The following is a 55,620-nucleotide window of genomic DNA, read 5'->3' as shown; positions in this document are numbered from 1 at the left end:
GTGGCGGCGTGGGCGCCGCGTCCGCATACGTCGCCCAGCATGAAGGCCCACCGGCCGTCCTCGAGAGGGAAGACATCGTAGAAATCGCCGCCGATCTCGAGTCCTTCACCGGCAGGGTGGTAGTGGGTGGCCAGTTCCGCCCCGGGAAGGACGGGAAGATCAGGCAGCAGGAGCCCTGCCTGCAAGTCACGGGCCAGAGCGACGCGCTGGGTGTACTGGCGGGAGTTGCGGGCGGCGGAGGCGGCCCGGCGGGCGAGTTCCTCGGCCAGGGCGACGATATGACCGTCAAAGATGTGATCACCTGTGGCCAGCAGGGTCAGGACGCCGAAGGTATGTCCGTCATCGACCAGGGGCACGCACAGGTAGCCCGTCACGTGCAGTTCGTGCCAGGGCCCGGGGCCGGTCGGTGTACGCCGGGCGACCTCGGTCGTACCGGAGGCCAGGACACGGGCGACGGCGTCGTCAGCGGCGTCGTGGAGAGGGACGTGCGAGGCCAGTAGCTGCTGCTCACGTTCGGTGGGGGCGACGACGGTCACGCGGCGCACCCGTCCCCGCTCGATGAGGTCGACGGCGCACAGCGGGGCCAGAACCGGCACGCACAGGGAAGCCAGCCGCTGCAGGGTCTGGCTCTGGTCGAGGTCGGAACCCAGGGCGGTACTGGCATTCAGCAGGAAGGCGAGATCATCGCGGGCGGCCTTCTCTCGCTCTTCGGCAGCCTGTCGGGCCTGCTCGGCCTGGTGGCGCTCCATCGCCAGCGCGGCAGTGCCCGCGAAGACGCCGGCAAGCGCGAGGTCGGCTTCGGTGGGGTGGCGCGGGGTGCGGTGGTACATCGCGAATGTACCCAGCAGCTGACCGTCGCGGGCCAGGACGGGTGTCGACCAGCAGGCGGCGACCGCTGCCCGGTCGGCCAGGTCGCGGAAGTCGTCCCAGAACGGGTCGGTGGCTATGTCGGAGACGATGACGGGCTGACGGCGGTGGGCGGCTGTGCCGCATGAACCGACACCCTCACCGGTGGCGATGCCGTCGATGGCCTCGTTGTAGAAGCGGGGCAGGCTGGGGGCAGCGCCGTGCCGCAGGTGGCGGCCGTCCGCATCGGCCAGCAGGACGGAGACCAGCACCCCGGGGGACAGCTCCTCGATCACCTGCGCCATCCCTTCCAGGACCTCTCGCAGCGGAGCCTGGCGGGCGATCTGCTCCAGCAGAGCACGGTGCTCGGCAGCCAACCTCTGTGCATGGATGACCTGGGTGGTCTCCACCCCGAGCATCCGCACCCCGATCACGTTGCCACCCGAGTCGCGGCGCGCTTCGTAGGAGAAGTCGAAGAACGCTTCCCGCGCCGCGGGACCGGCGCCCAGCACGACCCGCGCGTTGCGACCCGTATAGGGCTGTCCCGTGCGGTAGACCTTGTCCAGCAAGGTGATGAAACCCTGCTCGGCCAGCTCCGGTATCAGCTCCCCGAGCGGAAGGCCGGTGCGGGCCTCTTCCGTGCGGCCGACGGCGGCGAAGAACGTGGGGTTCGCCGCCTCCAGCAGATGCGCGGGCCCCGCCATCGACGCGAACACAGCCATCGAGTCCCCGAACAGGGCACGAAGATCCGCCTCTGCGGAAGAGGCTTCGCCCGTCGGAAGCATGGACGAAGTGCTCGGCCACTCTGCTGCGCTGCTCATCCGACCCACCCCTCACTCGCAACGGCTACCGTGTGCTCGCTGACGAGACTGTCATGCCTGCTACGCCCTGCTTGCAAGGGCGTCCTCGATACTGCCGTGCACCGCGAGCACGCCGTCCGGGCCCGCCAGAGACAGCACCCGGTCGGCCGGGGCGGGCACCGATGCCAGGCACATCTCTCCCCTCACCGCGCGAGCGTCCTGGTTCCAGGCGGAGAAGTGCTCCGGTCCCGGACGCTGGCGCGGGACCGACCTCCACGGGGAACACTCTTGGCCGCGCCGTCCGTTTCCACTTGTAAGGCCTTCATCCTAGAGCGCCGCCGCGCGCGTCCGGCACGGGCGCAGAAACGACCCACTCCCCGGGGACCATGTGCCCCGGAGCTCGCTCGTCAACGGGGATGACGGGGAGTGGGCGGGCTGTGCGGGTCAAACCTCAAGGGCCCGAAGGGGCGACCCCTTGGGTTATTGTTGCCGCCCGGCAATAATATTTTGACGCCTGTGGAGCGATGGTAGGTACGTGGTGGTGGGAGGCGACAACGACGGATCACCGTCATCGGGCGCCGAGGGCGGGCGGCTCGGGTCGCTGCGCGAGACGGGACTGACGGCGGCGCGGGATGCGGGCATGGACCGGTTCGCGCGCATGGTCGCGGACATCGTGGACGTGCCGGTCGCACTGGTGTCGCTGGTGGAGGCCGAGCGACAGATCTTCCCGGGCATGAGCGGGCTGGTGGAGCCATGGGCGCGGGAGCGGCAGACGCCGCTGACGCATTCGCTGTGCCGGCACGTGGTGGCCGAGGGCCGGCCCCTGGTGCTGACGGACGCCCGCGAGGACGCCCGGACGTGCGAGAGCCTCGCGATCCCGGACCTTGGTGTCGTGGGGTACGCGGGAATGCCGCTGACGGACGGCGACGGACACGTACTGGGCTCCCTGTGCGCCATCGACACCCGTCCCCGGGAGTGGACCGAGCGGGAGCTGCGGCTGCTGGAGGACCTGGCGGCGGCGTGCAGTGCGGAACTGCGGCTGCGGATCGTGTCCAGGCAGCGCGAGGAGGCCCGCAGTGAGGCGGAAGCCGGCAGGCGGAGGTACCGCAGCGCTCTGGACCGTTCGCAGCTGCTGCTGCGCGCGGCGGACGCTCTCGCGGACACGACGGGCCTGGCCGAGGTCCGCCAGACCGTACGCGACCTGGTCACCAGCGACCTGAAACCCGTCTACGTCGGGCTGGTGCTGGCCGAGGGCCCGACGGACAGAGTCCTCCTGCGCCGTCTGGTCGACGCCACCGGTGGAGCGCCGATGGAAAGCCTCTACGAGACATACGGCCTGGACTCCGGGTGGCCCACCGCGCGGGCGGCGCGCGAGAACCGCACGGTCTCCGTCACGAGCGAGGCGGGGCTGCGGCGGGACTACGCGCCCGAGGCGGTGGCCGCGTTCGTCAGTCTCGGTCTGAGCAGCGCGGTGTGCGTGCCGCTGCCGGGCACGGTGATACCGCTGGGCACCCTGGTGCTGGGCTGGGACCAGCCGCACGAGATCGACATCGTGGAGCAGGCCATGCTCGCCGCGCTCGCCGGCTACACCGCCCGCGCGATCGAGCGCGCGCTGTTCGTCGACAACCGCATCGCCTCGGCCCGGCAGCTGCAGGAGGCCATGCTCACCGATCTGCCCGAGGTCCCGGGCATCGAACTGGCGGCTCTCTACCGGCCGGCCGCGGCCACCGACCTGGTCGGCGGCGACTGGTACGACGCCTATCGGCTGCCCACCCCCGCCCAGGGCGGAGAGGACCTCACGGTCCCGGACGAGGTTGCGGTGTCCATCGGCGACATCACCGGTCACGACACCCACGCCGCCACCCTGATGGGGCAGGTGCGCAGCATGCTTCGCCAGGCCGACCTCGACCACCCGGGGGGCGGGCCGGCCCGTGCGGTCTCCGCGGTGGAGCACGCGAATATCCGTCTGGGCCTCGGTGCCAGCGGCACCCTCGTCCACGCCCACCTGCGGCCCAGCCCCGGGCCGCGGGAGGGGTGCTGGGAGCTGTCGTGGACCAATGCCGGACACCTCGCGCCGCTCCTCGCCGTGCCGGGAGAGCCGGTCCGGCGGCTGGAGGAGCACGGCACTCTGTTCCACCCCGCACTGGCGGGCCTGCCCCGCGAGGACCACCGGGTCGTCCTGCCTCCGGGGAGTTGTCTGCTGTTCTACACCGACGGGTTGGTGGAACGCACGGGCACCGACATGGACGAGGCGATCGACCTGGCCGGAGAACTCCTCGCCGACCACACCCAGCAGCTGGCTCGCCTGCTGGCCACGATCGCCGACCGCGTCGCGCCCCCCGCCCCGTACGACGACATCGCCCTCCTCGCCCTGCGCATCCCCCACCCCGGTCCACCGTCGGGCCGGCCGGTACCGGACACGGCCCCTGGGCACGAGTGGGACGTACCGGGCGGGTGAGGACCGGCGCGTACGTGCCGGCTCGCGGGAATCGGTGAAGGTGACCGGCCAGGAGTCCGGTCCATGAGCGAAACGCTCTCTTCAGCGGCTCGGAGCATCACCTGAAGTGCGGCGGCCGAGCCCCGGGGATCCGGACCGCCGACGCCGCTATTCGGCTTTGCGGGAGCGTAGGGGCGGGGTGAAGAGCTTCTCGATCCCGGTGATGTCGAGGAGCCGTTGGAGGAACGGGGGCCGGTTGTCGAGGTACAGGCGTACGCCTCGGGCGGTGGTGCCGCGGTGGATCATCAGGAGGGAGGAGATGCCGATGGAGTCGCAGAAGGTGAGTCCCGCGCAGTCGAGGTGCAGGTCGTTCAGGCCTGGGTGCGCGCTGAGGCATCGCTCGGCCTGCTCGACCACGGTGTCGCCGGAGTGCTGGTCCAGGTCGCCGGACAGGTGGAGGCATGCGCTGACAGGGCCGGGCTCGACAGTCAGGGTGAAGGGCTGTGAGTTCATACGGACGGTCCAGTGGTGGCAGGAGCACGGTCCAGCGCGAGGCGCGCTCGGTCGAGCAGTCGTGTGGTGCGGGGGAAGTCCTTGAGTTCGGCGGCAAGGATGTCGAGGGCGGGGTGCAGGGACCGGGCGGGGACGTGGCGTGCGGTGAGGATGTCCGCGGTCCAGGCGATGAACGTGGTGAACAGGTCGTCGTCGTCGGTGTAGAGAGCCACGGTGAGGAATTCGACGATGTGCGCGATGTCCTCGGCGGTGCGCTCACGCTGGTGCAGGGTGTAGTCCGCCATGGCGGGGAAGCGGTCCTCGAGCTGGGTGAGAACCGTTTTGACGAGCTGCGGCTGGGTGCGGGCGACGAGCGTGTACTCCTGGTCGGCCAGGTGGGGCAGGTCGTCGATCTGCTGGTGCCCGATCGCGAGGACCGGGGCGGGGATGCCGTCGGCGAGCTGCCGGGCGGCGGCACGTGCGTCGGGGGCCCAGGCGTTGGCGCCGAGGAGGCGGGCGTACCGGCCGTCGTGTCCGAAGGCGGCGCCGCCGGCGAGGACGGGCACGCCGATGGCCTGACAGGCGGTGATCGCCGCGTGGGCGGTGGGCAGCCGGGTGGGGAGGGACGAGGAGAGGGCGACCGCGTCCGCGCCGCTGTTGTGGAGGTGGGCGATGAGATGCGGGGTGGGGACCTGGGCGCCGAGGAAGTCGACCCTCCAGCCCCGCAGGGTGAGTACTTCGGCCAGGAGGCGGGCCGGCAGGGAGTGCCACTCCTGGTCCACGCAGGCCACGGTGACGCGGCCGAGCGTGGGCTGGGTGCGGTGGGCGGGGTGGTGGGCGAGGGCGGCGATGACCCGCTCGGTGATGGCGCTGGCTGCGTGCTCCTGCGCGACGCTGAGCCGGTTGGCGGCCCATTCGATGCCCACTCTCATCTGGACCGGGGCGATGAGGTCCAGCAGGGCCGTCTCCGCGTCCAGGCCGTTGTCGAGAGCCGTGAAGACGATGTCGGCGGCGCGGTATTCGTCGCGACCGGTGACGGCCTCCCACAGCTGGTCCCGCATGCCCTGGGTGTCTGCGGTCATGGTGTTCATGCGGTGTACCTGCCCCGGGTGTGGCCGTTCACGGCACTGAGGTGGTGGGTGCGGGGTGCGCTGATGGCGATGAGCGCCATGTCGTCGTGGGGGCCGTTGCGCACCCACTGGGAGGCGAGCATCTGGATCCGGTCGACGATGGCCTCGGCCGGCATGTCGGCGCATTCCGACAGGGCGTGTCGCAGACGTTCGTCGCCGAACATCTCGTCGCCCAGGGGGCCGCCGCGGGCTTCGGTGAACCCGTCCGTGTAGAGCAGGCAGGTGTCGCCCGGCCGCAGGACGGTCTCCACGGTGTGGGCCTCGATCGTGGGCAGGACCCCGATGAGGGATCCGCGGGTGGGGACCTGCTCGACGCTTCCGTCCGTGCGGACCACGAGGGGGTCGGGGTGACCGGCCGAGGTGAGACGCAGTCGCACCTCGTTCTCCGCACGTCGCACCGAGGCCAGTACGAGCGTGGCGAAGCGCGTGTGATGGGAGCTCAGCAGGGCTCCGTTGAGGAGACGCAGCATCCGTTCGTGGTCGTCGGCCATCGGCAACAGCGCCTGCAGGGTGTTGCGGATCTTGCCGGTGAGCACTGCGGCTTCGAGTCCCTTGCCGCACACGTCCCCCAGGATCACCAGCGATGCCTCCGCCGCGGTGCTTCCAGGGTGGATGTCGTAGAAGTCGCCGCCCACCTGTTCGGCGGCGCCGGCAGGGCGGTAGCCGCCGGCGATCTCCACCCCTTCCAGGCGTTGCAGGCTCGGTGGCAGCAGGTCGCGCATCAGGGTCTGGGTTATGGCGCTCTGTTCGCTGTAGAGGCGGGCGGCCGACAGTGCGGCGCCGGCCCGGGCGGCGAACATGCGGGCGAAGACTTCTTCCTTCTCGGTGAACTGCGCGCGCCCGCTGCGTCGGAGCAGGATCAAGGCCCCGGCCGGTACGCCGTGGCCGGGCAGGGGGGTCACGACGACCGACTCGACCGTCTCGGTGAAGTCCTGCGGGAGGGCCCATGCGGGCAGTGTCGCGGGGTCGATCCATCGGGAGGGCACCGGCGGGAATCCCTGCAGCGCTTCCGCGAGCCCCGGAAGATCGGACGGGTCGGCGACGAGCAGTACACGGTCGGCCTCCTGCCCGGTGACAGCTCGGGCCACGGGCAGCTTGCGGCCCTTCGCGGGGGCGACGACGATGGCGACGTCCGCGAGGTACTCGGCGGCGAGCTGCGCGGTCGCGGCCATGCACTTGTCGGTGTTCAAGGAGGCCAGCAGGACATTGGACGCCTCCGAGAGGAACCTGGTGCGTTCGCGCTCCGCGGCGAGCGCCTCTTCCGCGAGTCGCCGGTCGGTGTCGTCGACCAGCCACCACACCACAATGCCGTCCGCTGCGAGCGAGGGATGCGCCTCGAAGCTCTGAGGCGCGATCCACCCCGACACCGAGGCGAGAACGCGACCCTCGTTCACGTCCGCACTCCCTCCGGGGCTGACGCGGGTACGCACAGTCACGTCCCGGTGGGCATCAGCCAGCCAGGACGGAGCCACTTCCTCCAGGCGCGCCCCGGGGGCCGCATCTTTCAGGAGCAGGCCGGCAGCGTCGTTCAACTCGATGACGGTGCCGGCCGCGTCCGCCACGATGACGGGGTACGGGGCGAGGCCCCACAAACTGGGCTGGGTTACGGTGTTTTCCCTGGTTGAGGCCATGAATAGGGCCCGCCCTGGGCGAACCGCACCACCTTCCCTTACTTGACGAGACTATTTGCCGTGCGGCAAGCATCCTCCAGAGGTGTCCCCGAGAGCAACCCACCCCCGCGTGCCGTCTTCCCGTCAGGGTGTGCTGCACGCGGGGCGCACACCGCAGGGCAGGAACCTTCACACGTTGATCACAGAAGGAGGCCCGGAGGCTGGTCCTCGAGTTCGACAGTGGGGCGTCCGTGCCAGTCCAGGCACATCACCAAGGAGTCGTCGGAGGCCGGGCCGGAGCCGCGGTGCCCGAGGAGTTCCTGCAGCATGGCCCGGGGCACCTGGGACGCGGGCAGCAGGCGGGTACTGGCGATCGACTTGGCCAGGGCGCGCAGGCTGTACTTCTCGCCGCCGGGTGACAGGGCGTCGTACACACCGTCGCTGATGAAGAACAGGCGGTCGCCGGGTTCGACGGCGAAGTGCTGGGGGACGTAGGCCGTGTCGTCGAACATCCCCAGCGGATTCTGGGCCTCCAGCTCGATCGTCTCGACCGCGCCCGCGCGCAGCCGCCACACGCGCGGCGAGCCGGCGTCGATGATCTCCACCTCTCCGGTGGGCAGGTGGAAGCGGAGCAGCAGCGTCGCAAGGTGCTTGGCGCCCCCGTACTGCCCGTGTACCGCCTGGTCGGCGAGGTATGCCTGGTCGCTCAGGCCGAGACCGGCCCGGCGGGCGTTGCGCAGGGCGTTGACGGCGAGGTTGGTCAGCAGTGCGGCGTCGATCCCCTCCCCCATGCCGTTGCTCACGGTCAGGTGCAGTTCGTCGGCGGAGGCGGACCAGTCGAAGCTGTCGCCGAAGATGGCGTACGCGGGCTCCAGCTGAGCTCCGAGGCTGTATTCGGGGCGGGCGCACGAGCGTCCGGGCAGCAGCTGCCACTGCATCTCCGCTGCCAGGGTCAGGCGCTCGGCCCGACGGGCCTGGAGGAACACGTCGGTGTCGCGCTCCGCCACGACCACCTCGTGCGCCAGAGCGTCAGCGCACAGCTGGAGCTCTCCGACCACGTCCGTCCCCACCTTGCCCCCGGCGGCAGGCAGAGTGACGCTCAGCACGCCGAGGCGGTCCCCCCGGACACTGACCGGCAGGTGCACCGTTACCGTGGAGGCCTGGGCGTCGTGCACGCAGTGCGGCTCCTGGGCGCCGAACGCGCGGCCCGACGCGCTCTCGTGCACCGGCAACGGCCACAGGGTGTGCGGCAGCACGCCGACCGGCTGCAGTTTCGTCATGGCGTAGTCGGCCATGAGCAGTTCCACCGCACGGGCACGGAAACGGTCTTCGATCAGGGAACGGAGCACGTCGAAGATCTCGTGGGGCGCGGCCTCGCGCAGAGCACGCTCAACCGCACTGGGTCTGTCCACCGGTACCGGTCTCTCTTTCCTTCACATATCTTCATCTATGCGACTGCTCACATCGACCAGCCGGAACGGGCACAAACGGCCCACTGGGGAGTGTCACATGCGCGAGGCCCACGCCTCCCACGGCCAGCACACCTCCCGATCCGCGCCCGAAATCGGCGAGGTGCTGGAGCTTCTCGAAATAGCGTGGGAACACAACCGCGGCACGCTCAGTACCGCACCGCTCTCTTCCATCCAGACCCGTGTGATGTACATCATCGATCGCGAACCCGGCATCAACCTGAGCACGCTCGGCCGCCACCTCTCCGCCGCCGCACCGTCCGTCACCCGCCTGTGCGACCGCCTCCAGGCCGCCGGATTCCTCCGGCGCATCCCCCATGTCGAGGACCGGCGCGCCACGAAACTGGAACTCACGGAAGCCGGCAGCACCCACCTCCACGGCATCCGGCACCGCCGGGAACAGGTCCTGCGGCAGGCCATGGAGCGCATGAGCCCCGACGCCCAGCACGCCCTCGTCTCCGGCCTCGGCGCCCTGTGCGACGCCGTCGGCGAACCCACGCGGCACCCCGCACACCGCGAATCAGCCTGACCGCCCGCCCGGACGCCGCATCGATCGCACGGCCGGTCCGGTGCCGGTCCCGGTGCGGTCGGTGGGAGACGTAGGGCCCGTCGCCGCCGATGGATCGTGCCAAGCTCCGCCCGATGCTCGGCCATGTCGCAGACATCTGCCGGTAACCAATCTATTGACTCTTTGCTATAGCGGCGGCAGGGTTGTGAACATGAGTACCGATGCCCTCAGCCCCATGGAGACGACGTCGTTGGCCGACCAGGCTTACCGGCGGCTTCGTGCTGCGGTTCGTGAGGGGTCGTTGCAGCCGGGCGAGAAGATCACCGAACGGGATCTCGCCGCTCGTCTCGGAGTCAGCCCCACCCCTGTGCGGGAAGCGCTGCGCCAGCTGGTGCACGAGAAGGTGGTGGAGCGGGTCGGGACCCGGGCGCTGAGGATTGCCGATCATTCGGCGTCCGCGCGTTCGGAGATCGTGGAGGCCGAAGTGCGACTGTCGGCACTCATGGCCCGCCTGGCCGCCCGGAACGCCACTGACGCGCAGCTCGCAGACCTGGCCGGAATCCTGAAGCAGGCCGAGGCCCTGGTCGATGAGATCGAGCAGGATCTGGCCGAACGCGGGACTCGTGCCGACACGGCCGACGGACTGGCAGCCATCCACCGCCTGCTGCGCCGCTTCCACCACCAGGTGGAGGCAGCGGTCGGCAATCCGGTGCTCGAGGGCCTGCTCCAGCAGGCCCGTGCGTTCAGTGACGAGGAGCGTCTCGATCTGACGATCAAGCTCGCCCCGGAGCGTGCCGAGGCTTTCCGCCGGAGGTTCCGCGAACACCGCAGCCTGCTCGACGCCCTCATCGACCGGGACGAGGAGCGAGCCGAGCTGCTCGCCGCGCATCATCACCGCGAGGCACTGGATCAGCTCTCCCGCAGCTGATCACACCCGTCCGGCTGTTCGCTCGTCACGCCGCTGCGGTAGCCGACGCACACGCATACCCCTTTTGCTATAGCATATGGCAAGGAGCCGCCATGCTGCATCAACCTGTCGCGACCACTTCGGACGGGATGTCCTCCGCCCCCGCACCGTCGACACGCGACCCCAGAGGCCGGATGAGCGCGAGCGCGGTGCTGTGGGTCACCCTGGCCGTCTTCGCCCAGGAATCGGTCTGGAACTTCTACGACTCCCAGGTCCCCGAGCAGCTGCGCCAGTACGTCACCTCGGCGGGCGTCGTCGGCCTGATCATGGGGTTGGACCACTCCTTGGGGATCTTCACCCAGCCGTCCGTGGGGTTCCTCTCCGACAGGCTCGTACTCCGCAAGGCCGGGCGGTGGCCGATCGTGCTGATCGGCGCCGTGCTCGCCACGGTCCCGTTCGTACTCATTCCCTGGGCCGGCAGTCTTCCCGTACTGATGGTGTGCGTCGTCGGATTCGCCCTGATCGCCAATGCCTTCAAAGGCGTCACCGAAACACTGATATCCGACTACGTCCCCGCAGGCAGCCGCAGCAAGGCCCAAGGCTTCATCAAGGCCGGCGTCAGCCTGACCATCATCGTCTCGTCCCTGATCAGCCTGCTGGTCGTGGACCGCAGCCTTCACCTGGCGTTCGCGATCCCCCCGGTCCTGATGCTGATCATGCTCGGGTTGTCCTGGATGTTCCTCGGCCGCCGGCACGAGCAGGCCGTTCTGCCGGAGCAACCCACCGAGGGGCAGAAGGACGTGCCGGAGTTCACCTCTCCCTGGGCGGTCCTGAAGGACGCGGTACGCAGCCCTTCCAGCCCCACGGTGCTGCTGATGATCGGCATCTTCTGCTTCTCGGGCATGTGGACCGCGTTGCGCTCACTGAACACGCCCTACGGCACCGAGGTGCTCGGGCTGACCCGAGGCGAAGCCGGCGGACTCGCTCTGCCGGGCGCCATCGCCTTCCTGGTGTGTGTACTGCCCCTGGCCTACGGCTCCGACCGGCTCGGGCAACTGCGCGCCATGCGCTACGGCGTCGGACTGTTCGTCATCGGCCTCCTGGTCGGCTTCGCCGCCCCGACGGTCCCTGGAACGGTCGTGTCGACAATCCTCTCCGCCATCGGCTACGCATCGTTCGCGGTCAACGCACTGGTCGCCCTGTGGAACCTGGCCCCCACCCAGAAGGTGCTCGGCACCTACACCGCCCTCTACACCATTGCCTCCTCCGCCGGCATGGCCCTGGGCCCGGCGATCCTCGGCGTCACGGTGGACCTCACCAGCTGGCGCTTCATGATGCTGAACGCCGCCGCCTTCGCCGCCATCACTTTCGCTGTCTTCACCCTCCTGGCCCGCCGGATTCCCGACAGGAACACGGCGTGAAGCACCGCTCCACCAGCACGACGAAAGGCCACGACCCCATGGAACTCCGCATCCTCGCCCCCACCGGGGCACTGGGCGCCGGCTTCGACGCGAACGCGTTCCGGCGCGGCGTCGCAGCCCGCCCCCACGTCATCGCCTGCGACGCCGGATCCACCGACTCCGGCCCCGCGGCACTCGGCTCCGGCACACCCAAGCTCTCGGCCCAGGCCGTCGCGCGTGACCTGCGCATCCTGTTGAAGGCCCGGGACGAACTGAAGGTGCCACTCATCATCGGATCGTGCGGGACCTCCGGACGCGACGTCGGCGTCGACGAAGTGGCAGCCCTCACCCGCCGTATCGCCGACGAGGAGAACCTGCACTTCAAGCTCGCCCTGATCTACTCCGACCAGCCCGCCGAACGCCTCCAGAACCTCTACGACGCCGACCGCATCCGGCCACTCGCCAACGCACCGGAAATCGAACGAGAGCTGTTCGAACGCAGCCGTACCGTGGCGATGATGGGCGTCGAACCCATTCAAGAAGCTCTCGTCGAGGGCTGCGACGTCATCCTGGCCGGCCGCGCCAGCGACACCGCCCTGTTCGCCGCGCTCCCGGGCCTGCGCGGCGCCGACTCCGGCCTCGCCTGGCACATGGCCAAGACCATCGAGTGCGGAGCTGCCTGCGCCGTCCCGCCCTCCGCCAACGGCCTGCTCGCCACGCTGCGCGAGGACCACTTCGACGTCACCACACTCGCCGACGGCACCCGGCTCACACCCCGCTCGGTCGCCGCCCACACCCTGTACGAGAACGCCGACCCGTTCCACATCGCGGAACCCTCAGGCGTACTGGACACCACCGACGCCACCTACGAAGCCGTCGACGAACAGACCGTCCGTGTCCGCGGCGCCCGCTATCTCCCCGCCGACGGCTACACCAACAAACTCGAAGGCGCCGAACTCGTCGGCTACCAGACCGTCATCATCGGCGGCGTCCGCGACCGCACGGTCATCGACGCCCTGCCCAAACTCCTGCCCTTCGCCCAGCAGTACTTCGACGCGAAGATCCTCGACGTGTTCGGCGGCGAGATCGACCCGTCCACCATCGACATCGACTACCGCCTCTACGGCGGTGGAGCCGTCCTCGACGGCACCGAACCCGATCCGCTGCAGCCACGCGAACTCGGCGTACTGATCACGGTGACCGCCCCCGACCAGGCCACCGCCCATGCGATCGCCACCTTCGTCGCCCACGCCAGCAGCCACCTGCCCATCGCCGAGTACGACGGACTGGTCTCCACCCTCGCTTACCCCTACTCACCCCCCGAGACGGACCGCGGCCCGCTCTACCGCTTCACCCTCAACCACGTCGCCACCGGCATCACTCCCACCGAACTGTTCCGCACCACCACCGAGGAGCTGTAGGACCATGGCCACCCTGCTCGACTACTGCTCCCTGGTCCGCTCCAAGAACGCCGGACCCTTCACTCTCACGTTCGACTTCATGTGCCACGACCAGACGGCCTACGAGGCGCTGGTGGCCACCGGATTCCTCACCAAGGGCCTCTTCGCGTCCGTCTACGGCACCGATCCCGAACAGATCCTTGTCGTCAATCACCCCGGCGCACTCGCCGTCAAGGTCTCCCTGCCCCGCCCGACCGTTCAGGGCGATCTCCACGACTCCGACTGCTACGCCGGTCAGCAGTACGCCCCGCTCATGGACATGGAGATTCCGCCGGCCCCCTGATCCCCCGCCCCCTCCTCACCCAGTCCGGAGCCACACCCATGCCCACCGAACGTCCCCTCTCCCCCTGGCACCTGCCGCCCGACCATCCCGCACAGCTCTTCCTCACCGGCTCCACACCGCTGTTCGCACTCTCCGGCGACCCGCGCGTCTCCTACTGTCTGTACGTGCCCCGTGGTCACAGCAACACCGATGAGCCCAGCCCCCTGGTCGTGGCAGTCCACGGAACCCATCGGAACGTCGGTCAGGTCCGGGACCACTTCGCCGATTTCGCGGAGGAACACGGCTGCGTCGTACTCGCCCCGCTGTTTCCCGCCGGCCTGACCGGCCCCAACGACCTGGACAGCTACAAGTTCTTCACCGAGCCGGGCTTCCGGCCCGACCTGCTCCTCCTCGACATGATCGAGGAGGCGGCCGCCCGCTGGCACATCCGCACCGACCGCTTCCACCTTCACGGCTTCTCCGGCGGCGGACAATTCGCCCATCGCTTCTTCTGTCTCCACCCCGACCGCCTCGCCTCCCTATCCGTCGGCGCACCGGGCCGCACCACCCTCCTCGACTCCCGCACACCCTGGTGGCGGGGTACCGCTGACAGCGCGGAACTCTTCGGAACTGCTCCAGACACCGAGGCCATGGCGGAACTACCCGTACAGCTCGTCATCGGGGAACACGACACCCACGTCGAGGTCTGGGAAGGGGCCGAGCAACCAGGGAGCCGCATGGACCGCCTGAGCGAGCTGCGCGAGAACTGGGACCGACACGGCATCGCCGCGCGACTGGACATCGTCAGTGGCGCCGGGCACAGCGATCTTGCGGTCATCCCGACCGTGCTCTCCTTCCTGTCCGAACAGCTCGAAGCTGCGGCAGGCCGCCCACACATGCCAGGGAGGCCGCAGCGCTGACGAGCTGCCTCCCCGATCTGCGAGGCAGCGCAATGCTGGGAGCCCCGCCGGACTGCAGTCCGGCGGGGCTCCCAGCATTGCGAGAGGAAAGTGGTGTCAGTCGGTGAGGGCGTCCTTGATCTTTTCCTTGGCCTCGCGGGCGTCGCCCTTGGCCTGGTCGGCCCGGCCCTCAGCGGTGAGGCGCTCGTTGCCGACGGTGCGGCCGGCGGCCTCCTTGACCTTGCCCTTGCCCTGCTCGGTCTTGGCCTGGGTCTTCTCGTCGGCAGCCATGTCACTCACACCTTGCATTACTCGACATCAGGAACACCCTTCGCCTGACCGCCTTTGCCTCCTTCAAACCGATCGCTCACCGCAGATCCCGTTATGAAAGAAAACATTCATGCGGGGGCGTGAAAGGCGATCTCGGGGGCAACTGACCGGCCGCGCTTCCTGTTCTCCCCATCAGGCATGACCGCGAGGGAAACCACCCCGATCACGAAGCCCTGAAGACGGCGTGCGGCGCCAAGAGGGCTGATCAGCATCAGAATTGGCGGACCATCATCCATGTGGCCACCGCGAGGAAGATCACTCCTGTGACGCGCTGGAGGGCGTATCCCTTTCCGGTGGGCTCGGCAGCGTCCGGATCTTTCACCCACCCCCGCTGGAGTCTGCGGTTCAACTGCCAGAGGAGCTGGGGCCGTATGACCTGAACAAGTCCCATCAGTAGAAAGAGGGAAAGCATCAGCACGAGAACCGGACCGCCGCTGCTGTCGGATGCCGCCTGCACCATTGCGTAGGGCTTCATATCTCTACGATTGCCCCGCCGACGCAGCACGACACGGAGCACCAGGGCGGGCCGTTGGACTCCGGCCGGAGTCCAACGTTGCTCAGTCCGGGGCAAGGACGGCGAGACGCGCGCCTCGGCACTGCGGCCGCCCGAGGGGCCGGGACCCGGAGCCGCGCCGCCGACCGGCCCCACCGGGACCCCGAGCCCTCTTGTGCTCCTCTCGCCCCATACGTAGCGGCGACCGGTGTGCCGTGGGTCACGTTTGTGCGTGGCGGGGTGTGCCTGTGCTGTGAAGGTCGGGCATTCTCTCTCGGCGGCCGTGCGAAGGGGTACGGCCCGGTGACCGGCTGGGGGAGAAATGTCGCGACACGCGGGGGAGCATGAGCGGGGAACGGACCGCGGGAGAGGCGTGATCGAGGGGGCGTTCGCGCTCCTGGAGGCGTTGCGCAGGTGCGGCGGGGAGGCAGGGCTCACCGAGATCGCCGCGGCCTGCGCCCTGCCCAAGGGGAGCGCGCACCGGCTGCTGGAGCAGTTGCTGCTGGTGGGCGCGGTGGAGCGGCGGGGCAGCCGCTACCGCGTCGGCTCGCAGCTCTACCGCCTCGGGCAGGCGTGGGAGCCGCACCCGGGCTTACGGGTGGCGGCCCGTCACCCGCTGCACCGGCTGCGGGCGACCACCGGGGCGAGCACCCTGCTGACCGTCCTGCACGGCGGCCGCGCGCTCACCGTGGCGTCCGTGCCGGGCGAGGTGGAGCCGCTGGTGCCGGTGCGGAACGGGATGAGCTTCCTGCTGGACACGGCGGCCGGCCAGGTGCTGAGCGATCGGAGCCGGGCCGGCTCCGGGGGCCGGCTGCCGGGGGCGGTGCTGGAGTGCGCGGAGGTGATGGACGGGGTGTGCTGCGCGGCGCTGCCGGTGCGGGGGCACGACGACCGGACTGTCGCCGCGATCGCCGTCATGACGTTGTCCGCGCAGGGTCTGCAGCGGGCCGCCCAGGAGGCGGCACGGGCGGCCGCGGTCGTCACCGCGGCCCTCGTCCGGGTCGGCTCCTCGCCCCGGCTGCCTCCCGTCCTGCACTACTGACGCATCGCCAGATGCGGCGCTCTTGACGTGACCGGCCCTTCTCCGTCAGCCGGTTCCGCTCAGTGGAACGCGCGTAGAACGGCGGGCGGCGGTCCGGCAGTCTGTTCTTCGAGCCGGTCGGGGGACCGGCGAAGACCTGAGACCATGGGGGACAAAATGACCGTCCGACGACTGACCACCTTCGCCCTGGCGGGCGCGCTGGGCCTCACCTCGCTGATGGGTGCCGCCGGAGCGGCGCAGGCCGACCCGGTCGACTACGTGCAGATCCAGCTCGTCGACCTGTACTGCGGCGACGAGAGCGAGGGCGACCACGACGAGGCCTACCTCAACATCGCGGCGAACGGCGGCAAGGCCGTGAAGCTCTGGCCCGCCAGAGCTTCGTACCAGACCATGGGCACCGGCTACCGCCGCGCCCTGGACGAGAGCAACGGCAACGCGCTGCTGGTTCTCGGCAGGACCGAGTCCCGCACGCTCTCGCTGTGGGACTACGACAGCACCAGCAGCGACGACCGTCTGGGCTCGGTGACCGTCACGGGCAACGAGGCCGGCGCGGAGACGCAGTACCGGGTGCTGGAAGGCTCCGGTGGCGTCTACACCATCGCCTACCGGGTCCTCGACATCTGATCCGCCGCTCCGGCCGGGCCGGTCGGGCCCGGCCGGAGCACGGACGCGGTACGGCCCGGCGGGGACCGCACCGCCGGACGCACGAGTGACCCCAGGCCCCGCGGAGGGAACGCGCCGCCCAGCGCCACGGAGAACTGGTCCGTCACCCCCTCCAGCACCTCGGCGGTGCCTGGCGCCACCCGCAGCGTGACGTCCTCGCCCACGGTGAGGTCCTCAAGGACGGCCCGGTCCCTTGGCGAGATCCCGCAGGCCGGTGAACACATGGTGCTCTGCCCCGGCAGCGAAGGCGGCCGTGGGCTCGTCCATCACCGACATCCAGGCGCCGATCCAACAACGTTCGCAACCGTCGGGGGCTGTCCGTCTCCGTCTGTCCTTGGCGGCGGCTCCTACCCCCTGAAGGTCTCCAGCAGGCGCCGCAAAGGACAGACGCCGTCCAAGCCGTCGCCACGATGCACAACCTCGCCATGACCGGCTGAACCAGCAGGTCAAACGCCGTCTCGGCCTGCCCGCACCCACCCTTCTGCAACAACCATTAAGAGTTGTCCCGTTATTGAGCAGCGGAGCTGAAGCACCGACTGGGCGCCCCGTCATACTCGGCGTGTGACGATCACTGATTCTGACGGCCCGCTGCCCGACCCGCGGGCGTTCGTCAGAGCAACCGACTGGACGACGCTCGAGCATGCCTACGGGCCGGCCGACGAGTCCCCTGAGCTGCTCATTGGGCTACTCGCGAGCGAGACCACGACACAGGCCACGGCTCTGCGGCACCTTGGAGATCCGCTTCATCACCAGAACTCGGTCTACTCGGCGACGGCGCCTGCAGCACTATTTGTTGCATTGGCACTCATGGATCCGTCGACGGCCGCCGTCCTTCCCAACCCGATCGGACGCCACAGGCAAGTGCGTGCAGTCCTGTTGGACTGGCTGGAGTCCGTGGCCAACGCGGTCGGCAACGAGGCGGAGGCGACGATGGCACGGTTGGGACTCCACCTGGAAAGCAGCCCGGTGTCGGTGCAGGTTCGGGCACTGCGTCCCGCATTCTTCCGGGCCGTGTCAGCCTTCCTTCATGATCCCGATCCTGGCGTCCAAGAGGCGGCTATCGCCGCCGCTGTCTCCCTCCTGGATGATCCAGAACTGGTCCAGCACCGATCCGTCCTCACTCCGTTGGTTCGCGACGTGCTGGCCACCAGCGCCGACAGGTCGTACCGGTTCGTTGCCGCCCGTGGCTTGCGTGCCTGGGGCCAGGGAGTCGGGCCCATGCCAGCCCAGAACGCAGGCCCGTGGGCCGACGGTTGCAGCACTGAACCACCCCTCTGAAGCTGCCATCCCTGCCCCCCCCCTGGAGCCAAGGTCACACCTTCGGCCGCGTCATCGGTGGTAGCGCCGGACAACTCCCAGTCGTCAGCCCACGAGATGACGTACCCGCCCAAGCCTTGACTGCGGCAGGCGCATCTCTTGACGCCGGCGGTCGGAGGGAGGACGTCGAGGCCGACATCTGAGAGAGACGGCGGACACCGACCAGGCACGTCCGCAACCGTCGGAGGCCATGCTCGATCACTCCCACCGCCGCGCCACGCGCGCTCGCCGCCACCTGTCCTCAACGGCGGCTGCTACCCCCTGAAGGTCTCCAGCAACCGCCGTGAAGCACGGAGCCATAAGGCCGGACCCGGCATGCGCCGGTGCCGCTACCGAGGGCGCCGAAAGCCCACCCGCGACACGCACTCGCCGCCATCGCCGTGACCATCGAACGACTCAGCCGGTCGGCCACCGAGGACGGCTCTTCGCCGAAAGCGCCGACGGCCTTCCAGACCGTCCTGGACCACGGGGATCACCCTGGCCCAGGTCCTGGCGCGCTCTCGGCACCCGACCCGTCCGAGCTCCCGGACGGAGTCGACCTCGCTCTGGACGAGCACACGTCCGACCGGTGGGATCACTCCTCGACTCCCCGCCCCGAAAGGGGTGTCGACGATAAGATCATCTCGCTCGCACCTGCGGCGCACGCACCGATCCGACCTCCCCGGGAGACCAAGACATGAGCGTGGCCGGCAGCGCGTCCGACGCGGGCGCGAACGGTGAGCACGAGGTCTTCGTCGGGCGGCGGTCCGAGTCCGAGCGGCTCACGGCGTACGTGGACAAGGTGCGCGGCGGTGAGGCGTGGCTGGCGGTCGTCGAGGGTGAGGCCGGGATCGGCAAGAGCGCTCTGATACGCCGGGTGGTCTCCTCGCTGGAGGACTTCACGGTGCTGTGGGCGGTGGGCGATCCCTCGGAGACCGATCTGCCCGGTGGTGTGCTGAGCCAGCTGGTGAGGCGGGTGGACAGGGATCTGGCGGCCCGGTTCCCGCTTCTGGCGCGGCCGGACGCGGCGGGGGTGTCGCCGCACGCCCTGGGCGGGCAGTTGTTGCTGCTGCTGGGCGCGCTGCAGGAGTCCGGGGGCGGGGTCGCGGTCGTCGTCGACGACGCGCACTGGGCCGATCCACTGTCCTCGCAGGTGCTGGGATTCGTGGTGCGCCGCCTCTGGGCCGACCGGGTGCTGGTGCTGATGGCGACCCGTACGGACGGCGGGCAGGGCGTGGAGGCGCTGGAACGGCTGGTGCGGTCCGTCGACCGGGCGGCGCGCGTCGAGATCGGCGGACTCGGACAGGACGAGGTCGACCAGTTGGCCCGGCGGCTGTTGGCGGTGCGTGTGACACCGGAGCTGGTGACACGGCTGCACGGCTACACGAAGGGCCATCCCCTCTACGTGCGCACGGTCCTGGCGGAGGTGCCGCTTCAGGTGCTGGGCGACGAGTCGGCACGGCGGTGGCCGGTCCACCAGTCGCTGCGAGCGGGGATCGGGGCCGTACTGGGGCGCCTTCCCGCCGATTCGGTGGCGCTGGTGGAGGCGCTGGCGGTGCTGGACGGCCGGTTCCCCCTGGTGGGTGTGGCACGGGTGGCCGGGGTGGACGACGCCGTGCGGGCGCTCGAACCGGCGCTGGCGGCGGGTCTGGTGCGGTGGTGGCCGGAGGATTCCGTGGGGCCGGTGGCCTTGGTGCACGGGTTGCAGCGGGACGCGGTCTACGCGGGGATCGGTCCCGAGCGACGGCGCGCGCTGCACACCTCCGCGGCCGAGGTGGTGGGTTCGGGAGCGGCCTGGGCTCACCGCGTCGCCGCGGCCACGTCCGACGACCCTGTTCTGGCGGCCGACCTGGAGCGCTCGGCGAACGTCGAAGCCCTCGCCGGCCGCAACGCCCTGGCCGCCACCCGGTTGCTGTGGGCGTCGTCGTTGTCCGACGACCGCGTGGAACGGGAGCGGCGTCTGCTCACGGCCTGTGCGCAGTGGCTGCTGACCTTGCAGCCATGGGCCGCCGTGCGGTTGAGGGCGCAGGTCGAGGAGTGTGCGGAGGGAACGCTGCGCAGTTGTGTGCTGGGCGTCATGGACCTCCTGGAGGGCCGGCTGGCCGTGGCCGAGGATCGGCTGACCGAGGCATGGCAGGAGGCGCTCGCCGATCCAGACGCGAGCTGGGTGGCGCTCCTGGCCGGTACGTTCCTGACCGTCATCACGATCCGGCAGTGCCGGGGCGCGCGGACGGCCGATATCGCGGGCAAGACGCTGGCGATCGGTGACCTCGACGCGGGCACGTCCGATTTCATCCGCGCGGTGCTGGCCACGGGCCGGATGTGGGACCAGGGACCCGGTGCGGCGCTGCTGGACGTGGCGCACCTTCCTGTCGAGGCCGACCGGGCGTCGAACGACCAGCTCGCGACGCTGGCCACCCGTGGTGTCATGCACCTGTTCCTGGGGCGGCTGGCTGCGGCGCGGGCCGATCTGCTCACCGTGGCGCACCGCGACCGGCTGGGCGCGGGGTCCAAGCTCAGTCATCTGTCGTCGTCGCTGCTGGCGGTGGTGGAGTACCTCGCGGGTGACTGGAACGCCAGTGAGAGCGCGGCGGACCGGGCGCTCGCGATCGCCGCGGCCCACGACCACGTCCTCGGCGACGCAGCCACGTGGTTCGCGGCTGTGTGCGTACAGGCGGGGCGCGGGCACTGGGAGGCGGCCCAGGAGTCCGTCGAGGCCCTGGAGCGGATCAACCGGATGCTGGGAGATCCACCGGCGGAGCGGGTGTACGCCGGACTGGCGGGGGCGGTGCTGGCGCAGGCCCGGGGTGACCACGCCGCCATGATGAGGTCCTTGGCTCCGCTGGTCGAGCCGGTGACCGGGGCCGAGGACGGGGGCGGGAACGGAGACGATCGCGTACGCCTGCGGTTCAAGCCCCTGTGGTTGTGGCAGCAGTCCCTGCTGGTCGAAGCGCTCACCGGCACGGGACGGCTGGCGGCCGCCGCCTGGGCCCTCGACGACTTCTGGCGCGGTTACGACGGCAGTGGATATCTGCGGCTCGTGGGAGCCCGGCTCGGCGGCCGGCTCGCCGAAGCCCAGGGGCGGCCGCGTGAGGCGCTGGCGATCTACGCCCGGGCTCTGGGCGGGAAGACGGACGGCACCGATGGGCCCGACGCCGCCGGGAGCCCGGTCGGGACCGGCGGACTCGGTGACGCCGACGGGGACGCCCCGCTGTTCCGCGCGATGCTGGAACACGGTTACGGCAGGCTCCTGGTGGCGACCAGGACCGGCTCCCGGCGGGAGGCCGCACGGTGGTTCAAGTCGGCCCACGACCGATTCGACGCCTTGCGGGCAGAACCGTTCCTGCGGCGGTGCGGGACAGACCTCGCCGCCATGGGACTCACCGCTCCCGCCCACGCACGGCAGCACGTACTCGCCCTGACCGAGCGGGAGTTGTCGGTCGCCCACCTCATCGCCGGCGGAATGACGAACCAGGAGGCCGCGACGGAGCTCTACGTCACCCAGAAGACCGTCGAGTACCACTTGTCCCACATCTACGCCAAGCTCGGCATCACCTCACGCCGCCACCTCGCACAGGCGCTCAGGAGCCCACAGCCCTGACGGCATCGCGGCGGCGGCGGTAGCGCATCGGCTGCCACACTAGGGTCGGCCCCCAGGGTCCCTGGGCCCCCGGGGTGGTCTCCTGGGGGCATGACTGGACACTCCCGGGCCGGAGCCCGCACCCGCCGGCTTCCGCTCACCGGTCGACACGAGGAACTGCGGGTCCTGTCCGACCTGGTCGCGGGCGTGCGTGACGGCATGAGCGCGGCGCTCGTCGTCGTCGGCGAGGCCGGTATCGGCAAGACCACGCTGCTGGACCACCTCGCTGAGACCTCGACCGACCTGCGGGTCGTACGCACCGCCGGGACGGAGTCCGAGGCGCGGCTCGGCTTCGCGGGCCTGCACCGTCTGCTGCGGCCGTTCCTGGACGGTCTGGAGGCGCTGCCCGCCCCCCAGCACAAGTCGCTGGCCTCCGCGTTCGGGATGCTGGCCGCGCCTCGGGCCGATCGCTACCTGGTGGGTATGGCGGTCCTGACGCTGCTCGCCGACGCCGCCTCGGCACGGCCGCTGCTGTGCCTGGTAGACGACGTGCAGTGGCTGGACCGCGAGTCCCGCGACGCGCTGGCGTTCGTGGCCCGGCGGCTGGGCGCGGAGGCTCTGGGCCTGGTGGTCGCGGGCCGCGAGGAACCGGGCGGACCAGGCGCGTTCGAGGGGCTGGAGACTCTGACGGTCGGCGGACTGGCCGGTGCCCAGGCGCACGAGCTGCTCGGACACAGTGTGGAGGGGCGGGTGGACGCGGCGGTGGCCGCGCGCATCGTGGCCGACGCCGGCGGCAACCCCCTGGCACTGATGGAGAGCGCCCAGGCGCTGAGCCCCGCGCACCTGGCCGGGACGGCACCGCTGCTCGAACCGCTGCCGGTGGGAGCCCGGTTGGAGAACCACTTCGGACGTCTGGTGGGGGGCCTGCCGCCGGAAACGCGTACCTTCCTGGTACTGCTGTCGGCCGCGCCGCCCGAGGACGCGCTGCTGCTGTGGCGGGCGGCGGCGGAACTGGGCGTCCTCGCACAGGCCGCGGACGCGGCGGTGTCCGCGGGCGTACTCACCGGCGGGCGGCTGCTCGAGTTCCGGCACCCGCTGATCCGCTCGGCCGTCTACCGCAGCGCCGCCGCCGGTGAGCGCAGGCGTGTCCACGCCGCGCTCGCCGCTGTCAGCGATGCGGTGCGCCACCCCGAGCGGCGGGCCTGGCACCGCGCCGAGGCGACCGTCGGGCTCGACGACGAGGTGGCCGACGAACTGGTCGCGGCGGCGGAACTGGCCCGCGGGCGCGGCGGCTACGCCGAACGAGCCACCCTTCTGGCCCGAGCGGCAGAGCTCTCCCAGGCCGACCGGGCGGTGCGGCTCGTCGAGGCCGCCCGAGCCCATCTCGTGCTGGGCGATCCCGCTACCGCCCAGTCCCTCCTCGCGCAGGCCCAGCCGCTCCTGGCCGGCGGCGACACCGTCCTGCGGGCCCGTGCCCTGCACACCCAGGCGACCACCGACATCTACTTCGGGCGGCTCGCGGGCCTGGGATCGCCGCTGCTGGCCGCGGCCGGCGTGGTCGCTGACACGGACCGCGCGCTGGCCCGGTCCATCCTGATGGAAGGACTCCTGGCCGTGCTGTGCGGTGAACACGACGCGACAACCCGCGAGGAGCTCGGCGTGACGATCCTGGCCTCACCCGCCCTGAGCCCACTGGCCCCGAGCCCGCCGGCGCTGACCGCACCGATCGTCGTCCCGACCCCACCGGCCGTGGCAACGCTCCTGCCGGCCCCGCCCGCTCCGGCACCGTCCGCCCAGGCACCGGCGGCCCCGGTCCCGTTGGCCCTGTCCGCGCCGACCGTACCCCCGCGTGCCCCGGCACCGGCGGCTCCGGCACCGGCGGTCGTCGCCCCGCCGGCCGGGACCTCGGCCCTGACCACGCTGACCGTGGCCTCACCGTTCGCCACCCCCCGAGCCGCCGCCCCGACGGACGTCACGACGGCGGTCGTGCCCCCGACGCGTGGGCCGTCCGCCCTCCCCAGCAGCGCCGACCTCATCCTCGAAGGCTTCGCCCTGCGGATGCACGGCGGCTACCAGGCCGCCCTGCCTGTCCTCCAGGCCGCACTCGCCGCCCTGGAACGGGACACCGACGTGGTCGGGCACGGCCTGAGCGCGGCGATCCTGGCCCTCTACGCCGCCGAGGAGGTCTGGGACGAGACCGGCGGTGCGGAGGCCGCCCGGCTCGTGGAGGCGCACGAGCGCACCATCGGCGCGCTGGGAGCACTGCGCTCCACCCTGGTGGTCCGGTCCACCTGGGAGCTCCGGGCCGGCCGGTTCGCCACCGCCACCGCGTGCCTGGACGAGGCACAGGACCTCGCCGCCGTCATCGGCCAGCCCTCCCCCGGCCTGGCCTACCGTGTGGAGTTCCTGGCCTGGAGCGGCCAGGAACCGGCGGCCCGCACGGCAGCGGACCTCCTCGTACGCGACCTGGCCAGCCGGCACGCGCACGGCGGTCTGGCCGACTGGGCCCGGAACAGCCTGACCGTCCTCGAACTCAGCCTGGGGCACTACGCCCAGGCCGCCGCCCACGCGCGCGTCACCTTCGACGCCGACAACCCGGGAGGCGCCCCCCGCGCCCTGCCCGATCTCATCGAGGCCTCCACCCGCTGCGGCGACCGGCCCACGGCCCGACAGGCCCTCACCCGCCTCGAAGAACGCGCCCTGTCAGCCGACACGCCCTGGGCCCTGGGACTCCTGGCACGCTGCCGGGCCCTGGTCTCGGCCGACGGCGACCTGGCCGAACCCCACTTCGTCCGGTCCCTGACCCTCCTCGACCGCACCCAGGTACGCACCGAACTGGCCCGCACCCACCTCCTCTACGGTGAATGGCTCCGCAGGCGCAGACGCCGCACCGACGCCCGGACCCAACTGGGCCACGCGTACCGGATGTTCACCGACATGGGGGCGGCCGCCTTCGCCGAGCGGGCCCGGACCGAGCTCCTCGCCACCGGCGCGCACCCCCGCAAGCGCGCCGGCCATTCCCCGCACGACCTCACCGCGCACGACCTCACTCCACAGGAACGGCGCATCGCCACCCTCGCCGCGCACGGAACCACCAACTCCGAGATCGCGACCCGGCTCTTCATCACGCAGTCGACCGTCGAGTACCACCTCAACAAGATCTTCCGGAAACTCGACATCACCTCCCGACGACAGCTCAAATCCTTGCTGACCAGCGAGGACTGAGCCTGTCGCCCGCAACTCGCGGACGGCACCCCAGTCCGGTCGGGGGCCGGGCGCGCGCGCCGGGACTGGGGGTTCTCCCCGATACGAATCAGGAAGCCTGGGTGATGTCCTGTGGTCGCCGCACCCGCCGCCGCCGACGACCCCGTCGGCCCTCTGGAAGGCCCCGACCCATGACACCGGAATCCCGCCCCACCACGACCGCGAACCGCCGCGCGTTCCTCAGGACCGCGACGGCCGCGCTGGCGGTCCCCACCGCGGCCGTCCTCGTCGGCGAGGCGCTGCCGGGCACGGCACACGCCTCCACCACCACCGCTTCGACGGATCTCCCCGACTTCGCCCCGGTCCCCACCGCCGCGACCGGTCCCGCGCTCAACGAGCAGGGCTACTTCGTCGGCCGTATCAAAGGCAACCTGTACTGGGTGACCGACGCCTACTACCAGGCGATGTTCCTCAGCACCCGCGAAGGGGTGGTGCTCGTCGACGCGCCGCCGACCATCGGGAACAACCTGCTGCGCGCCATCGCCGAGGTCACCCGGGCCAACGGCCGGCCGGCGAAGGTCACCCACCTGGTCTACACCCACACCCACGCCGACCACATCGGCTCCGCCCACCTCTTCGGCAAGCACGTCGTGCGCATCGCGCACAGCGAGACCCGCCGGCTGCTCCGGCTGGAGGCCGACCCCAACCGGCCGCTCCCGACCGTGACCTTCGACGACCACTTCGACCTGCGCGTCGGCGGGGAACGCCTGGAGCTCGCGCACCACGGCCCCAACCACTCCCCCGACAACATCTTCGTCTACGCGCCCGACCACGCGACGCTGATGGTGGTGGACGTCCTCTATCCCGGCTGGGTGCCGTTCAGGAACCTGGCCGTCTCGCAAGACATCCCCGCCTGGGTGAAGGCCCAGGACACGGCGATGAGCTACCCCTGGACGACCCTGGTCGGCGGACACCTCGGCCGGCTCGGGGTGCGCGCCGACGGCGACGTGCAGAAGCGGTACATCGCCGACCTCACCGACAGCGTGAAGGCTGCGATGTCCCTGGATCCGACGCCCTTCTTCCAGAAGTACGGCCCGTCCGGGAACTCCTGGGCCATCTTCAAGACCTACCTGGACGCCGTCGCTCAGCAGGCGGCAGGCCCGGTGATCGCCAAGTACACCGGCGTCCTGGCCGCGGCCGACGTCTTCACCCTCGACAACGCGGCCACCATGCTCGAATCGCTGCGGATCGACGCCGGGCTCCTGGGCCCCTTCGGCACCCGCCCGTAGCCGGGCTCCCGGGGACGGGGTGGGGTGGGAACGGACGCCGAGCAGGCGCGTCACCCAGGCCCCCACTCCGCGGTCCACCCCGATTCCGGCACGGACGCACTGGGGTCTTTCCCCGGTACGAACGCCCTCGCCCCCGTGGTGTGCCGACCCGGCGCCGGACACCTGGCCGTACCGGCCGCGACGCCGTATCGATCACATCGCCGCACCCACCGAACCCACCGAACCGAGAGGTCGTCATGACGTCACCGCCCTCCGCCCCCGTCGTGTTCATCCACGGCCTGTGGCTGCACGCCACCTCGTGGACCCCCTGGCTCGACCTGTTCCAGCGGGAGGGTTACGCCCCGGTCGCACCGGGCTGGCCCGGCGACCCCGGCACCGTAGAGGAGGCCCGTGCCAACCCCGAGAGCATCGCCGACCACGGAATCGACGATGTGGTGAACCACTACGCGGCGATCATCCGGGAGCTGCCGGCCCCGCCCATCGTGATCGGGCACTCCTTCGGCGGCATGATCGCGCAGAAGCTCCTCGGGCAGAACCTGGCGGCCGCCGCCGTCGCGATCGACGCCGCCCAGATCAAGGGAGTGCTCCCGCTGCCGCTGTCCGCACTGCGCGCGACGCTGCCGGTGTTCAAGAACCCTGGCAACAAGCACCGCGCGGTCTCCCTCACGGCCGACCAGTTCCGCTTCGCGTTCGGCAACGCCGTGTCCGCGGAGGAGTCGGTGGAGCTGTTCGAGCGCTGGGCGATCCCCGCCCCGGGCAAGCCCCTGTTCGAGGCCGCCGCCGCCAACTTCGACCCGCACTCGCCGGCAAAGGTCGACACCGCCAACAGCTCGCGCGGACCGCTGCTGCTGATGACCGGCGGCAAGGACCACACGGTGCCGGAAGCCGTCGTCCGGGCCACCCTCAAGCAGTACCGGCACTCCGACGCCGTCACCGACATCACCGACTTCCCCGACCGCGGACATTCGCTGACGATCGACGGCGGCTGGCGCGAGGTCGCCGACACCGCACTGGCCTGGCTGCGGCGGCACTCCCTCTGAACGGCGCTTCCGTCGAACGGCAGCTCCGTTACGCGAAGCCGCCGTTGAACGTTGTCTCCTCCGAACCACACTTCACCGACAGCACCGGCACCGTCGAAGGGCCCTGGGCATGGATCTGCACCTGACCGGAAGGACCGCGGTCGTCACCGGCGCGAGCCGTGGCATCGGACTCGCCGTGGCCGGGGCACTCGTACGTGAGGGTGCCCGGGTCGTGACCGGTTCGCGGGAGATCACCCCCGAGCTGCGGGCGCTGGCCGCCGAAGGCGACGTCCTCACGGTCGCGGTGGACCTGACCGCGCCCGAGGGACCGGCCGAGCTGATCGCCGCCGCGACCTTCGCCTACGGTGGCATGGACATTCTGGTGAACAACGTGGGTGCCGTCCGGCCCCGCACCGACGGCTTCCTCGCGGTGACCGACGACGACTGGGCCGCGACGCTGTCCGTCAACCTCCTGGCCCCCGTACGCACCACCCGGGCCGCGCTCCCCCACCTGCTGGAGCGCGGAGCGGGGAGCATCGTGACGGTGAGTTCCGTCAACGCGTTCCTGCCCGACCCGCTCGTGATCGACTACAGCGCGTCGAAAGCCGCACTGTCGAACTTCTGCAAGTCCCTGTCCAAGCAGGTGGGCCCGCGGGGCGTCCGCGTCAACACCGTGAGCCCCGGCCCCGTCGCCACCGGCCTGTGGCTGGCGCGCGACGGGGTCGCCGCGACGGTCGCCGCCGCCACCGGCGGCTCCGCCGACGCCGTGGCCGAGCGGGCCGCCGCCGACGCCGCCACCGGGCGGTTCACCCGCCCGGACGAGGTCGCCGACCTCGTCGTGTTCCTGGCCGGCGACCGGGCCGCGAACATCACCGGGTCCGACTTCGTCGTCGACGGCGGTCTCGTCAGCACCCTGTGAGCCCAGCCCCGGGCCGGCCGCAAGCACCTCTCATCACCACAAGCCACGCCTTCCTCCTGACTGGAGCACCCGTGAAGCACCGTCATGCCTTCTTCCGGCCACGCGTCCTGGCACCGCTCGCGATCGCCGCGGCGTTCGGCCTCAGCACCAGCACCCTCTCCGCCGGCACCGTCTCCGCCGCGACCCCGCACACCAAGGCCGCGACGACCGCGGTCCGGTCCGCCGACCCACTGATACCGGCCGGGTTCACCGAGCACAAGGCCGTCGGCCTCGACTACGTGATCGGCGGCCACGGTCCGACCCTCGTCCTGCTCCACGGCTACCCGGAGACCTGGTACGAGTGGCGCGCCCTCCTGCCGGAGCTCTCCCGGCACTACACCGTCATCGCGCCCAGCCTGCCCGGCGCCGGCAAGAGCGACGCCCCGGCCGACGGCTACGACAAGAAGTCGATGGCCGCAGCAGTCCACACACTGCTCCGCACGATCGGGCACGCCGACGACATCCGGCTGGTCGGCCACGACATCGGCTCGATGGTCGCCTACTCCTACGCCGCCGCGCACCCCCGCGACGTGAAGAAACTCGTCCTCAGCGAGGCCCCGATCCCGGACGCGAGCCTCTACACGTTCCCGTCCCTGACCGCCGCCGGCCCGGCCGCCTGGAACTTCGGCTTCTTCTCCCTCGCCAACGGCCTTCCCGAAAAGGTCGTGGCCGGCCGCGAGGAGCAGTGGGTGGGCGGATTCGTCGACAGCCTCGAAGTCCGCAAGGGCTCCGTCACCGACGACGACATCGCCGTGTTCGCCGATGCGCTGAAGGACCCGGCCCACCTGTCGGCGAGCTTCAAGTGGTTCCGGACCTTCCCCCAGGACGTCGAGGACAACGCCGTCAACCGGCGGACGAAGCTGACCATGCCGGTCCTGGCGGTCGGCGCCTCGGGCAGCCTCGGCGAGGCCGTACCCGACCAGGTCCGCCGGTACGCGAAGCAGGTCACCGGTGTCGTCGTCCCCGACTCCGGCCACTGGATCTACGAGGAGCGACCCGGGAAGATGACCGCACTCCTGCTCTCCTTCCTCGGACGCACGTCGTGATCGCGCCCTTTCCCGACCACACCTTCGCCGGAGCCGACAGCGAACCCTTCTGCTTCCTCGGCGGCGAGAAGTGGTTCAGCGCGAACGGCATAGCCGCCACTGCCCTCGACGACGAGGCCCCCGCATTCGACATCGGGAACGTCCTCGCCTCCGCGGAGTCCTTCCGCGTGAGCGTCGCGGGCCCGCCGCCCACCGTCTGACCGCCGTCCGCCCCGGCGACGTGCGATCCCGTACGCCGCACCCCAGCAGCCCTACCAGGAGAAGGACTCCACCATGCCCGAAACCCCGTCGGTCCCGCCGCACGGCAACCGCTGGTTCCACCGGCGCGTGGCCATCCCGGCCGCCTTGGCCGTCGCCGTCCTGACCGTACCCGCCGTCTCCCCAGCCTCCTCGGCACCGGCTCCGGCTCCGTCGGCAGTGTCGGCGCAGGCCCGGCACGCCCCCAAGCCCACCGTCGTCCTGGTCCACGGCGCCTTCGCCGACTCCTCCGGCTGGAGCGGGGTCGTCGCGCGGCTCCGGCACGACGGCTATCCGGTCATCGCCGCGGCCAACCCGCTGCGGGGCCTGGACTCCGACGCGGCCTATGTCAGCAGCCTCCTCGACTCCGTCCCCGGGCCGGTGGTCCTGGTCGGCCACTCGTACGGCGGTGAGGTGATCACCAACGCCGCGGTGGGGCACGCGAACGTCAAGGCCCTGGTGTACATCGCGGCATTCGCTCCCGACCAGGGCGAGAGCGGTCTGGCGCTGGTAGGTCTCAACCCCGGAAGCCGGCTCGGCGAGGCGCTCGTCGTCCGGCCCTACGCGGTCGCCGGCGGCGGTGGCGCGGACGGATACGTCGCCCCGGCGAAGTTCCGTGCCGTCATGGCGGCCGACCTGCGCGGATCCGACGCCGAGCTGCTGGCCGCCCAGCAGCGCCCGGTGGACCTGGCCGCCCTCCAGGCCCCGAGCGGCGTACCGGCCTGGAAGACGATCCCGTCCTGGTACCTGGTCGCCGGGGCCGACCGGGCGATCCCGGCCGCGACCGAGAAGTTCATGGCACGGCGGGCCGGCGCTCACACCGTCGTGGTCGACGGCGCGTCCCACCTGGTCATGCTCTCCCACCCTGGCCGGGTCGAGAACCTGATAGTGGAGGCCGCCGAGGCGACCGGCTGACCGCCGCGTTCGGACGATCCCGACCTCAGGCGAGTTCGACGGTTTCGATCCTGGGGTGGGCCTTGTGCGGTTCGGCCGGGCGGGCGGTGAGCACCGGCCGGCCGGGGCGGCGGAGGGCGACGGACGCGGCGGACGTCGCCCTTTTCCGCCGGTCAGAAGCGGTGAACGTCGAGTACGCGGGTCTCGCACGGCCCGCGCCCGCCGACCGGTGCCATGGGGACACGAGCCGTACGGGCGCGGCGCGCTCAGACCATGCGGCGGTTCTCCGGCGTCTGGAGACCGAGGACGAACTCGGCGTGGCTCTCGAAGCCGGCCTCGGACATCACCCCGTGGGCGGAGATGGTGTTGAGGTCGCGCACGAGTTTGCCGAACACCGAGCCTTCGAGGATCGCCGCGGCCCCGGCGTGCCGGAAGACGCGGGTGACGACCTCGACCGCGGTCTTCGCGGCGAGCGAGGCCGTGGTCTGCATCCGGTCCAGGAGGGGCAGTTCGGCCTTCTCACCCCTGCCGATGACCTGGTCGACCTCGGTCAGGGTCTCCATGGCGAGGCTGCGCACGGATCGCACCCGGGCGTCGAGTTCGCCCAGTTCCCGCTGGAACCAGGTGAGTTCGGACAAGGCAGCCGGTCGGCTGAGGTTGATGCGGCTGCCCCGTCGGATGCGGGGCGCGGCGTCGATGATCTCGTCGAGGGCCCGGCGGGCGGCTCCCAGGACCATCCCCGGGTGCATCTGGAGGACGTAGGGCACCATGCCGAGCAGCGCGAGCGGGGTGTCCCCGCGCCGGCCGTAGCCCATCGGGTCGTAGACCAACTCGTCCGCCACATGGATCCCTTCGACGGCGAAGCTGCTGCTGCCGGTGCCGCGCATGCCCAGGACCCGCCAGTCGTCGAGCACCTGAATGTCGGCCTTGGGCAGGATGGCGGCGCGGCGTACGGGGCGGCCCTCGGCGTCGTCGACGAGGAAGGTCGCGCCCACGTAGTCGGCGTGGTGGAGTCCGCTGACGAAGTCCCAGCGTCCGCTCACCCGGTAGCCGCCCTCGACCCGTTCGGCGGTGCCCGGCTTGAGCGAGGCGGCCTTGAGGGCGAGGTTTCCGTCGAAGAGCTTGCGGGCGGTGGCGGGGGCGACGACGGTGGCGAGTTCCCCGGCGCCCTCCAGGAGGATGGTGGCGGTCCAGGCGGTGGCGGGGTCGATGTGGCCGATCTTCTCGATGATCTCGAAGGCGGTCACGGCACCGACCACGTTCCCGCCGAGATCGTCGGGGGTCATGATGCCGAGCACTCCGGAGGACCTGAGTGCGTGGGCCGACCGGTCACTGAGTCGCCGCTGCTCCTCCGACTCGACCGCGCCGAGGGTGAGGTCCTCCCTGATCGCCTCGACGGCGGCGAGGGCGTGGGCACGCCGCGCGGCCGGTTCGGTGGGCCAGGCGGTGGTCGTGGCGGGCTGGGTGGCGTAGGTGGTCATGATGTTCCTGTTCTCAGGTGTGGGTGGTGTCACGTCGGGTGTGGGCGCCGCGGGCGGTGCGGCTCTGCGGGGCGGCGGCGGGCTTCCGGCGCTCCTCCTTCGGTGCGGGCAGGGGACGGTGGGTGCCGAAACGCCGGTTCTGGTAGGCGAGGGTCCGGGCGTCGCGCGTACCGGCCGCGAGCACTGTGGCGAGGACGAGGACGTGGTCGCCGCCCTCGACCAGGGTGGTGGCCTCGCACTCCAGCCAGACCGGAGCCTCGCTGAGCCGGGGCAGCCCGTTCTCGTGGTGCCAGGCCACAGAGGCGAAGCGGTCGGCCAGGGGCGTGGCGAAGGTGAGGGCGAGCTGCTGGCCGTCGGCGCCCAGGAGGCAGACGCCGAGTCTGCCGGTGGCCTCTACGGCCGGCAGGAGGCTGGAGCGTCGGTCGAGGGCGATGGTGACCATGGGCGGGTCGAGGGACAGGGACGCGAAGGCACTCACGGTCACGCCGCAGGGGCTGCCGTCCTCGCGGCGGGCGGTGACCACGGTGACCGGCGAGCAGAGTGCGGCCATCGCGTCCTTGAAGTCGGCCGCGAGGGCCTGCCCTGCTTCGTCCTGGTGAGGTGGTGCTGTGGCGGACATGGCGGTCCTCCGAATCTTCGTGGGGCCGGTTCTCCGGGTGGTGGGCCGGCGGCCCGTTCATCGTGGGGTGCGAGGTCCGGACGGCTCATCCCCGGAACTCGGTACTCCCCGCGGACCGCGGTGTGCGGGCACTACCGACTCCTGGCCGGTGGCCGTCACTCGGCGGGGGCGGGCCTGCGGACGAGTCCCAGGACGTGGGCGCGCAGTTCGGCGAAGGCGGGCAGCAGTTTGGTGGCGACCTGTTCGCGTTCGGTGCCCAGGTCGACGGGGACGATCTCGCTGACGCCGGTGGGGGCGCCGGAGAGGACGACCACGCGGTCGGCGAGGTAGACGGCCTCGTCCATGTCGTGGGTCACCAGGACGACGGTCATGCCGCGTTGTCGTTGCAGTCGCAGGGTGAGGTCTTCGAGGTCGGCGCGGGTCTGCGCGTCGACGGAGGCGAAGGGTTCGTCCATGATCAGGACCCGTGGGGTGCAGGCGAGGGCGCGAGCGATGGCGGCGCGCTGCTGCATGCCGCCGGACATCTGCCAGGGGTAGAGAGGCCCGGCCTCGGCGAGCCCCACGGCGGAAAGCGCCTCCTGGGCCGCGGCCCGGCGCTCACCCTTGCTGCTGCCCCTGCGCCGCAGGGGGAGTTGGACGTTGTCGAGGACGCTCATCCAGGGGAGCAGCGAGCGGGAGTAGTCCTGGAAGACGAGGGCGAGTCCCTCGGGCGGGGCGTGCACGGGGGCGCCGGCGAGCCTGACCTCTCCGGAGTCGGGTGCGAGCAGCCCCGCCAGACAGCGCAGCAGAGTGGTCTTGCCCGCACCCGAAGGGCCTACGACGGTGACGAACTCGCGGTCGTGGACCTCGAAGTGGACGCCGCCGAGGACGTGGCGGGCGGTGTCCCCGCTGCCGTAGGACTTGGCGATGCCGTGCACGTCGAGGAGCGGGGCCGCCCGGTCGGGGCCCATGAGGTCCTGGTGGCGACCGGCGGAGGGGTGGGCTGCGGGTGCGGTCATGAGAGGGGGTCTCCTTGTCCGGCGGCGCGCTGCCCGGTGTACCAGCGCAGCAGACGCGATTCGAGGGCGCGGAAGGCGAGGTTGCTCGCGTATCCGAGGATGCCGAGCAGCAGGAGCGACGCCCACATCTCGGGTATGTCGAAGGTGCGTTGGGACTGGAGTTGCAGGTAGCCGATGCCGTGGGTGGAGGCGGTGTACTCGCTGGCGACGATGAGGACCACGCCGAGGGCTACGGAGACCCGGGCGCCGGCCATGATCTGGGCGGCTGCGCCGGGCAGGACGACGCGCAGGAGGCGCAGCCCACGCGGAAGCCGGTAGCTGTCGGCCATGGCCACGACGGTCGGATCGAGGGACCGCACGCCGTCCATGGTGCCGAGCAGGATGGGCCACACCGTGCCGTACGCGATGACGGCGGCCTTCATCCCGTCGCCGGTGCCGAGCAGGACCAGGGCGACGGGGACGAGGGCGATGCCGGGGACGGCGCGCAGGAACTCCAGGACCGGTCGCGTGGCGTCGTACAGCCACCCGGCGCGGCCGAGGAGCAGTCCGAGGGCGACGCCGACGAGTCCGGCGAGCAGGAGTCCGGCGAGCAGGTTGAGGACACTGGGCACGGCATCGGAGCCGAGCCGGTCGAAGAGCCACAGGTCCCGGAAGGCCCGCAGGATTCTGGGCAGAGAGGGGAAGAAGAAGGAATGGTGTCGCACGGTGACCGCCCAGAGGACGGCGACCAGCAGGGCGGGCAGCCACAGTTCGTGAGCGGCGGCCCTCAGCAGCCGCGGGACGCGGTTCACCGGCGGGTCTCCTTTCGGTGGGCGGGTGTCCAGGGCAGGGCGAGGCGTTCGGCCGCCATCAGGAAGCTGTTGAGGGCGACGCCGAGCAGTCCTGCGACGACCAGGAGCGCGAACATGCGGTCGATCGCCCCGGCCTGTTGGGTCCGGGAGAGTTCGTTGCCGATGCCGGGCGCGGCCCCGAGGTACTCCCCGGCGGTGGTCAGCATGAGGGCGAGGACGGCGCAGTTGCGCACCCCGGTCACCAGGAACGGGAGCGCGGAGGGCAGGAGCAGACGGCGGACCCGCTGGTGGGCGGGGAGGCGGAAGGTGCGGAAGGTGTCCGCCGCCACCGGGTCGACGTGCCGCACCCCGTCGACGGTCGCCGTCAGCATGGGCCAGACCGCTCCGGCGACGACGAGTACGAGCTTCATCGCCATCGTCGAGCCCAGCGTCAGCAGCAACACCGGGCACAGGGCGACGGCCGGGATGGTGCGCAGGAAGTCGGTGAGCAGCCGGGTGCTGCGGGTCAGGAACCGTGACGTGCCGACGAGCAGCCCGACGGGCACACCGATGGCCGTGCACAGCAGCAGCCCGGCGCACCAACCGAGTGCGGTCTGCCCCAGTGCGTGCCAGAAGCCGCCGCTCCCGGCGATCGTGCGCAGCGCCGAGGCCGTGGCGCTCGCGGTGGGTACGGAGCTCTGGGGCAGCAGCCCCTCACGCACGGCCAGTTCCCAGGTGAGCAGGGCGGCGACGGCGAAGCCGAGCTGGCTGAGGGGCGTGCGGTAAGGGAGCCGGCCGCGGGCGGGCCGGTGCGTGGTGGTCCGGGCGGCGGGGGCGCCGGGCGGGGCGAGGGGCTCGGGGAGAGTGGTCATGCGGTGCCCTTCAGCTCAGCAGCTTGTCGACGTCGACGGGTTCGGAGAGGAACCGGTAGCGCTCCATGAGGTCGACCCACACGTCGAGCGAGGACCGGGGGGTGGAGGCGTCGAACACGGGGAGCTTCATCGTGGGGATCAGCTCCTCGGGCACGGGGCTGATCGAGGGCAGGACCTTCCGCACCTCTGCGGGGTGGGCGGCGGCATAGGCGATGCCTTTGCCCAGTGCGCGCCGGAAGCCGTCCACGATCTCCGGGTTCTTCTTCTCGAAGACGGAGGAGGTGGCCACGGCCATCTGCATGCCGTGCGGGGCTGCCTCGACTCCGGGCGACATGATGCGGACGGCGCCCTGGGAGAGGGCGGCAGTGTCGAACGGCGAGATCGTGCTCATGGCGTCGATGCGGCCCCGGACGAGGGCGGCCGTCATGTCGGACAGCGGCATCTCCAGTATCTTGACCCGATCGCTGTCGGCCCCGGCCTTGTCCAGCGCGGCGCGCAGCGCCACCTCTCCGCCGCCTTTGAGCTGGCCGACGGCGACGGTGCGTCCGTTGAGGTCCGCGGGCTTCTTGACCGGCCCGTCCTTCATGACCAGGAGTCCGCCGCTGTCGTCCTCGGGCCGGGGAGCGGCCTTGCTGACTCCACCGATCACGTGGACGGGCAGCCCCTTGGCGTAGGCGGAGACCACTCCGGCGGTCTCGCAGAGGGCGAACTGGTCGGTGCCGTTGATGAGGTTGGTGAGCAGGGCGCCGGCGCTCGTCGCGTCGGCCCGCGCGTCGATGCCCTCGTCCCGGAACCAGCCCTTGTCCACGGCGAGGGTGAAGGCGGCCGCGTCGACGACCGGGATGTACCCGACGTGCACGACGGCGAGCCCGTCGTGCCGGCTGAGCTCCCGGTCGGGCCCGCAGCCCACGAGCGCGCCGAGAGCGCCGAGAGCGAGAACGGCCGAGACGGCGGCGAGGCCGCGGCGGCGCGGGCCGCGGCCGGGCGGCAGGAGGGGTGGCGGGGAGTCCATACGGCGGTCCTTCCGGTCGATGCCGGCCGCCTCTCCGGTCCCCGGCAGGACCGGGTACGGGAGAGGAGACGGTACGAGGAAGTCGGGAGGGGAGTTCCGACAGACAGAGCGTGCTGTCCGGGCCCGGGGAGGGGCAATGGCCAGAACTCGGTATTCACCACGGCCGCGCGCCGACAGCCATGGGTACACCGCGTGAACGGCTCTTATCGTCCGTATGTCACGGCCGATCATGGCGGATCAGGGCGGTGATCAGGCAAGAAAGGCCCGTAGGGCAGTTTGGGGCGACCGGGACGGGGAGGGAGCGCGGCGGTGTCCACCCCTCGTTCCGTCACAGGAACTGGTCATCTTTCGGCCAGACGCGGCTGATGCGGGCAGCGCCGGGATCCGGGTGCCGGGTGCCGGGAGGCCGATACGGGGAACGCCCGGGGTCACTCCTCCAGGAGACCGGAGCGGATGGCGTGGGCCGTGGCCTCGGCACGGCTGGAGACACCGATCTTGCGGTACAGGTTGCTGATGTGGCGGCCCACCGTCTCGATGCTGATGAACAGTTCGGAGGCGATGGCCCGGCTCGTCGCGCCGGAGGCGATGAGCCTCAGCACTTCGGCCTCACGGCCGGTCAGCCCGTCGGGGTGGCGCCTGCGGCGTTCCCTGCGGGGGCTGGGAGCGCGCTTCGTGGCGAGCAGCGGCGGCACCTCGGCGAGGATGTCGCCCACCGTGAGTTTCGCCCCTTCGGCGCACAGTCGCTCGAAGACCGGGCGGGACAGGCTCCACTGGATGCTGCTCAGGTCGATCGCACGGGCCGGGAACTCGACCCAGCCGTCCAGGGTGAGCCGGGAGCGCACGGCCCGGGACAGGCCCACGAGCCGCGCGGCGTAGGGGGTCTCGCCGAGGTCGTCGAGGCACGCGGCCAGCCCTTCGAGGCACCAGACGTACCGCGGCCTGGCCCCGATCCCCTCCACGAGGCGCAGGCTGTCGAGGTGGTGGCCGCCCGCCCGGCCCGCCTCGCCGCGCGAGAGCCTGACGTCGGCCAACAGGTTGAGGAAGACGGAGGCGTTCCAGTCGTCGCCGTTGCGCTGGGCGAGGCCGAGCCCTTCGCTGAGCAGCGCGACGGCCTGCACGTCGTGTCCCTCCTCGTACAGCATCCTCCCCAGTTGCTGGTAAGGAACGTGGGTCCAGGTGCTCTCGCCGAGCTCCCGGAAACCGCGTACGGCCTCGTCCAGCGCCGTCTTGGCGAGCGCGCGGTGCGTCTCGGTGGCCGCGGCGGACGCCCCGAGCAGGCTGCGGGCGCGTGCGGCCCACCAGCGGTCCCCGGCCTCGTCGAGGACGGCGATCGCCTCCTGGTACAGGGGTTCGGCACGGTCGAATCCGTGCGCCTCGAACTCGGCGGCGGCCAGGTCGACGAGGGTCCGGGCCCGCGCGGTCGTCTCCCCCGCTTCCTGCCAGCCGTCGGCGCACTCCTGGAGCGCGGTCAGCGCGTGGGCGTAGGAACTCGCCGCTCCGGTGAGTACGGCATGCGCCTCGCGAGCCCGCAGCCTGGCGGTGCCCTCTCCGGTGGCGGGCAGCGCGAGCACCTCGTCGAGCAGGCCGATGCCCTCGTGCAGTCGGCCCCGGCCGAGCCAGTGGCCGCGCAGCGCGGCAGCCAGGTCGAGAGCGCGGTGGTCGGCGGAGTCGATGAGGAACCGGAGCGCCGCCCGCACGTCCGGCAGCTCCTCCTCGACGCGGCGGGCCCAGTCCTCGGCCGCCGTGCCGTGCTCGTCGTGCCCGTCCAGGACCCGTCCGCCGAAGTGGCGGGCGTGTGCACCGCGCAGGGCGTCGGCGATCTGTGCTCCGGCGCCGTCCTTGAGCAGTCGGCGCGCGTACTCGCGTACGACGCCGGGCATGCGGAAGCCGATTCCGGTGCCGCCGCCGGTGGCGGGGTGCAGCAGTTCGTGGGCGACGAGTTCGCTGACGCCTTCCCACAGCGTCTCGTCCGCCGACTCCTCATCGAGTACGTCGACGGCGGCGGCGTACGTGAAGCGATCTTCGAACACGCTCAGGCGTGAGAGGAGTTGACGGGTGGCCGGGGAGAGCGCGGTGACACTGTCGTCCAGGACCCTGCCCATGCTGCGGTGCCGGTCGGACAGGTCTACGGGGCCCTGCATGGTGAGGGACCATCCTTCGCGCAGCCGGGCGAGCAGCGCCTCGGCGGGCAGGGCGGCGAGCTGCCTGGCCGCGATGACCAGCGCGAGCGGGTGCCCTTCGAGCTGCCGGCAGATCGCGGTGACCGTGTGCTCGTGCGCGTCGAGACTGCCCTGGTAGGCGACCCGTCGGGCGTGCCACAGGAAGAGTTCGCGGGCGGCGGCCCCGTCCGTGACGTCGAGCGGGCGGACGCGGTGGAGGTGTTCGTCGGTGAGCCTGCCGGCCGCACGGCTCGTCGCGAGGACCGTGAGGCGGGGGTGTTCGGCCAGGAGCTCGCCGAGGGCGGGAGCGAGCGGCAGCACGGCCTCCAGGTTCTCGGCGAGCACCACATGGGGGGCGACGCCTTCCGCCGGTGGTGTGGGGAGCGCCTCGGTGAGGAGGGCGAGCGCCGCCTCGGGCCCGGCGGCACCGGCGAGTTCCACGACACGGACGTCCGTACCGCTCCGCTCCAGCTCCCCGCACACCTGCCGCGCCAGGCGGCTCTTGCCGACCCCGCCGATTCCGACGAGTGTCAGCAGTCGCACCTCCGGATCATCCAGAAGGCGTACCACCGCACCGACCTCGTCCCCACAACCACCAGCACCGTTCATGTCACCAGGTCCGCTCACAGGCCACCTTCAGCAGAGGCCCCAAGGCTCCGAGCAGGCACACTCACCCGTCAAGGCCCAGTGACGTTCATCACGGACCAGGGGAGTCGACGCGGGCGGGGCCACGAACGTCACCCGAGCCGACGGGATGTTCGGGTCCTGCCGCAGGCGTGTAGTCGGACGGCGGCAGCGGCGTCGTGACCATCTCCAGCAGTTTCCACGCCCTGCTGCGGAGGGCTGCACTCGTCATGGCTCCAGCTTGCTGTGCCTCAGGGCGTAAAGTCCTGACCGCAGAACGTAAATCTGGTCAGCTGAATTGTTCGCAGGGAACAAAAGGTGAGCCATGCAACCCGGAGGGCCAGCGAACTGGCCCTCGATGGGACGACGGTCACCGCACTTCGGACCGCGCTGAAGACCACCGCCGACGAGGTCGTCCAGGCGATCATCGACGAGGTCCCTCCCTACGCCAACGCCCTTTCGGGCCGCATGGGCGCCACCATCCGCCGACGCGCCCGCTCCCTCTCCTCTGATATTCGCGACACCGAGGACTACCTGCCCGAGCTGGTGCTGAGCGCCGACGTGGACGCGTTCGCAGACCTGCGTGCCCGAGCCCTCGCACCGTTGCAGACCTTGCCTGCCGCGACCGCACGGCGGCTGGAGGAGACGTTGCGGGCATGGCTGCTGCACCAGGGCAGGCGGGACGAGGTGGCGGCGGCCTTGTTCGTCCATCCTCAGACAGTCCGGTACCGGATGTCGCAGCTGCGGGAGCTGTTCCCGGATCTCGCATCTCCACAGCGGGCCCTTGAACTCACGCTGGCGGTCGGTCTCCGGATCAGCTGACACGTACGGCCGCTCGTCGGCCGGCACCGTCTTCGGACGTCCGGGTGCCTGCGGTGCAGTACCGGTCCTCGTCCCCGGTGACGAGAAGGGTGGGCACCGTGATCGCGCGCGAGGGGGACGTCGACCGCATGCCCTGGCAGGACGGCACCACCGGTCAACTGGATGCGGCGCTGCGAGCCGGTTGCACCGGCGCCCGGCCGTGGGCGCATTCGGGCGGAGGGTTGCGTGTGGTGGCGATCACTCGGTCGAGCCGGTCACGTGCGGCAAGGAGGTCGGTGATCCGCCCACTGATCCGTGCGCGTTCGCTCTCCAACTGAGAGAGAAGCCCCAGCTCCACCGTGCCGGAGTACACGCTGCGCAGCACCTCCCGCACAGATCTGCTCGGCAGCCCGGCGGCGAACAGCTGCTGGATCAGCTGTACCCGGTCGACAGCCGAGTCCGGATACCGACGCTGCCCGCCGGAGCTGCGTTCGGCCTGCAGCAGGTCCTGCTCCTCGTAGTAGCGCAGAGCTCTCACGCTCACCCCGGCCTGACGAGCCACCTCACCGATCCGCACGCGTCCTTCTTCCTCCTGGCGGAAGCCTCGACTTGCACCTCACGTCGACGTCAGGTTTTAGCGTAGTCGACGTCAAGGCATACCAAGCCGTCCACACACACAAGGCAGGTCCTCATGCGCGCAGCCCGTTACCACGAGTACGGCGGTACGGACACCCTCGTCGTCGAGCACGCCCCGGACCCTCTGCCGGGGCCTGGGGAGATCCGCGTCCGTGTCGCGGCGGCCGGCGTCAATCCCGTCGACTGGAAGGTGCGCAACGGATCGGTGCGCGACTTCTTCCCGGTCGATCTGCCGGCGATCCCGGGACGCGACGTCGTAGGTCTGGTGGACATGATCGGAGAAGGGGCCACTTCGGTGGAGATCGGGGACCGTGTCTTCGGTCTGTGCGGAGTGACGGGCGCGACGGCCGAGCTGGCGGTGCTCTCGGCCTGGGCTCCCGCCCCCACCGCCTGGAGCGACGAGGAGGCGGCCGGGGCCGGCCTGGCGTCCGTGACGGCGCTGGGCGGACTCAAGGCGCTCGGCGATCAGCTGGAGGGTCGCACCCTGCTGATCGAGGGGGCTGCCGGAGGAGTCGGCGGCGCGGCGGTCGAGATCGCTCGCACCCTGGGCGCCACCGTGATCGGGACGGCAAGTGAGCGCAACCACGCGTATCTCACGTCCCTGGGTGCCATTCCCGTCGCCTACGGTGCGGGCCTGGCGGAACGTCTCACCGGCCTGGCCCCGAACGGGGTCGACCTCGTTCTCGATGCCGCCGCTTCCGGCTCCCTGTCCGATCTCGTCGAGATCGCCGGCGCCCCGGACCGCGTGGTGACGGTCGCCGACCACGTGAACGCACAGCGTCTGGGCGTCCGGGTGGCCGACGCGGTCAACGACTCCACGCTCCTGGCCGAAGCGGGCGCCCTCGGCGAGCAGGGTCGCTACGTGCCGCGCATCGATCGGGCCTACCGGCTGGAAGACATCGCGCAGGCGCACGCCCACTCCGAAGGCGGACACGTGCGGGGGAAGATCGTGGTCCTCGTGTGACCGCAGGGAGCCGATACGGCTGCGTAAGGAGCATGGGGCACGGCTTGTGGATCATCGGCACCGGCCCCGTTCGCCGCGCCCCCGAGATGCGCTGCGGCCTCGGAAGCCGCCAGCAGGCGGCATAGCCCGCGCGAACCACGGCGAGGGCGCCGCTTCTCCCCGCCTCGGCTGGCCTGACCTGCGGAGACGACCGGTTTACGCTGTCCGGTACCACAGGAAGAAGGCGATATGAGCAAGGATGCGAGCGCCACCGGCGGACGGAAGCGCAGTCCGCGCGGCCAGGGGGAGCAGCTGCGTCGGGAGATCCTGGCCGCGGTGGCACGGCTGCTGGACGAGTGGGGCAGTACGGAGAAGCTGACCATGCGCGCTGTGGCGCGCGAGGCAGGGGTGGCCGCGCCCAGCATCTACCTGCACTTTTCCGACAAGGCAGATCTGGTGTGGGCCGCCCTGGAGGACAAGTACGCGGATCTGGCGGCGCAGATGCGCGCAGCGGACGCGCGCGCCGCGGACGCGGAAGAGCCGGCGAAGGGGCGGCTGCTGGCACAGGCCCGGGCGTACTGCCTGTTCGCGCGGGAGCTCCCGGGTCACTACCGCCTGATGTACGAGACCCAGCAGCCGCAGGTCGACGTCTCCCGGCTGCATCTGCACCCTTCCCGCCACATCAGCCAGTCGCTGCGCGAGGGGTTCTCCCGGTGCAGGGCGGCGGGCCATCCGGTCACGATGCCGGACGAACAGGCGGCGCAGACGCTCTGGGCGAGCCTGCACGGCTCGATCGCCCTGCACCACACGCTGATGGTCGAGGGGGCGGGGGCCCTGAGCGAGGAACTGGCGTCAGGGCTGGTCGACGCACTGGTTCCGCCGGCCGTACCGGGCGGCCCGCAGCCCCCGGCAGCCGACACGGAAGCGGCACGGAACATCCGCTCGATTCTCACAGGTGACGCCGCCGCGGGGTAGCGCGTCCCTCACAACACGCTTGATCCATCAGGCATGTTGACGCAGGTCAGTAGTCGGCAAAATCCCGCGGCCCGGATTGCACCACCGGTCGGAGAGGGCTAGCGTGCGCAACTGAACTTAGTTAGGTGACAGGGGCACGTATCTGCCTCGGTTCGTCTGACTGCGCGCATCCCAACCCCCCACGGGGCGTGATGGAGGTATTTGCTGTGAACATCTCGATCGACTACGACAAATGCTGCGGCGCCGGACAGTGCGTCCTGGCCGCGCCCGAGGTCTTCGACCAGCGGGACGACGACGGAGTCGTGATCCTTCTCGACGCCGACCCGCCCGCCGAGCAGCTCGCGGCGGTCCGTGAGGCGGCGGCGGTCTGCCCCGCAGCGGCCATCGAGGTAGTGGCGTGAGCGGCTCCCCCGGGCCCATCGTGGTGGTGGGGGCCTCGGCCGCCGGTCTGAGCACGGCGGAGGGACTGCGACGGGGCGGCTACACCGGCGCCCTCACCCTTGTCGGCGACGAGCCTCACCACCCCTACGATCGCCCGCCGCTCTCCAAGCAGCTGCTTTCCGGGGCCTGGGGCGTCGACCGCCTGGCGCTCCGGCCGCCTCACGCCCTGGAGGCTCTCGGCCTCGACCTGCGGCTGGGCAGCGCGGCCGTCGCGCTGGACACCCGTCGCCGCGAAGTCGCCCTGACGGACGGGACACGGATCGGCTACCGACATCTGGTGGTGGCCACCGGAGCCCACGCGAGGCGCCTGCCCGGCACCGGGGAACTCACCGGGGTGCACACGCTGCGCACCCTGGAGGACGCCCTCGAACTGCGCACCGCGCTCCGGCCGGGAAGCAGGCTCGCGATCGTCGGATCCGGCTTCGTGGGCGCGGAAGCAGGCTCTGTCGCACGCGAGTTGGGGTGCGACGTGACCATGGTCACCGACGTAGCCGTACCGCTGGCCGACAGTCTCGGCGCCGAACTCGGCGCGATGCTGGCCGAGGTGCACCGTGAGAACGGGGTACGGATCGAGCCCGGCGTCCTGGTGCGGGACGTCCTGCACGACGGTGCCGGCCGCGCGACCGGAGTCCGGCTCGCCGACGACCGCACCGTGGCGGCCGACGCCGTCCTGGTCGGAATCGGCGCCCGCCCGGCCACCGACTGGCTGGAGGGCAGCGGCGTACCGCTCGGCAACGGTGTGCTCTGCGACGCGACTCTGCACGCCGGCGACGGGGTGTGGGCGGCCGGGGACGTGGCCTGCTGGACCCATCCGGTCACCGGCGAGCCCACCCGCGTCGAACACCGCACAAACGCCTCCGAGGCAGGCCTCGCCGTCGCCCGGAACATCCTCGCCGGCCCTCAGGGCGCCACACCCTTCGCACCGGTGCCTTACGTCTGGTCCGACCAGTACGACCTGAAGATCCAGATCTACGGTGCGACACGAGGCGCCGACAGCGTCCGGATCGTGGAGGGCTCGACCGCTACGCGCAAGCTGGTGGCCCTCTACGGCAAGGGCGGGCGGGTCTGTGGTGTGGCTGGGGTCAACATGGTTCGGGCCGTTCGGAGTTGGCGGGCGGCAGTGGTGGCCGCCGAGCCGTCCGACACCGCCGGCACAGCCCCCACGGCGACCGCTGGGAGCGTGTCATGACTACGGAAGCGGCCGTGAGGGCCTGGGTGATAGGCCTCGGCATGATCGGCGGCGGCGTCGCCGTCAGCCTGGCCCGCAGCGGCAGGGTTCCGGCGGTCCACGACATCTGCCCCCGCGCAGCAAGCTCTCTGCCCGGCGTACCGGACGTCCTGGGCTCGCCCGCCGAGGTGGCCGCAGCCAGCGACGTGGTGATGGTCGCCGTCGTCAACGCCGAACAGGCGCGTGGGGCGATCACCGGCGAGAGCGGGCTCCTCACGACTGCCCGCCCAGGATCCACGGTGGTCCTGCTCTCCACTGTCGCGCTCCCGATCGTGCAGGAGCTGGCGGCGGCCTGCGCCGAACGCGGCGTGGGGTTCCTGGACTGCGGAGTCACTCCGGGCGACAAGGCCGCCGAGCACGGCATGGTGGCCATCGTCGGCGGGGACGCCGCGGTGGTGGAAACCGCCCGCCCCGTGCTGGACGACTGGGCGAAGCTCGTCGTCCACTGTGGCCCTTCCGGCGCCGGGATGGCCACCAAGATCGCGCGCAACGTGGTGACGTACGGGACGTGGCGCACGGTCCACGAGGCGGCGGCACTCGCCTCCGCCGCGGGCGTCGCCCCCGCCCGCCTGGCCGAGGTCATCGAGGCGGCCGATCCAGAGGGACGCACCCTGCTGCAGCTGCTCGGGATGCGCGGCGAGGACGGGAGACTGCCGGAAGCGGTCGGCGGGCAGATCACGCCGCTGATGACCAAGGACCTTGACGCCGCGCTGGATCTCGCCGCAACCCTCGGGGTATCCGTACCCGCCGTGGCAGTCGTACGGGAAAGGGCCGCGGAGACACTGGACCTCCCCCGGGCCGCGCCGGCCGGCCCCGAGGACGCGGACGGCCTCTACCGGCACGGCCTTGAACTGATGGACCAGGTCTACGGCCCGGGGTTCAGTGACTCCATGCCGAAAGCTCCGACCGGCGAGCCCTTCACCGACACCACCGTCAGCCATCTGTTCGGCGAGGTGTGGTCACGCCCCGCCCTGTCGGTGCGCGACCGGCGCCTGCTGGCACTGGGCGTCACCGCCGCCCTGGGGCGTAGCGACCTGATCCGGATACAGACCGAGGGCGCGCTGGTCAACGGCGAACTGAACACGAGCCAACTCCGTGAAGCGGTGCTGCACTTGGCGCTGTACGTCGGCTGGGGCAACGCGACCGCCGTCCGTACCGGCGTCGAGGACGCCATCACGGCCGGGATCGACACCCCACCACAGGTCTGAGCCCGGACCGGCCGTTCCCACGCCGGGATGCCCCCCCCCGCTCACCACACCGGATCACCTGCTCCCCCACCCCTGAGCGGTTCCGTGCACCGGATACCGCCGCCCTCTGGAGAACCCATGACTTCCCCCACCCGCACCGGCGGCCCGCTTCCCGCCATGCCCGTCGCCCGTACCGCGCTGCTCGACCCGCCGGTCGAGTACACCGCTCTGCGCGAGGACCAGCCCCTCCTCAAGGTCCGTTTCCCCAACGGGACTTCGGGCTGGCTGGTGACCCGCTTCGAGGAGGGCAGCGAGGTCTTCGGCCACCCGAAGATGTCCGCCCGCCGCCCCCGCCACGACACCCCGGAGGGAGAGGCGTCCGAGGCGGGCGAGGACGCACCGTTCAACCCCACGTTCGTGATGATGGACGAGCCCGACCACAGCCGGTACCGCCGGCTGCTTTCCGGGCGGTTCACGCCCAAGTCGGTGGCACAGAAGCTCCAGCCGTACATCGACCGGATCGTGGACGAGCACCTGGACGCGATCGAGGCCGGGCCGGCCACCTTCGACCTGATCCAGGCACTCGCCCTGCCGATCCCCTGCCTGGTCATCTGCGAACTGCTCGGCGTGCCGTACGCGGACCGCGACGGCTTCCACGAAGCCACCGAGCAGCTCATGGACATGAGCAGGCCCCGCCCGGAGCGGGACGCGGGCGCGCACTGGCTCATCGACTACATCACCAAGCTGGTCGCCGAGAAGCGCCGGACCAAGGCCCAGGACGGCATCCTCTCCGAGCTGATCGGACACGCCGACGCCGAGGACGGGTTCCTGACCGACGACGAAGTCATCGGAATGGGGGTACTGCTGCTGTTCGCCGGTCACGACACCACCGCCAGCATGCTCGGCCTCTCCTCACTGACGCTTCTCACCCACCCCGAGCAGCGACGCGACCTCGTGGAGCACCCGGAGAAGGCGGGCCCGGCGGTGGAAGAACTGCTGCGCTACCTCACCATCGTGCAGTTCGGCCTCGGCCGGGTGGCGCTGGAGGACGTGGAGATCGCCGGGCAGCCCATCGCCGCCGGCGATCTCGTCGTCGTGGCGATGCCCGCCGCCAACCGTGACCCGAGGGTCTTCACCGACCCCGACGTCCCGGACTTCGACCGCAAGATGACCCGCCACCTGGCCTTCGGCTACGGCGTCCACCAGTGCCTCGGCCAGAACGTCGCCCGCGCCGAGCTGAAGACGGTGTTGCCCCGGCTGTTCACACGCTTCCCCGACCTGCGGCTCGCGGTCCGGGTCGACGAGGTGCCGATGGACGTCCTCGGAACCAACTACGCGGTGAAGAAGCTCATGGTCACCCGCTGACACCCATCGCGCCGATGACGCCCCGACCCCCTACGTACGGACCTGCACCGGCCGGGGCGTCATCGCGTCAGGAAGCCGTTCGAGCCGCCTGAGTACGTGGAGTATCCGCCGGCCGTCCCTCAGCGGGCCCGCCCTGCACCAGACTTGAAGCCTGGTGCAGGGCAGACGGCGGCGGGCGCCGATGCGGCAATGCCCAGGACCGTCGAAGGAACGCTCGGTCGCCGTAGCCCGCCGTCCAGCTTCGACGGCGGTGCCTAACCCCTGAAAGCCTCCAGCAGCCGCAGCCACACCTCGCTGATCGTCGGATACGCCGGGACCGCGTGCCACAGGCGATCGATCGGGACCTCACCGGCCACCGCGACCGTCGCCGAGTGCAGCAGTTCACCGATGCCGGGTCCTACGAACGTGACGCCGAGCAGGATCTCGCGGTCCAGGTCGACGACCATCCTGGCCCGGCCCTTGTACCCCTGCGCGTACAGCCCGGAGCCCGCGACCGACGCCAGGTCGTAGTCGACGGCGCGGACGCGGTGGCCCGCGGTTTCCGCCTCCGCGAGCGTGAGACCGACCGAGGCGGCCTCCGGGTCCGTGAACACGACCTGGGGGACGGCCGCGTGGTCGGCGGTGGCCGCGTGCGCGCCCCAGCGGTCCGTCTCCAGCAGGGGGGTCTCCTGGGCCCGCGCCGCGATCGCCGCTCCCGCGATGCGAGCCTGGTACTTGCCCTGATGGGTCAGGAGTGCGCGGTGGTTGACGTCGCCGACCGCGTAAAGCCAGTCACTGCCCTCCACGAGGCAGCTGTCGTCGACGGAGAGCCAGGATCCGGGCTCAAGCCCCACCGTGCCGAGGCCGAGGTCGTCGGTGCGCGGTGCGCGGCCGGTGGCGAAAAGGATCTCGTCGGTCTCCAGCTGTTCCCCGTTGTCGAGTTCGACGGTGACCGGGCCGTCGTGGCCCGCCCGGCGCACACCGGTGGCCGAGACTCCGGTCAGGATCCGCGCGCCGGCCTCGGTCAGTGCCTCGGCGACCAGCTCACCCGCGAAGGGCTCCATCTTGGGGAGCAGGCCCTTGCCCCGGATCAGCATCGTCACCTGGGCGCCGAGCCCCTGCCAGACGGTGGCCATCTCCACTCCGACCACGCCGCCGCCCACGACGACGAGCCGGCCCGGGACCTCCTTGGCACTGGTCGCCTCACGGCTGGTCCACGGACGGACGTCCGCGATGCCCGGAAGCCCGGGAACGACAGCCCGGCTCCCGGTGCATACGGCGACGGCGTGCCGCGCGGTGAGGTGCCGCTCCGACCCGTCGGGGGCCGTGACCGAGACCTGCCGGACCCCGGTCAGGCGGCCCATGCCGCGGTAGATGTCCGCGCCGATGCTCTCCAGCCAGCCGACCTGCCCGTCGTCCTTCCAGTGGGAGGTCTCGTAGTCGCGGTGGGCAAGTACGGCGTCCGCGTCCAGCGGCCCCTGCACCGCGTCGCTCAACCCGGCGACACGGCGCGCGTCGGCACGCGCGACGACCGGGCGCAGCAGCGCCTTGCTGGGCATGCACGCCCAGTACGAGCACTCCCCGCCGATCAGTTCCGACTCGATCACCGCGGTGCTCAGCCCTGCGGCTCTGGCGCGGTCCACCACGTTCTCCCCCACCGGGCCCGCCCCGATGACCACGACGTCGTACTCACTGCTCTGCACACCCTCAACATCAGTCATGGGAACAGTGTCGTCGGGGGTGTGGGCCACGGCCACATGGGCAGGCGGAATAGCGCAAGTGACGTCACCGTTGTGCCGGACAGGTCCGAACGGTCCCAGGAAGAGGTATCAGAGTATGACCACCGTAGAGCTCACCAAGGAAAACTTCGATCAGGTCGTGAGCGACAACGAGTTCCTGCTGATCGACTTCTGGGCTTCCTGGTGCGGTCCGTGCAAGCAGTTCGCCCCTGTCTACGACTCGGCCTCCGAGCGCCACCCCGACCTGGTCTTCGCCAAGGTCGACACGGAGGCGCAGCAGGAGCTGGCGGCCGCCTTCGAGATCCGGTCCATTCCGACGCTGATGATCGTCCGTGACAACGTGGCGGTCTTCTCGCAGCCCGGGGCGCTCCCCGAGGCGGCGCTGGAGGATGTCATCGGTCAGGCGCGCAACCTGGACATGGACGAGGTACGCAAGTCCGTCGAGGAGCAGCAGGCACAGCAGGCGCAGACACCACAGCAGGAGCAGCAGTAGTCCCTCCGGACCTGCGGCAGACGTGATGAGGGCCCGGCCGTTCAAGCCGGGCCTTTGTCATGCCTCGGTGCCCGCCTCAGCCCTCGCCGGAACCCTCCGGGCCGACGGCGGAGCCGGAGCGCGGGGCGTCGTCCCCGGCCGGTTCCGGTTCCTGGCCGTCCGCCCCCGGTGCCTCCGGCGCCTCGTCGGAGCCGCCGATGCGCTCGGCGATCCTGACCGTGAGGCCGTAGTCCAGCTCGGAGCCGTCCACCAGCAGGGCTTCCACGGTGTGCGAGGCCGGGTCGATGTCCGCCTCCATGCCGTCGCCCACGTAGCGCGGGTAGCCCGAGGCCCCGGTGTCACCGGTGGCGGCCACCACCGCGGAGCGGATGGCGGTGGCGGGTTCCGGGGCACCGGTGGCGGTCTCCTCCGGTTCCGGCAACAGCAGGATCTCGTAGCTCTGCGGATGACTCATGCTGACGACGCTAGACACCCCCCACCCGAGGCGCATGTCGTGAGGCCCTGACCCCCGTGCCGTGGCAGGCGGCGGACGGCACGTTCAGCTGGTTTCGCGGGTCACCGCGGCGGCCCGCAGCAGGTAGTGGCGCTCCGGCTCGCCGCCGGGGTTCCGCACCAGCCGGTCGATCATCTCGGCCGGTGGCTGCGGAGTCGCCAGTTCCATGGCGATACTGCTGAGCCGGGGCCGCAGCAGCCGGGCGAGCATCAGGTCGTCCGCGCCGATCACGGCCGTCTCGGAGGGTACGTCGACACCGGCGTCCTGGAGCGCTCTCAGCAGGAGCATGGCGTATGTGTCGTCGTAGGCGAACACGGCGTCGAGGCCGAGCGTCCGCCAGCGCCCCGCGAGGTCCTCCGCCGAGGCTTCGTCGTACCGCAGGGGCAGCGGCCGGACACGGGCGTCCACGTCCGCCTCCTCCACCGCGCGCACGGCTCCCGCCAGGCGGTGCCCGGCGAACAGGGCGAGGCCGGGGCTCTGGGGCATGACCACCCCGATCCTGCGCCGGCCGCGCGCGAGCAGGTGCCGGATCGCGCAGCCGCCGACCTCGCGCTGGTCCACGACGAGGGCGTGCGCACCGTCCACGGGTTGCGGACCGAGCGTGATCACGGCTTTGGCGCCCGCGCGGGTCAGCACACCGGTCCCGTACGGGGTGAGGGAGATGTCGTCAGGTGCCACGACGGCGACGGGGCGGAGCTCGGCCCAGGCCCTGGCCGCCTCGTCCGCGTCGAGGCCGGCGCTGCCGAACTGCACGACGGCGTAGTCGAGGCGTCGCAGGCCGGACTCGAGACCGGCGAAGAACCGCTGGTACAGAGGCCCCGCCGGGGTGTGCGCGGCGGGCAGCAGTACCGTCCTGGTCTGCCCGGCGCGAAGGCTCCGGGCCGCCGCGTGCGGGACGTAACCGAGGTGGGCGGCGGCTTCTCTGACCAGACGCCGCGTGGATTCACTGATCCGCACGGACGTGTTGTTGTTCAGTACGTAGGACACGGTGGCCCGGGAGACTCCTGCGAACCGCGCGACATCGGCGCTGGTCGGCACGGAGATGCCGGCGGGCTGCTCGGGTAACTGGTGCATGGCGTCGGGCAGTCTTCCAGATCCGTCCGCCCGGCCGGCGGCCCGGGGCACGTAAGCGGGTCACCATACCGGGGCGGCGTAACCGGGCGGCGTCAGCCCCAGGCAAGGACCGGGACGGCGTCAGCCCCCGGCGAGGACCGGCCAGATCTTCGGGTCCTCGAAGTTGAGCGCCCACAGCGCGGTGTTCGTCACGCCGTGCTTGCGCAGCACCGGCATGTGCGCGGCGACCCCGCGCGCGTCCTGGTACCAGACCTCGCGGGACTCCGTGCCGTCGTCGTAGGTGAAGTACGGCGTGCCGGAGACCTCGTCGAAGCGGTAGGGGGCGCCTTGTTCGGCACGGAGGGCTTCGGCCTCCTTCCAGGTGACGTGCTTCGTGGCGGCCGTGCTCGCACTGTCCGACGGCCAGTTCCAGCCGTACGCGGGGAGGCCCATCTCCAGCTTGGCGGGCGGGACGAGGGCGGTGGCCCGGGTCAGGATGTCCTCGTACCAGCGGGTGTCCGCGAGCGGACCCGGGTCGCCGCCCGACCAGTGCAGGTTGTAGCCCATGATCCGGACCCGGTCGGCGACACGCCCGAGGGCCGCGTAGTCCCAGATGCGGCCGGTCGTGGCGGTCTTCGGGAAGACCGTGACCACGCACTGCTTCCCGAGGACGTGCAGACGGCCGCAGAGATCGGTCGCCAGGGCGGTGAATCCGTCGCGCACGGCGGCGTACGTGGTGTCGCCGGTGGCGGCGATGGATTCGTAGTCGAGGTCGAGGCCGTCGTAGTCCCGGGTGGCGACCGTGTGCATCAGCGCGTCGGCGTGCTCGTCGCGTCGGGCGGTGCTGGTGAGGATGGCTGCCAGAGCGCCTTCCTTCATGGTCTCCATGACCGTGGGGACGACCTTTGCCCCCGCCCGGTGCAGTCCGTCGACGATGCGGCGCTCGCCCGCGCCGGGGTGTGGTTCGATCCGCCCGGCGGAGACAGCCTCGTACCAGAACGGGCTGACGGTGTGCAGTTGGTCGGCGTGGCGCAGCGCGTCCTGGTAGGCGCCCTCCTGGTCCCAGTAGGGCAGCCACGCCGACACCGTCCGGGGAACCGGTGCGGCAGTACGGGCCGGCCGGTCCGAGGGGACGGGTGAGGCCGGGGCAGGCTCCGGCGGCGTGGCTGACGCGGCACCAGAAACCGTGGTCAGCGCGGTCGCTGCGAGGACACCGGCGAGCGTGAGGGTACGGGCGTGGCGGGCGATGACTGCGGCGGTGATCATGAGGTCGAGCCTGGGGCCCCTTTCGCCGACCCGCTCCACGGACTGGGCCGTACAGGTTCTACGGTGTTGCGATGACGTTCCAGCACATGAACCACAGCAGTGACAGCACCACCGACTTCCCGGGCCGCAGCGGCCCGGCGGCCACCACCGAGGCCGAACCCCGCGATGTGGGGCCCGTCCGTACCTCGTACGCCCCCGACCGCGACGGTGATCCCGACCCCGGCGAGATCGTCTGGACCTGGGTGCCGTTCGAGGAGAACGACGGGCGCGGCAAGGACCGGCCGGTTCTCGTCGTGGCCCGGGAGGAGACGGGCACCCTCCTCGCCGTGCAGCTGTCCAGCAAACAGCACGAGCGGGACCACGAGTGGGTCGCCCTGGGCGCGGGGCCGTGGGACAGCTCCGGACGGGCCTCCTGGGTGGATCTGGACCGGGTGCTGCGGGTGCACGAGGACGGGATGCGGCGCGAGGCCTGTGCGCTGGACCGGGACAGGTACGACCTGGTCGTGGAGCGCCTGCGTGAGCGCTACGGCTGGAGCTGACCGGCGAAGGCGCGGGCGAAGGCCGCCCGCACGGCCGAATCGGGGGCGCGGTCCGGGATGCCGAGCACGAGCTGCTCGAAGTGGCCGGCGAACCGTCCGCCGTCGGTGAGCAGGGCGCGGAACGCGCCGGCGACCTCGGCCGGGTCGTTCATGAAGACGCCGCAGCCCCACGCGCCCAGCACCAGCCGCCGGTAGCCCCGGACGGCGGCGACCTCCAGCACGCGTTCGGCACGGCTCGCCAGTGCGGCGGGTATGCGGCCGGCCAGATCCGGGTCCTGTCTGCGGATGACTCCGGCGTTCGGAGCGGGCGAGGTGAGGAATCCGACCGTGTACGGGGAGTCCAGCAGCCTTCCCCGGTCGTCGCGGAAGACCGGGACGCCCGGTGAGTGGATGACCCGGTCGGTGTAGAAGGCGCTGCGTTCGGCGCGGTGGTGTGCGTAGAACTCGGGGACGCGCAGCAGCGTGGTGTGGAGCGCGGAGCCGCGGCACAGCGACTCCTCCTGGGCCTGCGCGCCGTTCAGGTAGCCGCCGCCTGGGTTGCGGGCGGAGGCGTAGTTCAGCACGGCCACCCTGGCCGCCGACTCACCCGTCATCCGGCGTGCCGCCTGGAGGCTGGTCTCGTCCGTCACCTCCACCGTGGGCCTGCGACCGGTGTCCAGGACGGCCACGGGCACGGCCTCGGGGCCGTACAGCCGAGTGCCTGAGAGCGCGGCGGCCAGGGCGCGCTCGATCGTCACCTCGCGCCCCTCGGGCGTGCGGTACCGCCCGGCCAGGACGATGGCCTCGGTCTCTCGTGCGATGCCGCGCAGTCGTGCGCTCATGGGCGCGCCCCCGTGTGGTGCATACGGGGCATGCTGGATGCACCGGCGGCATGGACGCAACCGGTTTTCCGTGGCTCAGGGGCACCCTTGTGCGAACTCTCGGTAAGGGTTTGGGTGGGAAGCAAGCAACCAGGAGGAGGCCCAGCATGCCCCCGGACACTCTCGGCCAGCACGGCCCGCCCGTCGACGCGGCACCCCTCGGCGAAGGAGAGGCGGAGGATCTCCTCCGCGGCATATGTTTCAAGACGGGACCGCCTCGGACGGTCGGCGTGGAGTTGGAATGGCTCATTCACGACCGTGAGCATCCCGAGGTCGCCGTCCCGGACGAGCGCCTCCGCGCCGCGGCGGACGCCGTGCGCGCAACACCGCTGGACGCGGCCCTGACCTTCGAGCCGGGTGGTCAGCTGGAGCTCAGCTCCCAGCCCGCCGGCTCCCTGATGGCGTGCATCGACGCCACGGCCGCCGACCTGGTGTCCGTGCGCGACACGATCGGCCGGGCCGGGCTGACCCTGGCCGGCCTGGGTGTGGACCCGTGGCAGACCCCGCGCCGACTGCTCCAGGAGCCGCGTTACGACGCCATGGAGGCCGCGCTCGACCGCTCGGGCCCGGCCGGCCGGGCCATGATGTGCACCTCCGCCTCCGTGCAGGTCTGCCTGGACGCGGGAGAGGAGGAGCCGGGGCCGCTGGGCTATGCGCGGCGCTGGCAGCTCGGACATCTGCTGGGCGCGGTGCTGGTGGCTGCGTTCGCCAATTCGCCGTACCGCCAGGGACGGCGCACCGGCTGGCGGTCGACCCGGCAGTCGCTGTGGGCCGATCTCGATCCGGCCAGGTCGCTCGCGCCCCGGAGCCGTCTCGCGCCCCGCGACGCCTGGGCCTCCCATGTGCTCGCCACGCCCGTGCTGTGTGTCCGCAACGGTGACGGCCCCTGGGACGTCCCGGAGGGTCTGACGTTCCGCGACTGGATCCGCGGTGGCGGGCCCAGGCCGCCGGTGCGGGCCGATCTCGACTACCACCTCACCACTCTGTTCCCACCGGTGCGCCCGCGCGGGCATCTGGAGCTGCGCATGATCGACGCGCAGTCCGGCACCGACGGATGGCTGGTCCCGCTGGCCGTCACCACCGCTCTGTTCGACGACCCGGAGGCGTCGGAGACCGTGTACCGCACAGTGAAACCTCTGGCCGAGACCGCGGGCCTTCCCGCCGCGCCCCGCAATCCGCTCTGGACGGCTGCCGCCCGTGACGGGCTCAGCGACCCGGAGCTGGCCGCGGCTGCAGCGGCCTGTTTCAGGACCGCGCTCGAGGCACTGCCCAGGATGGGGGCGAGCGACCACGTCATCGGCACGGTCGCCGCGTTCAACGACCGCTACGCGGCAAGAGGCCGATGTCCGGCCGATGATTTCCCCGACCTGGCACGGCTGACGCACGGAAAGGGCCTGGTCCGATGACTGACACTCCTGCTCCGCACACCGACCGGGAGACCGACGCGGAGGCGCTGCGTGAGCGCGCCCTGGCCGCACTTCTCACCGCACGCGAGCGCACCGCTCTGCTCACCGACAGCGTCGACGACCACGAGCTCACCGCCCAGCACTCCCCCTTGATGTCGCCCCTGGTCTGGGACCTGGCGCACATCGGCAACCAGGAGGAGCTGTGGCTGCTGCGGGCCGTGGGCGGCCGCGAGGCGATGCGCCCCGAGATCGACGGGCTGTACGACGCCTTCGAGCACTCCCGGGCCAGCCGGCCGTCCCTGCCCCTGCTCGCACCCGCGGAGGCCCGGACGTACGCCGCCGACGTGCGTGGCCGCGCCCTGGACATCCTCGGGGGCGCTCCGCTCCACGGCGGGGGGCGTCCGCTGGAGCGGGCGGGCTTCGCCTTCGGCATGGTCGCCCAGCACGAACAGCAGCACGACGAGACGATGCTGATCACACATCAGCTGCGCTCGGGACCGGCGGTGCTCAGCGCTCCGGAGCCTCCGGCACCCGTCGACCCCGTCACGCTTCCGGCCGACGTACTGGTCCCCGGGGGCCCGTTCACCATGGGGACCTCCACCGAGCCGTGGGCGCTGGACAACGAACGTCCCGCGCACCGGCGCGACGTGGCCCCGTTCCACATCGACACCGCCCCGGTCACGTGCGGCGCGTACGAGCGCTTCATCGAGGACGGCGGCTACACCGACGAACGCTGGTGGGCGCCCGAGGGCTGGGCGATGGTCCGTGAACACGGCCTGACCGCACCCCTGTTCTGGCACCGGGACGCCGGGCAGTGGCTGCGGCGGCGCTTCGGGGTGACCGAGCCCGTGCCCGCGGACGAGCCGGTGCTCCACGTCAGCTGGTACGAGGCGGACGCGTACGCCCGCTGGGCGGGGCGGCGCCTTCCGACCGAGGCGGAGTGGGAGAAGGCCGCCCGCCACGACCCCGCCTCCGGGCGTTCACTGCGCTATCCCTGGGGCGACGAGGACCCGACTCCCGAGCGGGCCAACCTGGGCCAGCGCCACCTGCGGCCGGCCGCCGCCGGCGCGTACGCGGCGGGCCGGTCCCCGGCGGGCGCGGGCCAGATGATCGGCGACGTGTGGGAGTGGACGTCGAGTGATTTCCTGCCCTATCCCGGCTTCGCCCCCTTCCCGTACCGCGAGTACTCGGAGGTGTTCTTCGGCCCCGGCCACAAGGTGCTGCGCGGAGGTTCCTTCGCCGTGGACGCGGTGGCGTGCCGTGGCACCTTCAGGAACTGGGACCTGCCGGTGCGCCGCCAGATCTTCTCCGGCTTCCGCACTGCGAGGGATGCCTGATGTGCCGTCATATCGCATATCTGGGGCCGCCGGTGGCTCTTGGAGAGGTCCTCACCTCCCCCGCCCACTGTCT

The 55,620-nt window shown here is 71.3% G+C and carries 53 protein-coding genes (2 of these 53 only partly in view); 30 read left to right on the top strand and 23 right to left on the bottom strand.

The window, feature by feature from the left end; all coding sequences use genetic code 11:
* Together ACFUNE_RS04310 and ACFUNE_RS04305 are read right to left on the bottom strand one after the other, a co-directional pair.
* Positions 1-1,667: the 5' portion of a SpoIIE family protein phosphatase gene (locus ACFUNE_RS04310; RefSeq protein ID WP_383562060.1), read on the bottom strand. 628 nt of this gene lie to the left of the window's left edge; 1,667 of the gene's 2,295 nt are visible here — the first part of the coding sequence; it begins with the start codon at positions 1,665-1,667; the stop codon falls past the left edge of the window.
* Between the two features lie 60 nt (positions 1,668-1,727).
* Entirely contained in the window at positions 1,728-1,853 is a 126-nt protein-coding gene (locus ACFUNE_RS04305; protein WP_383562058.1) for a hypothetical protein, read from the bottom strand.
* A gap of 328 nt (positions 1,854-2,181) precedes the next feature.
* Between ACFUNE_RS04305 and ACFUNE_RS04300 the strand changes: the two genes are divergently transcribed.
* Complete coding sequence (locus ACFUNE_RS04300) at positions 2,182-4,104, top strand: GAF domain-containing SpoIIE family protein phosphatase (RefSeq protein WP_383562056.1); 1,923 nt, start codon at positions 2,182-2,184, stop codon at positions 4,102-4,104.
* A gap of 147 nt (positions 4,105-4,251) precedes the next feature.
* Here the strand turns inward: ACFUNE_RS04300 and ACFUNE_RS04295 are convergent, their stop codons facing one another.
* The 4 genes from ACFUNE_RS04295 to ACFUNE_RS04280 form a co-directional block, all read right to left on the bottom strand.
* A complete protein-coding gene (locus tag ACFUNE_RS04295) occupies positions 4,252-4,596 on the bottom strand; it encodes an STAS domain-containing protein (RefSeq protein WP_383562054.1) in 345 nt (114 codons plus the stop codon).
* A complete protein-coding gene (locus ACFUNE_RS04290) occupies positions 4,593-5,657 on the bottom strand; it encodes a B12-binding domain-containing protein (RefSeq protein WP_383563013.1) in 1,065 nt (354 codons plus the stop codon). The genes ACFUNE_RS04295 and ACFUNE_RS04290 overlap by 4 nt, the downstream gene beginning before the upstream one ends.
* A 5-nt stretch (positions 5,658-5,662) precedes the next feature.
* Entirely contained in the window at positions 5,663-7,336 is a 1,674-nt protein-coding gene (locus ACFUNE_RS04285; protein ID WP_383562052.1) for a PP2C family protein-serine/threonine phosphatase, read from the bottom strand.
* Positions 7,337-7,515: 179 nt separating this feature from the next.
* Positions 7,516-8,727 (bottom strand): PP2C family protein-serine/threonine phosphatase, encoded by a 1,212-nt coding sequence (locus ACFUNE_RS04280; protein WP_383562050.1) that lies wholly within the window; start codon positions 8,725-8,727, stop codon positions 7,516-7,518.
* Positions 8,728-8,824: 97 nt separating this feature from the next.
* On the opposite strand from ACFUNE_RS04280, the gene ACFUNE_RS04275 reads away from it, so the two are divergent.
* The 6 genes from ACFUNE_RS04275 to ACFUNE_RS04250 all read left to right on the top strand — a co-directional run bounded on the left by ACFUNE_RS04275 (position 8,825) and on the right by ACFUNE_RS04250 (position 14,241).
* Positions 8,825-9,313: a MarR family winged helix-turn-helix transcriptional regulator gene (locus ACFUNE_RS04275; RefSeq protein WP_383562048.1), complete on the top strand. Its 489-nt coding sequence runs from the start codon at positions 8,825-8,827 to the stop codon at positions 9,311-9,313.
* 190 nt (positions 9,314-9,503) lie between these two features.
* Positions 9,504-10,220 (top strand): GntR family transcriptional regulator, encoded by a 717-nt coding sequence (locus tag ACFUNE_RS04270; RefSeq protein ID WP_383562046.1) that lies wholly within the window; start codon positions 9,504-9,506, stop codon positions 10,218-10,220.
* Positions 10,221-10,312: 92 nt separating this feature from the next.
* The gene (locus tag ACFUNE_RS04265) at positions 10,313-11,620 is read left to right on the top strand and encodes an MFS transporter (RefSeq protein ID WP_383562044.1); all 1,308 of its coding nucleotides are present in this window, start codon (positions 10,313-10,315) and stop codon (positions 11,618-11,620) included.
* Entirely contained in the window at positions 11,617-13,020 is a 1,404-nt protein-coding gene (locus ACFUNE_RS04260) for an acyclic terpene utilization AtuA family protein (RefSeq protein WP_383562042.1), read from the top strand. The genes ACFUNE_RS04265 and ACFUNE_RS04260 overlap by 4 nt, the downstream gene beginning before the upstream one ends.
* Positions 13,021-13,024: 4 nt before the next feature.
* Complete coding sequence (locus tag ACFUNE_RS04255) at positions 13,025-13,342, top strand: DUF4387 domain-containing protein (RefSeq protein ID WP_383562040.1); 318 nt, start codon at positions 13,025-13,027, stop codon at positions 13,340-13,342.
* Positions 13,343-13,380: 38 nt separating this feature from the next.
* The gene (locus ACFUNE_RS04250; RefSeq protein ID WP_383562038.1) at positions 13,381-14,241 is read left to right on the top strand and encodes a poly(aspartic acid) hydrolase; all 861 of its coding nucleotides are present in this window, start codon (positions 13,381-13,383) and stop codon (positions 14,239-14,241) included.
* 96 nt (positions 14,242-14,337) lie between these two features.
* Here the strand turns inward: ACFUNE_RS04250 and ACFUNE_RS04245 are convergent, their stop codons facing one another.
* Positions 14,338-14,511, bottom strand: a complete 174-nt coding sequence (locus tag ACFUNE_RS04245) for a CsbD family protein (protein ID WP_078468422.1) — start codon at positions 14,509-14,511, stop codon at positions 14,338-14,340.
* 250 nt (positions 14,512-14,761) lie between these two features.
* Positions 14,762-15,025 carry a DUF6199 family natural product biosynthesis protein gene (locus tag ACFUNE_RS04240; RefSeq protein WP_383562036.1) on the bottom strand — a complete coding sequence of 88 codons (264 nt, stop codon included), beginning with the start codon at positions 15,023-15,025 and terminating at the stop codon, positions 14,762-14,764.
* 391 nt (positions 15,026-15,416) lie between these two features.
* Between ACFUNE_RS04240 and ACFUNE_RS04235 the strand changes: the two genes are divergently transcribed.
* Positions 15,417-16,085 carry an IclR family transcriptional regulator gene (locus tag ACFUNE_RS04235; RefSeq protein ID WP_383562034.1) on the top strand — a complete coding sequence of 223 codons (669 nt, stop codon included), beginning with the start codon at positions 15,417-15,419 and terminating at the stop codon, positions 16,083-16,085.
* 156 nt (positions 16,086-16,241) lie between these two features.
* Complete coding sequence (locus tag ACFUNE_RS04230) at positions 16,242-16,709, top strand: hypothetical protein (protein WP_383562032.1); 468 nt, start codon at positions 16,242-16,244, stop codon at positions 16,707-16,709.
* Here ACFUNE_RS04230 and ACFUNE_RS04225 read toward each other — a convergent pair.
* Entirely contained in the window at positions 16,688-16,912 is a 225-nt protein-coding gene (locus tag ACFUNE_RS04225; protein WP_383562030.1) for a hypothetical protein, read from the bottom strand. The two genes, ACFUNE_RS04230 and ACFUNE_RS04225, sit on opposite strands and share 22 nt — an antisense overlap.
* A gap of 397 nt (positions 16,913-17,309) precedes the next feature.
* Here ACFUNE_RS04225 and ACFUNE_RS04220 point away from each other — a divergent pair, with 397 nt between their 5' ends.
* The 9 genes from ACFUNE_RS04220 to ACFUNE_RS04180 all read left to right on the top strand — a co-directional run bounded on the left by ACFUNE_RS04220 (position 17,310) and on the right by ACFUNE_RS04180 (position 30,292).
* Entirely contained in the window at positions 17,310-18,026 is a 717-nt protein-coding gene (locus ACFUNE_RS04220) for a hypothetical protein (protein ID WP_383562028.1), read from the top strand.
* 715 nt (positions 18,027-18,741) lie between these two features.
* Positions 18,742-21,645, top strand: coding sequence for an AAA family ATPase (locus ACFUNE_RS04215; protein WP_383562026.1), 2,904 nt, complete (start codon positions 18,742-18,744; stop codon positions 21,643-21,645).
* Positions 21,646-21,735: 90 nt separating this feature from the next.
* A complete protein-coding gene (locus ACFUNE_RS04210; RefSeq protein WP_383562024.1) occupies positions 21,736-24,849 on the top strand; it encodes an AAA family ATPase in 3,114 nt (1,037 codons plus the stop codon).
* Between the two features lie 170 nt (positions 24,850-25,019).
* Positions 25,020-26,117 (top strand): MBL fold metallo-hydrolase, encoded by a 1,098-nt coding sequence (locus ACFUNE_RS04205; protein WP_383562022.1) that lies wholly within the window; start codon positions 25,020-25,022, stop codon positions 26,115-26,117.
* Between the two features lie 236 nt (positions 26,118-26,353).
* Entirely contained in the window at positions 26,354-27,157 is an 804-nt protein-coding gene (locus ACFUNE_RS04200; RefSeq protein WP_383562020.1) for an alpha/beta hydrolase, read from the top strand.
* A 109-nt stretch (positions 27,158-27,266) separates the two neighbouring features.
* Positions 27,267-28,055 carry an SDR family NAD(P)-dependent oxidoreductase gene (locus ACFUNE_RS04195; protein WP_383562018.1) on the top strand — a complete coding sequence of 263 codons (789 nt, stop codon included), beginning with the start codon at positions 27,267-27,269 and terminating at the stop codon, positions 28,053-28,055.
* A gap of 71 nt (positions 28,056-28,126) precedes the next feature.
* Positions 28,127-29,140 carry an alpha/beta fold hydrolase gene (locus ACFUNE_RS04190; protein WP_383562016.1) on the top strand — a complete coding sequence of 338 codons (1,014 nt, stop codon included), beginning with the start codon at positions 28,127-28,129 and terminating at the stop codon, positions 29,138-29,140.
* The gene (locus tag ACFUNE_RS04185) at positions 29,137-29,340 is read left to right on the top strand and encodes a hypothetical protein (protein ID WP_383562014.1); all 204 of its coding nucleotides are present in this window, start codon (positions 29,137-29,139) and stop codon (positions 29,338-29,340) included. The genes ACFUNE_RS04190 and ACFUNE_RS04185 overlap by 4 nt, the downstream gene beginning before the upstream one ends.
* Before the next feature lie 73 nt (positions 29,341-29,413).
* On the top strand, positions 29,414-30,292 hold the full coding sequence (locus ACFUNE_RS04180; RefSeq protein WP_383562012.1) for an alpha/beta fold hydrolase: 879 nt from the start codon (positions 29,414-29,416) through the stop codon (positions 30,290-30,292).
* Between the two features lie 245 nt (positions 30,293-30,537).
* Here ACFUNE_RS04180 and ACFUNE_RS04175 read toward each other — a convergent pair whose 3' ends face one another.
* From ACFUNE_RS04175 to ACFUNE_RS04140, 8 genes are all read right to left on the bottom strand, one after another.
* Positions 30,538-31,752 carry an acyl-CoA dehydrogenase family protein gene (locus tag ACFUNE_RS04175; RefSeq protein ID WP_383562010.1) on the bottom strand — a complete coding sequence of 405 codons (1,215 nt, stop codon included), beginning with the start codon at positions 31,750-31,752 and terminating at the stop codon, positions 30,538-30,540.
* A gap of 13 nt (positions 31,753-31,765) precedes the next feature.
* Positions 31,766-32,371: a flavin reductase family protein gene (locus ACFUNE_RS04170; RefSeq protein WP_383562008.1), complete on the bottom strand. Its 606-nt coding sequence runs from the start codon at positions 32,369-32,371 to the stop codon at positions 31,766-31,768.
* Between the two features lie 155 nt (positions 32,372-32,526).
* Positions 32,527-33,369 (bottom strand): ABC transporter ATP-binding protein, encoded by an 843-nt coding sequence (locus ACFUNE_RS04165; RefSeq protein ID WP_383562006.1) that lies wholly within the window; start codon positions 33,367-33,369, stop codon positions 32,527-32,529.
* On the bottom strand, positions 33,366-34,160 hold the full coding sequence (locus ACFUNE_RS04160) for an ABC transporter permease (RefSeq protein WP_383562004.1): 795 nt from the start codon (positions 34,158-34,160) through the stop codon (positions 33,366-33,368). The genes ACFUNE_RS04165 and ACFUNE_RS04160 overlap by 4 nt, the downstream gene beginning before the upstream one ends.
* Positions 34,157-35,011, bottom strand: coding sequence for an ABC transporter permease (locus ACFUNE_RS04155; RefSeq protein WP_383562002.1), 855 nt, complete (start codon positions 35,009-35,011; stop codon positions 34,157-34,159). The genes ACFUNE_RS04160 and ACFUNE_RS04155 overlap by 4 nt, the downstream gene beginning before the upstream one ends.
* A 10-nt stretch (positions 35,012-35,021) precedes the next feature.
* A complete protein-coding gene (locus ACFUNE_RS04150; RefSeq protein ID WP_383562000.1) occupies positions 35,022-36,023 on the bottom strand; it encodes an ABC transporter substrate-binding protein in 1,002 nt (333 codons plus the stop codon).
* Positions 36,024-36,451: 428 nt separating this feature from the next.
* Positions 36,452-38,725: a LuxR C-terminal-related transcriptional regulator gene (locus ACFUNE_RS04145; protein ID WP_383561998.1), complete on the bottom strand. Its 2,274-nt coding sequence runs from the start codon at positions 38,723-38,725 to the stop codon at positions 36,452-36,454.
* A 154-nt stretch (positions 38,726-38,879) separates the two neighbouring features.
* Positions 38,880-39,038: a hypothetical protein gene (locus ACFUNE_RS04140; RefSeq protein WP_383563085.1), complete on the bottom strand. Its 159-nt coding sequence runs from the start codon at positions 39,036-39,038 to the stop codon at positions 38,880-38,882.
* A gap of 86 nt (positions 39,039-39,124) precedes the next feature.
* On the opposite strand from ACFUNE_RS04140, the gene ACFUNE_RS04135 reads away from it, so the two are divergent.
* Positions 39,125-39,628, top strand: coding sequence for a helix-turn-helix domain-containing protein (locus tag ACFUNE_RS04135; RefSeq protein WP_383561996.1), 504 nt, complete (start codon positions 39,125-39,127; stop codon positions 39,626-39,628).
* 154 nt (positions 39,629-39,782) lie between these two features.
* Here the strand turns inward: ACFUNE_RS04135 and ACFUNE_RS04130 are convergent, their stop codons facing one another.
* Positions 39,783-40,184: a MerR family transcriptional regulator gene (locus ACFUNE_RS04130; RefSeq protein WP_383561994.1), complete on the bottom strand. Its 402-nt coding sequence runs from the start codon at positions 40,182-40,184 to the stop codon at positions 39,783-39,785.
* A gap of 114 nt (positions 40,185-40,298) precedes the next feature.
* Between ACFUNE_RS04130 and ACFUNE_RS04125 the strand changes: the two genes are divergently transcribed.
* The 6 genes from ACFUNE_RS04125 to ACFUNE_RS04100 all read left to right on the top strand — a co-directional run bounded on the left by ACFUNE_RS04125 (position 40,299) and on the right by ACFUNE_RS04100 (position 46,382).
* A complete protein-coding gene (locus ACFUNE_RS04125; RefSeq protein WP_383561992.1) occupies positions 40,299-41,207 on the top strand; it encodes an NADP-dependent oxidoreductase in 909 nt (302 codons plus the stop codon).
* A gap of 228 nt (positions 41,208-41,435) precedes the next feature.
* On the top strand, positions 41,436-42,161 hold the full coding sequence (locus ACFUNE_RS04120) for a TetR/AcrR family transcriptional regulator (RefSeq protein WP_383561990.1): 726 nt from the start codon (positions 41,436-41,438) through the stop codon (positions 42,159-42,161).
* 206 nt (positions 42,162-42,367) lie between these two features.
* A complete protein-coding gene (locus tag ACFUNE_RS04115; protein WP_383561988.1) occupies positions 42,368-42,562 on the top strand; it encodes a ferredoxin in 195 nt (64 codons plus the stop codon).
* Positions 42,559-43,791, top strand: a complete 1,233-nt coding sequence (locus ACFUNE_RS04110; protein ID WP_383561986.1) for an NAD(P)/FAD-dependent oxidoreductase — start codon at positions 42,559-42,561, stop codon at positions 43,789-43,791. Before ACFUNE_RS04115 ends, ACFUNE_RS04110 begins: the two co-directional genes overlap by 4 nt.
* Entirely contained in the window at positions 43,788-45,038 is a 1,251-nt protein-coding gene (locus ACFUNE_RS04105) for an NAD(P)-binding domain-containing protein (RefSeq protein ID WP_383561984.1), read from the top strand. The genes ACFUNE_RS04110 and ACFUNE_RS04105 overlap by 4 nt, the downstream gene beginning before the upstream one ends.
* A gap of 117 nt (positions 45,039-45,155) precedes the next feature.
* Entirely contained in the window at positions 45,156-46,382 is a 1,227-nt protein-coding gene (locus tag ACFUNE_RS04100; protein ID WP_383561982.1) for a cytochrome P450, read from the top strand.
* 254 nt (positions 46,383-46,636) lie between these two features.
* Here the strand turns inward: ACFUNE_RS04100 and ACFUNE_RS04095 are convergent, their stop codons facing one another.
* A complete protein-coding gene (locus ACFUNE_RS04095) occupies positions 46,637-48,082 on the bottom strand; it encodes a dihydrolipoyl dehydrogenase family protein (protein WP_383561980.1) in 1,446 nt (481 codons plus the stop codon).
* 115 nt (positions 48,083-48,197) lie between these two features.
* Here ACFUNE_RS04095 and trxA point away from each other — a divergent pair, with 115 nt between their 5' ends.
* Entirely contained in the window at positions 48,198-48,593 is a 396-nt protein-coding gene (gene trxA, locus ACFUNE_RS04090; RefSeq protein ID WP_383561978.1) for a thioredoxin, read from the top strand.
* 76 nt (positions 48,594-48,669) lie between these two features.
* Here the strand turns inward: trxA and ACFUNE_RS04085 are convergent, their stop codons facing one another.
* The 3 genes from ACFUNE_RS04085 to ACFUNE_RS04075 form a co-directional block, all read right to left on the bottom strand.
* The gene (locus ACFUNE_RS04085; protein ID WP_383561976.1) at positions 48,670-49,047 is read right to left on the bottom strand and encodes a hypothetical protein; all 378 of its coding nucleotides are present in this window, start codon (positions 49,045-49,047) and stop codon (positions 48,670-48,672) included.
* 84 nt (positions 49,048-49,131) lie between these two features.
* Positions 49,132-50,160: a LacI family DNA-binding transcriptional regulator gene (locus ACFUNE_RS04080; protein ID WP_383561974.1), complete on the bottom strand. Its 1,029-nt coding sequence runs from the start codon at positions 50,158-50,160 to the stop codon at positions 49,132-49,134.
* Positions 50,161-50,280: 120 nt separating this feature from the next.
* Positions 50,281-51,405 (bottom strand): glycosyl hydrolase family 18 protein, encoded by a 1,125-nt coding sequence (locus ACFUNE_RS04075; RefSeq protein WP_383561972.1) that lies wholly within the window; start codon positions 51,403-51,405, stop codon positions 50,281-50,283.
* Positions 51,406-51,476: 71 nt separating this feature from the next.
* Between ACFUNE_RS04075 and ACFUNE_RS04070 the strand changes: the two genes are divergently transcribed.
* Positions 51,477-51,944 carry a type II toxin-antitoxin system PemK/MazF family toxin gene (locus tag ACFUNE_RS04070; protein WP_383561970.1) on the top strand — a complete coding sequence of 156 codons (468 nt, stop codon included), beginning with the start codon at positions 51,477-51,479 and terminating at the stop codon, positions 51,942-51,944.
* Here the strand turns inward: ACFUNE_RS04070 and ACFUNE_RS04065 are convergent.
* A complete protein-coding gene (locus tag ACFUNE_RS04065) occupies positions 51,929-52,765 on the bottom strand; it encodes a TIGR02452 family protein (protein WP_383561968.1) in 837 nt (278 codons plus the stop codon). The genes ACFUNE_RS04070 and ACFUNE_RS04065 overlap by 16 nt on opposite strands.
* Before the next feature lie 146 nt (positions 52,766-52,911).
* Between ACFUNE_RS04065 and egtA the strand changes: the two genes are divergently transcribed.
* The 3 genes in view from egtA to egtC are tightly spaced (each overlapping or abutting the next) and all read left to right on the top strand, a layout consistent with a single transcriptional unit that may run on beyond the window.
* The gene (egtA, locus tag ACFUNE_RS04060) at positions 52,912-54,210 is read left to right on the top strand and encodes an ergothioneine biosynthesis glutamate--cysteine ligase EgtA (RefSeq protein WP_383561966.1); all 1,299 of its coding nucleotides are present in this window, start codon (positions 52,912-52,914) and stop codon (positions 54,208-54,210) included.
* The gene (egtB, locus tag ACFUNE_RS04055) at positions 54,207-55,547 is read left to right on the top strand and encodes an ergothioneine biosynthesis protein EgtB (protein ID WP_383561965.1); all 1,341 of its coding nucleotides are present in this window, start codon (positions 54,207-54,209) and stop codon (positions 55,545-55,547) included. The genes egtA and egtB overlap by 4 nt, the downstream gene beginning before the upstream one ends.
* Positions 55,547-55,620, top strand: the beginning of a protein-coding gene (egtC, locus tag ACFUNE_RS04050; RefSeq protein ID WP_383561963.1) for an ergothioneine biosynthesis protein EgtC. The gene runs 682 nt beyond the window's last position; 74 of the gene's 756 nt are visible here — the first part of the coding sequence; the start codon lies at positions 55,547-55,549; its stop codon lies off the right edge, out of view. Before egtB ends, egtC begins: the two co-directional genes overlap by 1 nt.

The organism is Streptomyces sp. NPDC057287 (assembly GCF_042667905.1).
In the GTDB taxonomy this organism is placed as follows: domain Bacteria; phylum Actinomycetota; class Actinomycetes; order Streptomycetales; family Streptomycetaceae; genus Streptomyces.
This window is presented reverse-complemented; position numbering and strand designations above follow the sequence as displayed.

What these genes read in the sequence shown, in the direction of transcription:
- ACFUNE_RS04105 (WP_383561984.1), top strand. Translation starts at nt 43,788, where the DNA reads ATGACTACGGAAGCGGCCGTGAGGGCCTGGGTGATAGGCCTCGGCATG.
- ACFUNE_RS04155 (WP_383562002.1), bottom strand. Translation starts at nt 35,011, where the DNA reads ATGACCACTCTCCCCGAGCCCCTCGCCCCGCCCGGCGCCCCCGCCGCC.
- ACFUNE_RS04200 (WP_383562020.1), top strand. Translation starts at nt 26,354, where the DNA reads ATGACGTCACCGCCCTCCGCCCCCGTCGTGTTCATCCACGGCCTGTGG.
- ACFUNE_RS04205 (WP_383562022.1), top strand. Translation starts at nt 25,020, where the DNA reads ATGACACCGGAATCCCGCCCCACCACGACCGCGAACCGCCGCGCGTTC.
- egtA (WP_383561966.1), top strand. Translation starts at nt 52,912, where the DNA reads ATGCCCCCGGACACTCTCGGCCAGCACGGCCCGCCCGTCGACGCGGCA.
- ACFUNE_RS04240 (WP_383562036.1), bottom strand. Translation starts at nt 15,025, where the DNA reads ATGAAGCCCTACGCAATGGTGCAGGCGGCATCCGACAGCAGCGGCGGT.
- ACFUNE_RS04125 (WP_383561992.1), top strand. Translation starts at nt 40,299, where the DNA reads ATGCGCGCAGCCCGTTACCACGAGTACGGCGGTACGGACACCCTCGTC.
- ACFUNE_RS04195 (WP_383562018.1), top strand. Translation starts at nt 27,267, where the DNA reads ATGGATCTGCACCTGACCGGAAGGACCGCGGTCGTCACCGGCGCGAGC.
- ACFUNE_RS04100 (WP_383561982.1), top strand. Translation starts at nt 45,156, where the DNA reads ATGACTTCCCCCACCCGCACCGGCGGCCCGCTTCCCGCCATGCCCGTC.
- ACFUNE_RS04120 (WP_383561990.1), top strand. Translation starts at nt 41,436, where the DNA reads ATGAGCAAGGATGCGAGCGCCACCGGCGGACGGAAGCGCAGTCCGCGC.
- ACFUNE_RS04285 (WP_383562052.1), bottom strand. Translation starts at nt 7,336, where the DNA reads ATGGCCTCAACCAGGGAAAACACCGTAACCCAGCCCAGTTTGTGGGGC.
- ACFUNE_RS04215 (WP_383562026.1), top strand. Translation starts at nt 18,742, where the DNA reads ATGAGCGTGGCCGGCAGCGCGTCCGACGCGGGCGCGAACGGTGAGCAC.
- ACFUNE_RS04070 (WP_383561970.1), top strand. Translation starts at nt 51,477, where the DNA reads ATGACGTTCCAGCACATGAACCACAGCAGTGACAGCACCACCGACTTC.
- ACFUNE_RS04265 (WP_383562044.1), top strand. Translation starts at nt 10,313, where the DNA reads ATGCTGCATCAACCTGTCGCGACCACTTCGGACGGGATGTCCTCCGCC.
- ACFUNE_RS04230 (WP_383562032.1), top strand. Translation starts at nt 16,242, where the DNA reads ATGACCGTCCGACGACTGACCACCTTCGCCCTGGCGGGCGCGCTGGGC.
- egtB (WP_383561965.1), top strand. Translation starts at nt 54,207, where the DNA reads ATGACTGACACTCCTGCTCCGCACACCGACCGGGAGACCGACGCGGAG.
- ACFUNE_RS04075 (WP_383561972.1), bottom strand. Translation starts at nt 51,405, where the DNA reads ATGATCACCGCCGCAGTCATCGCCCGCCACGCCCGTACCCTCACGCTC.
- ACFUNE_RS04165 (WP_383562006.1), bottom strand. Translation starts at nt 33,369, where the DNA reads ATGACCGCACCCGCAGCCCACCCCTCCGCCGGTCGCCACCAGGACCTC.
- ACFUNE_RS04290 (WP_383563013.1), bottom strand. Translation starts at nt 5,657, where the DNA reads ATGACCGCAGACACCCAGGGCATGCGGGACCAGCTGTGGGAGGCCGTC.
- ACFUNE_RS04095 (WP_383561980.1), bottom strand. Translation starts at nt 48,082, where the DNA reads ATGACTGATGTTGAGGGTGTGCAGAGCAGTGAGTACGACGTCGTGGTC.
- trxA (WP_383561978.1), top strand. Translation starts at nt 48,198, where the DNA reads ATGACCACCGTAGAGCTCACCAAGGAAAACTTCGATCAGGTCGTGAGC.
- ACFUNE_RS04080 (WP_383561974.1), bottom strand. Translation starts at nt 50,160, where the DNA reads ATGCACCAGTTACCCGAGCAGCCCGCCGGCATCTCCGTGCCGACCAGC.
- ACFUNE_RS04140 (WP_383563085.1), bottom strand. Translation starts at nt 39,038, where the DNA reads ATGACGAGTGCAGCCCTCCGCAGCAGGGCGTGGAAACTGCTGGAGATG.
- ACFUNE_RS04275 (WP_383562048.1), top strand. Translation starts at nt 8,825, where the DNA reads ATGCGCGAGGCCCACGCCTCCCACGGCCAGCACACCTCCCGATCCGCG.
- ACFUNE_RS04210 (WP_383562024.1), top strand. Translation starts at nt 21,736, where the DNA reads ATGACTGGACACTCCCGGGCCGGAGCCCGCACCCGCCGGCTTCCGCTC.
- ACFUNE_RS04065 (WP_383561968.1), bottom strand. Translation starts at nt 52,765, where the DNA reads ATGAGCGCACGACTGCGCGGCATCGCACGAGAGACCGAGGCCATCGTC.
- ACFUNE_RS04150 (WP_383562000.1), bottom strand. Translation starts at nt 36,023, where the DNA reads ATGGACTCCCCGCCACCCCTCCTGCCGCCCGGCCGCGGCCCGCGCCGC.
- ACFUNE_RS04270 (WP_383562046.1), top strand. Translation starts at nt 9,504, where the DNA reads ATGAGTACCGATGCCCTCAGCCCCATGGAGACGACGTCGTTGGCCGAC.
- ACFUNE_RS04295 (WP_383562054.1), bottom strand. Translation starts at nt 4,596, where the DNA reads ATGAACTCACAGCCCTTCACCCTGACTGTCGAGCCCGGCCCTGTCAGC.
- ACFUNE_RS04175 (WP_383562010.1), bottom strand. Translation starts at nt 31,752, where the DNA reads ATGACCACCTACGCCACCCAGCCCGCCACGACCACCGCCTGGCCCACC.
- ACFUNE_RS04245 (WP_078468422.1), bottom strand. Translation starts at nt 14,511, where the DNA reads ATGGCTGCCGACGAGAAGACCCAGGCCAAGACCGAGCAGGGCAAGGGC.
- ACFUNE_RS04180 (WP_383562012.1), top strand. Translation starts at nt 29,414, where the DNA reads ATGCCCGAAACCCCGTCGGTCCCGCCGCACGGCAACCGCTGGTTCCAC.
- ACFUNE_RS04085 (WP_383561976.1), bottom strand. Translation starts at nt 49,047, where the DNA reads ATGAGTCATCCGCAGAGCTACGAGATCCTGCTGTTGCCGGAACCGGAG.
- ACFUNE_RS04250 (WP_383562038.1), top strand. Translation starts at nt 13,381, where the DNA reads ATGCCCACCGAACGTCCCCTCTCCCCCTGGCACCTGCCGCCCGACCAT.
- ACFUNE_RS04255 (WP_383562040.1), top strand. Translation starts at nt 13,025, where the DNA reads ATGGCCACCCTGCTCGACTACTGCTCCCTGGTCCGCTCCAAGAACGCC.
- ACFUNE_RS04170 (WP_383562008.1), bottom strand. Translation starts at nt 32,371, where the DNA reads ATGTCCGCCACAGCACCACCTCACCAGGACGAAGCAGGGCAGGCCCTC.